General features: G+C 69.7%; 53 protein-coding genes and 1 tRNA gene (1 of these 54 cut by a window edge). 26 read left to right on the top strand and 28 right to left on the bottom strand.

Features of this window, described 5'->3' with window-relative positions:
* Positions 1 to 21, top strand: the end of a protein-coding gene (ftsZ, locus tag F3H10_RS06090; RefSeq protein ID WP_149783913.1) for a cell division protein FtsZ. The gene continues 1188 nt to the left of window position 1, outside the view; the window shows 21 of its 1209 coding nt (coding positions 1189–1209); its start codon lies beyond the left edge, outside the window; the stop codon is at positions 19 to 21.
* 64 nt (positions 22 to 85) lie between these two features.
* On the opposite strand, the gene ncsA is transcribed toward ftsZ, so the two are convergent.
* A complete protein-coding gene (gene ncsA, locus F3H10_RS06085) occupies positions 86 to 1144 on the bottom strand; it encodes a tRNA 2-thiolation protein NcsA (RefSeq protein WP_149783912.1) in 1059 nt (352 codons plus the stop codon).
* Positions 1145 to 1297: 153 nt separating this feature from the next.
* Here ncsA and F3H10_RS06080 point away from each other — a divergent pair, with 153 nt between their 5' ends.
* Positions 1298 to 1816: a DUF4442 domain-containing protein gene (locus tag F3H10_RS06080; protein WP_149783911.1), complete on the top strand. Its 519-nt coding sequence runs from the start codon at positions 1298 to 1300 to the stop codon at positions 1814 to 1816.
* Positions 1817 to 1890: 74 nt separating this feature from the next.
* Here F3H10_RS06080 and F3H10_RS06075 read toward each other — a convergent pair whose 3' ends face one another.
* From F3H10_RS06075 to F3H10_RS06060, 4 genes are all read right to left on the bottom strand, one after another.
* Positions 1891 to 2685: a response regulator gene (locus tag F3H10_RS06075; protein WP_149783910.1), complete on the bottom strand. Its 795-nt coding sequence runs from the start codon at positions 2683 to 2685 to the stop codon at positions 1891 to 1893.
* A gap of 102 nt (positions 2686 to 2787) precedes the next feature.
* The gene (locus F3H10_RS06070; RefSeq protein WP_149783909.1) at positions 2788 to 3741 is read right to left on the bottom strand and encodes an alpha/beta fold hydrolase; all 954 of its coding nucleotides are present in this window, start codon (positions 3739 to 3741) and stop codon (positions 2788 to 2790) included.
* Between the two features lie 68 nt (positions 3742 to 3809).
* Positions 3810 to 5003: a methylmalonyl Co-A mutase-associated GTPase MeaB gene (gene meaB / locus F3H10_RS06065; RefSeq protein WP_149783908.1), complete on the bottom strand. Its 1194-nt coding sequence runs from the start codon at positions 5001 to 5003 to the stop codon at positions 3810 to 3812.
* Entirely contained in the window at positions 5004 to 5423 is a 420-nt protein-coding gene (locus tag F3H10_RS06060; RefSeq protein ID WP_149783907.1) for a cobalamin B12-binding domain-containing protein, read from the bottom strand.
* Positions 5424 to 5564: 141 nt separating this feature from the next.
* On the opposite strand from F3H10_RS06060, the gene F3H10_RS06055 reads away from it, so the two are divergent.
* Positions 5565 to 6338, top strand: a complete 774-nt coding sequence (locus F3H10_RS06055) for an SAM-dependent methyltransferase (protein WP_149783906.1) — start codon at positions 5565 to 5567, stop codon at positions 6336 to 6338.
* Between the two features lie 5 nt (positions 6339 to 6343).
* On the opposite strand, the gene F3H10_RS06050 is transcribed toward F3H10_RS06055, so the two are convergent.
* From F3H10_RS06050 to thsB, 4 genes are all read right to left on the bottom strand, one after another.
* Positions 6344 to 6850, bottom strand: a complete 507-nt coding sequence (locus F3H10_RS06050; RefSeq protein ID WP_149783905.1) for a dihydrofolate reductase — start codon at positions 6848 to 6850, stop codon at positions 6344 to 6346.
* Between the two features lie 92 nt (positions 6851 to 6942).
* Complete coding sequence (locus tag F3H10_RS06045) at positions 6943 to 7959, bottom strand: ornithine cyclodeaminase family protein (protein ID WP_149783904.1); 1017 nt, start codon at positions 7957 to 7959, stop codon at positions 6943 to 6945.
* Between the two features lie 75 nt (positions 7960 to 8034).
* The gene (locus F3H10_RS06040) at positions 8035 to 9495 is read right to left on the bottom strand and encodes an ATP-binding response regulator (protein WP_149783903.1); all 1461 of its coding nucleotides are present in this window, start codon (positions 9493 to 9495) and stop codon (positions 8035 to 8037) included.
* Positions 9496 to 9832: 337 nt separating this feature from the next.
* Positions 9833 to 11482: a thermosome subunit beta gene (thsB, locus tag F3H10_RS06035; RefSeq protein WP_149784046.1), complete on the bottom strand. Its 1650-nt coding sequence runs from the start codon at positions 11480 to 11482 to the stop codon at positions 9833 to 9835.
* A gap of 262 nt (positions 11483 to 11744) precedes the next feature.
* Between thsB and F3H10_RS16285 the strand changes: the two genes are divergently transcribed.
* Positions 11745 to 14639: a halocyanin domain-containing protein gene (locus F3H10_RS16285; protein ID WP_223174226.1), complete on the top strand. Its 2895-nt coding sequence runs from the start codon at positions 11745 to 11747 to the stop codon at positions 14637 to 14639.
* Positions 14640 to 14675: 36 nt separating this feature from the next.
* Here F3H10_RS16285 and F3H10_RS15990 read toward each other — a convergent pair whose 3' ends face one another.
* The 4 genes from F3H10_RS15990 to F3H10_RS06015 all read right to left on the bottom strand — a co-directional run bounded on the left by F3H10_RS15990 (position 14676) and on the right by F3H10_RS06015 (position 15849).
* Positions 14676 to 14846: a hypothetical protein gene (locus F3H10_RS15990; protein WP_188127880.1), complete on the bottom strand. Its 171-nt coding sequence runs from the start codon at positions 14844 to 14846 to the stop codon at positions 14676 to 14678.
* Between the two features lie 209 nt (positions 14847 to 15055).
* A tRNA-Ser gene (locus F3H10_RS06025) sits at positions 15056 to 15137 on the bottom strand.
* A gap of 27 nt (positions 15138 to 15164) precedes the next feature.
* Positions 15165 to 15467 (bottom strand): hypothetical protein, encoded by a 303-nt coding sequence (locus F3H10_RS06020; RefSeq protein WP_149783902.1) that lies wholly within the window; start codon positions 15465 to 15467, stop codon positions 15165 to 15167.
* Between the two features lies 1 nt (position 15468).
* The gene (locus tag F3H10_RS06015; RefSeq protein WP_149783901.1) at positions 15469 to 15849 is read right to left on the bottom strand and encodes a Rid family detoxifying hydrolase; all 381 of its coding nucleotides are present in this window, start codon (positions 15847 to 15849) and stop codon (positions 15469 to 15471) included.
* A 94-nt stretch (positions 15850 to 15943) separates the two neighbouring features.
* Here F3H10_RS06015 and F3H10_RS06010 point away from each other — a divergent pair, with 94 nt between their 5' ends.
* Positions 15944 to 16393 carry a DUF7577 domain-containing protein gene (locus tag F3H10_RS06010; protein WP_149783900.1) on the top strand — a complete coding sequence of 150 codons (450 nt, stop codon included), beginning with the start codon at positions 15944 to 15946 and terminating at the stop codon, positions 16391 to 16393.
* Between the two features lie 16 nt (positions 16394 to 16409).
* On the opposite strand, the gene F3H10_RS06005 is transcribed toward F3H10_RS06010, so the two are convergent.
* The 3 genes from F3H10_RS06005 to F3H10_RS05995 are packed head-to-tail and all read right to left on the bottom strand — an operon-like array spanning position 16410 to position 18137.
* Positions 16410 to 16721, bottom strand: a complete 312-nt coding sequence (locus F3H10_RS06005; RefSeq protein WP_149783899.1) for an MTH1187 family thiamine-binding protein — start codon at positions 16719 to 16721, stop codon at positions 16410 to 16412.
* A 58-nt stretch (positions 16722 to 16779) separates the two neighbouring features.
* On the bottom strand, positions 16780 to 17715 hold the full coding sequence (locus tag F3H10_RS06000) for an alpha/beta hydrolase (protein WP_149783898.1): 936 nt from the start codon (positions 17713 to 17715) through the stop codon (positions 16780 to 16782).
* A complete protein-coding gene (locus tag F3H10_RS05995; RefSeq protein ID WP_149783897.1) occupies positions 17712 to 18137 on the bottom strand; it encodes a hypothetical protein in 426 nt (141 codons plus the stop codon). Before F3H10_RS05995 ends, F3H10_RS06000 begins: the two co-directional genes overlap by 4 nt.
* Before the next feature lie 328 nt (positions 18138 to 18465).
* Between F3H10_RS05995 and F3H10_RS05990 the strand changes: the two genes are divergently transcribed.
* The 3 genes from F3H10_RS05990 to F3H10_RS05980 all read left to right on the top strand — a co-directional run bounded on the left by F3H10_RS05990 (position 18466) and on the right by F3H10_RS05980 (position 21339).
* On the top strand, positions 18466 to 19656 hold the full coding sequence (locus tag F3H10_RS05990) for a DUF4013 domain-containing protein (protein ID WP_149783896.1): 1191 nt from the start codon (positions 18466 to 18468) through the stop codon (positions 19654 to 19656).
* 83 nt (positions 19657 to 19739) lie between these two features.
* Positions 19740 to 20807, top strand: coding sequence for an mRNA surveillance protein pelota (locus F3H10_RS05985; protein WP_149783895.1), 1068 nt, complete (start codon positions 19740 to 19742; stop codon positions 20805 to 20807).
* Between the two features lie 34 nt (positions 20808 to 20841).
* Complete coding sequence (locus F3H10_RS05980) at positions 20842 to 21339, top strand: hypothetical protein (RefSeq protein WP_223174225.1); 498 nt, start codon at positions 20842 to 20844, stop codon at positions 21337 to 21339.
* A gap of 10 nt (positions 21340 to 21349) precedes the next feature.
* On the opposite strand, the gene F3H10_RS05975 is transcribed toward F3H10_RS05980, so the two are convergent.
* Both F3H10_RS05975 and F3H10_RS05970 read right to left on the bottom strand, forming a co-directional pair.
* Positions 21350 to 22348 (bottom strand): ornithine cyclodeaminase family protein, encoded by a 999-nt coding sequence (locus tag F3H10_RS05975; protein WP_149783894.1) that lies wholly within the window; start codon positions 22346 to 22348, stop codon positions 21350 to 21352.
* A 48-nt stretch (positions 22349 to 22396) separates the two neighbouring features.
* Positions 22397 to 22651 carry a hypothetical protein gene (locus F3H10_RS05970; RefSeq protein ID WP_149783893.1) on the bottom strand — a complete coding sequence of 85 codons (255 nt, stop codon included), beginning with the start codon at positions 22649 to 22651 and terminating at the stop codon, positions 22397 to 22399.
* A 445-nt stretch (positions 22652 to 23096) separates the two neighbouring features.
* Here F3H10_RS05970 and katG point away from each other — a divergent pair, with 445 nt between their 5' ends.
* The 3 genes from katG to F3H10_RS05955 all read left to right on the top strand — a co-directional run bounded on the left by katG (position 23097) and on the right by F3H10_RS05955 (position 27028).
* Positions 23097 to 25241, top strand: a complete 2145-nt coding sequence (katG, locus tag F3H10_RS05965; protein WP_149783892.1) for a catalase/peroxidase HPI — start codon at positions 23097 to 23099, stop codon at positions 25239 to 25241.
* An 85-nt stretch (positions 25242 to 25326) separates the two neighbouring features.
* Positions 25327 to 26622: an MFS transporter gene (locus F3H10_RS05960; protein ID WP_149783891.1), complete on the top strand. Its 1296-nt coding sequence runs from the start codon at positions 25327 to 25329 to the stop codon at positions 26620 to 26622.
* Positions 26623 to 26698: 76 nt separating this feature from the next.
* Positions 26699 to 27028 carry a HalOD1 output domain-containing protein gene (locus tag F3H10_RS05955; protein WP_223174224.1) on the top strand — a complete coding sequence of 110 codons (330 nt, stop codon included), beginning with the start codon at positions 26699 to 26701 and terminating at the stop codon, positions 27026 to 27028.
* A gap of 146 nt (positions 27029 to 27174) precedes the next feature.
* Here F3H10_RS05955 and F3H10_RS05950 read toward each other — a convergent pair whose 3' ends face one another.
* Together F3H10_RS05950 and F3H10_RS05945 are read right to left on the bottom strand one after the other, a co-directional pair.
* Entirely contained in the window at positions 27175 to 27561 is a 387-nt protein-coding gene (locus F3H10_RS05950; RefSeq protein WP_149783889.1) for a DCC1-like thiol-disulfide oxidoreductase family protein, read from the bottom strand.
* Positions 27562 to 27754: 193 nt separating this feature from the next.
* Complete coding sequence (locus tag F3H10_RS05945; RefSeq protein ID WP_149783888.1) at positions 27755 to 28738, bottom strand: nucleoside recognition protein; 984 nt, start codon at positions 28736 to 28738, stop codon at positions 27755 to 27757.
* Positions 28739 to 28855: 117 nt separating this feature from the next.
* Here F3H10_RS05945 and F3H10_RS05940 point away from each other — a divergent pair, with 117 nt between their 5' ends.
* Complete coding sequence (locus F3H10_RS05940) at positions 28856 to 29845, top strand: HVO_0234 family beta-propeller protein (RefSeq protein WP_149783887.1); 990 nt, start codon at positions 28856 to 28858, stop codon at positions 29843 to 29845.
* Between the two features lie 16 nt (positions 29846 to 29861).
* On the opposite strand, the gene F3H10_RS05935 is transcribed toward F3H10_RS05940, so the two are convergent.
* The gene (locus tag F3H10_RS05935) at positions 29862 to 30812 is read right to left on the bottom strand and encodes an aminopeptidase (RefSeq protein WP_149783886.1); all 951 of its coding nucleotides are present in this window, start codon (positions 30810 to 30812) and stop codon (positions 29862 to 29864) included.
* A 203-nt stretch (positions 30813 to 31015) separates the two neighbouring features.
* On the opposite strand from F3H10_RS05935, the gene F3H10_RS05930 reads away from it, so the two are divergent.
* A complete protein-coding gene (locus tag F3H10_RS05930) occupies positions 31016 to 32086 on the top strand; it encodes a type II glyceraldehyde-3-phosphate dehydrogenase (protein ID WP_149783885.1) in 1071 nt (356 codons plus the stop codon).
* Between the two features lie 45 nt (positions 32087 to 32131).
* On the opposite strand, the gene F3H10_RS05925 is transcribed toward F3H10_RS05930, so the two are convergent.
* Both F3H10_RS05925 and F3H10_RS05920 read right to left on the bottom strand, forming a co-directional pair.
* Positions 32132 to 32329, bottom strand: a complete 198-nt coding sequence (locus F3H10_RS05925; protein WP_149783884.1) for a hypothetical protein — start codon at positions 32327 to 32329, stop codon at positions 32132 to 32134.
* A 111-nt stretch (positions 32330 to 32440) separates the two neighbouring features.
* On the bottom strand, positions 32441 to 33952 hold the full coding sequence (locus tag F3H10_RS05920) for an amidase family protein (protein ID WP_149783883.1): 1512 nt from the start codon (positions 33950 to 33952) through the stop codon (positions 32441 to 32443).
* Between the two features lie 253 nt (positions 33953 to 34205).
* Here F3H10_RS05920 and F3H10_RS05915 point away from each other — a divergent pair, with 253 nt between their 5' ends.
* From F3H10_RS05915 to F3H10_RS05895, 5 genes are all read left to right on the top strand, one after another.
* Positions 34206 to 35990, top strand: coding sequence for an ABC transporter substrate-binding protein (locus F3H10_RS05915; protein WP_149783882.1), 1785 nt, complete (start codon positions 34206 to 34208; stop codon positions 35988 to 35990).
* An 82-nt stretch (positions 35991 to 36072) separates the two neighbouring features.
* A complete protein-coding gene (locus F3H10_RS05910) occupies positions 36073 to 37032 on the top strand; it encodes an ABC transporter permease (protein ID WP_188127879.1) in 960 nt (319 codons plus the stop codon).
* Between the two features lie 2 nt (positions 37033 to 37034).
* Entirely contained in the window at positions 37035 to 37931 is an 897-nt protein-coding gene (locus F3H10_RS05905) for an ABC transporter permease (protein WP_149783881.1), read from the top strand.
* Complete coding sequence (locus F3H10_RS05900) at positions 37928 to 39157, top strand: ABC transporter ATP-binding protein (protein WP_149783880.1); 1230 nt, start codon at positions 37928 to 37930, stop codon at positions 39155 to 39157. Before F3H10_RS05905 ends, F3H10_RS05900 begins: the two co-directional genes overlap by 4 nt.
* Positions 39147 to 40280 (top strand): ABC transporter ATP-binding protein, encoded by a 1134-nt coding sequence (locus F3H10_RS05895; RefSeq protein ID WP_149783879.1) that lies wholly within the window; start codon positions 39147 to 39149, stop codon positions 40278 to 40280. The genes F3H10_RS05900 and F3H10_RS05895 overlap by 11 nt, the downstream gene beginning before the upstream one ends.
* Positions 40281 to 40364: 84 nt before the next feature.
* Here the strand turns inward: F3H10_RS05895 and F3H10_RS05890 are convergent, their stop codons facing one another.
* From F3H10_RS05890 to F3H10_RS05880, 3 genes are all read right to left on the bottom strand, one after another.
* On the bottom strand, positions 40365 to 40664 hold the full coding sequence (locus tag F3H10_RS05890) for a hypothetical protein (protein WP_122104348.1): 300 nt from the start codon (positions 40662 to 40664) through the stop codon (positions 40365 to 40367).
* A 67-nt stretch (positions 40665 to 40731) separates the two neighbouring features.
* Positions 40732 to 41661, bottom strand: a complete 930-nt coding sequence (locus F3H10_RS05885; protein ID WP_149783878.1) for a hypothetical protein — start codon at positions 41659 to 41661, stop codon at positions 40732 to 40734.
* A gap of 60 nt (positions 41662 to 41721) precedes the next feature.
* Entirely contained in the window at positions 41722 to 44082 is a 2361-nt protein-coding gene (locus F3H10_RS05880) for a heavy metal translocating P-type ATPase (protein ID WP_223174236.1), read from the bottom strand.
* 249 nt (positions 44083 to 44331) lie between these two features.
* On the opposite strand from F3H10_RS05880, the gene F3H10_RS05875 reads away from it, so the two are divergent.
* Positions 44332 to 44694, top strand: coding sequence for a DUF5518 domain-containing protein (locus F3H10_RS05875; RefSeq protein WP_149783876.1), 363 nt, complete (start codon positions 44332 to 44334; stop codon positions 44692 to 44694).
* Positions 44695 to 44977: 283 nt separating this feature from the next.
* Here F3H10_RS05875 and F3H10_RS05870 read toward each other — a convergent pair whose 3' ends face one another.
* Positions 44978 to 45481, bottom strand: a complete 504-nt coding sequence (locus tag F3H10_RS05870; protein ID WP_149783875.1) for a DUF367 family protein — start codon at positions 45479 to 45481, stop codon at positions 44978 to 44980.
* Positions 45482 to 45976: 495 nt separating this feature from the next.
* Here F3H10_RS05870 and F3H10_RS05865 point away from each other — a divergent pair, with 495 nt between their 5' ends.
* The 3 genes from F3H10_RS05865 to F3H10_RS05855 all read left to right on the top strand — a co-directional run bounded on the left by F3H10_RS05865 (position 45977) and on the right by F3H10_RS05855 (position 49593).
* Positions 45977 to 46732: a coenzyme F420-0:L-glutamate ligase gene (locus F3H10_RS05865; RefSeq protein ID WP_149783874.1), complete on the top strand. Its 756-nt coding sequence runs from the start codon at positions 45977 to 45979 to the stop codon at positions 46730 to 46732.
* 16 nt (positions 46733 to 46748) lie between these two features.
* Positions 46749 to 47732 (top strand): 5,10-methylenetetrahydromethanopterin reductase, encoded by a 984-nt coding sequence (locus F3H10_RS05860; RefSeq protein ID WP_149783873.1) that lies wholly within the window; start codon positions 46749 to 46751, stop codon positions 47730 to 47732.
* 157 nt (positions 47733 to 47889) lie between these two features.
* Positions 47890 to 49593, top strand: coding sequence for a methyl-accepting chemotaxis protein (locus F3H10_RS05855; RefSeq protein ID WP_223174235.1), 1704 nt, complete (start codon positions 47890 to 47892; stop codon positions 49591 to 49593).
* Positions 49594 to 49677: 84 nt separating this feature from the next.
* Here F3H10_RS05855 and F3H10_RS05850 read toward each other — a convergent pair whose 3' ends face one another.
* Positions 49678 to 49917, bottom strand: a complete 240-nt coding sequence (locus tag F3H10_RS05850; RefSeq protein WP_149783871.1) for a hypothetical protein — start codon at positions 49915 to 49917, stop codon at positions 49678 to 49680.
* 145 nt (positions 49918 to 50062) lie between these two features.
* On the opposite strand from F3H10_RS05850, the gene F3H10_RS05845 reads away from it, so the two are divergent.
* The 4 genes from F3H10_RS05845 (at position 50063) to F3H10_RS05830 (ending at position 54872) form a co-directional block, all read left to right on the top strand.
* Complete coding sequence (locus tag F3H10_RS05845) at positions 50063 to 51895, top strand: site-2 protease family protein (protein WP_149783870.1); 1833 nt, start codon at positions 50063 to 50065, stop codon at positions 51893 to 51895.
* A gap of 94 nt (positions 51896 to 51989) precedes the next feature.
* The gene (locus F3H10_RS05840) at positions 51990 to 53264 is read left to right on the top strand and encodes an ornithine cyclodeaminase, nickel-pincer nucleotide-dependent (RefSeq protein ID WP_149783869.1); all 1275 of its coding nucleotides are present in this window, start codon (positions 51990 to 51992) and stop codon (positions 53262 to 53264) included.
* On the top strand, positions 53261 to 53779 hold the full coding sequence (locus tag F3H10_RS05835) for a GNAT family N-acetyltransferase (RefSeq protein WP_149783868.1): 519 nt from the start codon (positions 53261 to 53263) through the stop codon (positions 53777 to 53779). Before F3H10_RS05840 ends, F3H10_RS05835 begins: the two co-directional genes overlap by 4 nt.
* A gap of 76 nt (positions 53780 to 53855) precedes the next feature.
* On the top strand, positions 53856 to 54872 hold the full coding sequence (locus tag F3H10_RS05830; protein ID WP_149783867.1) for an NADP-dependent oxidoreductase: 1017 nt from the start codon (positions 53856 to 53858) through the stop codon (positions 54870 to 54872).
* The last annotated feature ends 578 nt before the right edge of the window (positions 54873 to 55450 follow it).

Here is a 55450-nt window from a genome sequence, read left to right as displayed (position 1 = left end):
GGGCTCGACGTCATCCGCTGAAGCGAGACGTCCCGGAACCGCTCTCTACCACCGCGTTTTTTGCGTCCGTCGGCCGGACTCGGAGCTACGACGCCGCCTCGATCGCGTCGAGCAGCCGGCACTTCCGACAGACCTCGCGACTGGTCTTCGAGCCGCAGCGTGAACACTCGCGAAGCGAGCGGGAGTCTCCGTCGCGGTCGGTTTCGTTGAGTTCGGCCCCCTCGTTTCCGTCGGCCCCGTCGCCGCCGCCGTCCCCGTCGCCGCCGCCGTCCCCGTTCCCGTCCCGATAGCGATCGGCGGTGAGCGCCGACAGCTCCTCGTAGCCGGCCATGATCGAGTGGCGCGTGCCGGGGTGGTTCTCCTCGAGGTCGTGGATCAGCGACTGGATCTCGCCGCGGTACGCCTCGGCGGCGTGGGGGCACTCGGCCATGTGGACCGGCAGGTCGCGGACGTGACAGTAGAGGGCGATCTCCTTTTCGGGCACGTCCCGAAGCGGCTTGGCGCGGGGGACGAACTCGTCGGTCTCGCCGCGCTCGTCGAAGGGGCCGAGCGAGGCGTCGAAGTGTTTCGCGACCTGTTTGACGTCGCCCTCGAGGAAGTTCATCAAGGCGGTCTGGGCCTCGTCGTCGAGGTTGTGTCCGGTGAGCAGCTTGTCGGCGTCGAACTCCGCGGCGTATCGTTCGAGAACGTCCCGGCGGAACACCCCGCAGTAGGCACACGGGGCCATGTCCTCCGGGTCCGTCTCGACCACGTCGTCCATGCGGACGCCGAACTCGTCGTCGTAGGAGACGACCTCGTGGCGGATCGAGCGGTTCTCGGCCAACTCGACGCAGGCGTCGAGGCTCTCGTCGCGGTATTCCTCGATCCCCTCGTGGATCGTGAGCGCGAGCATCTCGACGCGCGGGTCCTTTCCGAAGACGTCGTCGAGGACGTGCGTGAGGACCACGCTGTCCTTCCCACCCGAGAGCCCGATCACCCAGCGGTCCGGCTCGTCGGGAGTCGCGTCGGGGTCGAGCAGCCCGTCCTCCCGTACCCGGCGTTTCACGCGCTTCTCGACCGAGCGACAGAGGTGCTCGCCACAGAGGTGGGCTCCCGAGTAGGCGGCGTGGTGGATCGCGTCGGCCCCGCACTTGTCACACTCCATCGGTGTCCGGTTGCGGTCGCGCGGGGATACGGGTTTCGGGGTCCGACGGGTCGATCCGCCGGACGGGGCGAGACCCGACGGGTGGCCGGCAACCCGGCGTGCGTTGTCTCGCGTTCCGATACCGGTTTGCCCGCGGAGGCGACTCGAGGGGACGTGACCGACTCCTCGACCGGGATCGACCGCGACCCGGACCCGCGGCCGATCGATCCCGACCCGCCGGCCGAGAGCCGCCGAACGTGGGTGTGGCGACACGCGTTCAACCTGCTTCCCGCCTACCGCGGGACGGGCGGGCGGGTCGACCACATCGGCGCGGAGTGGCGGTACGTCCGCGTGCGGGTCCCGTTCAACTGGCGGACGCGGAACGGACTCGGCGTGACCTTCGGCGGGAGCCTCTACGGCGCGCTCGACCCGGTGTACATGACGATGCTCCGGCGGGTCCTCGGCGACGGCTTCACGGTCTGGGACAAGTCGGCCGCGATCGAGTTCATCGAGCCCGGCCGCGGGACGCTGTACGCGGAGTTCGAACTCGCCGCCGCGGAGACCGAGGCGATCCGGGAGTCACTCGCGCCCGGGGAGTCGACCGACCGCGAGTACGACGTCTCGCTCGTCGACGAGGCAGGCACCGTCCACGCGACCTGTCGGAAGACGCTGTACGTGCGGCGCGACGGGTGAGTCGAAACGGAACGGAACGGAGCGGAGTGGAACGAAGCAAAACGGAGTGGAGCGGTCGCGAAAGACGGTCCGGATCAGTCGTCGGCGCGGGCGCCCGATCCGCCGTACTCCGACACCGAGATCAGGAGGCGACCGTCGCTCGTCGTGCTCACCATCTTCGACTCCGGGAACGTGCTCCCGTCGGCGCGGAGACCGGTGCTCCGCCCGGTCCATCGGTCGCCCTCCATGACGACCGGGAGGACGTCGGTCCGGATGTGTTCGACCTCCTCGTCGGGGTGGAGCCGCTGCCAGCGCTCGCCGACCAGGTCGTCCGGGTCGTAGCCGTACAGCTCGCCGTACTCCTCACAGACGTACTCGAAGGTGCCGTCCGGCCCGACCGTACAGACGCCGTCGAGCGAGACCGCCTCCCGATCGAGGTCGACGTCCTCGTCGAGGAGATCGACCTCCCCGTCGAAGCCGGTCTTTCCGTCCGCGCTCGGCTCCGGATCGACCGCGTGCTCGACTCGGCGGACGAGCGTCGTGTACGCCTCGATCCCGCCGTCTTTTCCCACGTAATCGGTGACGCCGACGCGGACCATCTCGGCGGCGATCTCGTCGGGCTCGGTCGCCGAGAACAGCAGGAACGGAAGCTCCGGATGCGTCTCGCGCGCCGACGAGAGGAGTTCGACGCCGGTTCGAGCGGGCATGTCGTAGTCGGTGACCACGCAGTCGAACGACCCGGAACGGATCCGGTCGAGCGCCGCGTTCGGGTCGGTCTCGACGGTCGTCTCGCAGTCGAACCCGTCGTCGCGCTCGAGGTACGTCGCGACGAGGTCCGCGAGCCCGGGTTCGTCGTCGACACAGAGCACGCGTAGCGGGTCGTCGGTCATGCGTCCGCTCCGCCGAGACGACCTAAATCGTTTGCCTCCCGCTATTCAGTTCTGATATCGGGGGTGACTGCGGCCGCGGACGGGAAACGTGACGCTGACCCGTCAGGCCGTCGCGCCCGCGACGAGGCTCTCGCGAACGGTCTCGAGGAAGCGGTTCGGATGCTCGACGTGCGGCAACAGGGCGGCCCGATCGAAGACGACGAGCCGGGCTCCCGACTCGTCCGCGAGCTCGCGCCCGTCCGAGAGCGGGCTCACGTCCGCCTCGCGTCCCCACACGATCGTGGGGGGAACCTCGAGATCGGCGAGGGCGGCCGCCAGATCGAGGTCGCTGTTGAGGTACCCGGAGACGAACGACGCCGGGGCGAAACGCGCGTTCTCGACGTGGCTGGTCCGCCACTCGTAGTCGATCCACTCCTCGGTGGCGTTCTCGGGGTCGTAGTAGCCGTGGTCGGCGTTGAAGTATCGGATCGAGGGCTTCGAGGCGATCAGGTTGAAGAGCGCCGAGCCGACGAGCGGCGACCGCAACAGCTCCCGGAGCCAGGACTTCGGCGGACTCGGTCCGGCGACGGTCGTGGGGCAGACGCCGACGAACCCGCTGATCTCGAGGTCCCTCGCCGCCGAGTCTCCCGCGATCGCCCCGGCGGCGTACGCCGCCGACAGCGACGAGGCCACCACCGCGGGCTCGTCGAACTCGGCCAGGAAGTCGCCGACGAAGTCTTCGTACAGCGCCGCGGAGTACCGCAGCGGCGGGCGGTCGGACCGGCCGTATCCCGGGAGGTCGGGCGCGACGACGTGGTAGTCGGCGGTGAGGTCGCCGAAGGTCTCGCGCCACTCGCCGGAAGAGCCGGCGGCGTTGATCCCGTGGAGGAGCACGAGGTCGGGGTCCTCCGGATCGCCGCCCTCGGTGTAGGCGACGTCCATCCCGCGCCAGCGGAAGGTCCCGTCGTCGCCGACCAGCGGCGATTCGAGGTCGCCCTCGTAGCGGAGCCCGACGTTCGCCGCCGCCATCGCGCCGACGCCGAGGAGGGCCGTCCCGGCGAGGTTCCTGAGTCTCATGGGATCTCGTTGGTTCGCTGGCGACTTATATCACGTGGAGTCGCCGCCCGTGAACGCGTGGCCCTCGCCTACCCGTCGTCCCGACCGTCGAGGTCCTCGAGACACGTCGCGATCGGGTCGACCAACTCCGCCGCGAGGCCGTACGGGTTCGCCTCCCTCCTACTGACGCGGTCCGCGAGCGCGTCGATCCCGCCGCGGCGCTCGATCGCCTCGCTCGCGAGCGCGCCGACGTCCGCGCGAACCAGCGTCCGGATCTCCTCGGCGTACCGTCGCCGCCGGGTCCGGGTCAGTTCGCCGGACTCACGCAGGTGAGTCGCGTGCGCGTCGAACGCGGCGATCAGCTCGTCGACGCCCTGACCCGTCTTCGCGACGGTCCCCAACACCTCGGGCGTCCACTCGCTCTGCCCGGTATCGTCGGCCGTGTCGGTCCCGTCGACGCCGTCACTCGGCTCCGGGACGTGGGCCGCCCCGGGCGCGTCCAGGGCGGCCGCCCCGTGATGGCCCGCTCCGTGGTGGCCGCCGCCCCCGGCGTCCGATCCCTCGCGTCTGTGGACCATCTCCTCCAACTCGGCGAGGGCGCGTTCGGCGCCGTCCATGTCGGCCTTGTTGACGACGAAGACGTCGCCGATCTCCAGGATCCCCGCCTTCAGCGTCTGGACGTCGTCGCCGGAGCCGGGCTGGACCAGCACCGCGACGGTGTCCGCGGTGCGGACCACGTCCACCTCGCTCTGTCCGGCTCCCACCGTCTCTATCAGGACCACGTCCTTCCCGAAGGCGTCGAGCGCCTTCACCGCGTCCGCGGTCGCCATCGAGAGCCCGCCGAGCTGGCCGCGCGCGCTCATCGACCGGAAGAACACGTCCATGTCGCCGACGTTCGAGGCCATCCGGATCCGGTCGCCGAGCACCGCGCCGCCGGTGTACGGCGAGGAGGGGTCGACGGCGACGACGCCGACGGTGTCGCCGCGGTCGCGGTAGGCCGCCGCCAGCTTGTCGACGAGCGTGGACTTGCCCGCGCCGGGCGCGCCGGTCACGCCGATCACGTCCGCGTCGCCGGTGTGGTCGTACAGCGCCGAGACGAGCCCGCGGTACCCCGGCTCCCGCTCCTCGATCCGGGTGATGACGCGGGCGAGCGCGCGGTGGTCCCCCGAGAGGAGGTCCTCGAGGAGTTCGGCGTCGCCGTCGCGGAGCTCGACGGTCCGATCGGAAGCGTCGGCTCCCGCCCGAGTCGATCCCGCTTCCTCGTTCGCGTCGGGCCCCTCCATCTATTCCCGCTCCGGGACGTTGTTCCGGACGAACTCGATCGTCTCCGCCATCGGCGTCCCCGGGCCGAACACCTCCGCGACGCCGAGCTCCTTCAGCTCCGCCACGTCGTCCTCGGGGATTATCCCGCCGACGAGGATCAGGGTGTCCTCGAACGCGTCGTACTCCTTGAGCCCCTCGATCACCTTGGGGACGAGGGTGTTGTGCGCCCCCGAGAGGATCGAGATGCCGAGCACGTCGACGTCCTCCTGGACCGCGGCCTGGACGATCTCCTCCGGCGCGCGGTGGAGTCCGGAGTAGACCACCTCGAAGCCGGCGTCGCGAAACGCCCGCGCGATCACGTGTGCGCCCCGGTCGTGGCCGTCGAGCCCGACCTTCGCGACCAGACACCGCACGGTCCGCTCTCTCCCTTCGGCGCTCATGCCCGAACCTGACACGCGTGACCGTTTGACTCTAACGGCCGTCCGGGGTCGGCCGCGTCCGTGAACCAGGCCGGTTCGCCGGATCCCGCCGAGGACTCCCGAACGACGCCGATAAACCGTCCGCGGGCCTACGGGGACCAAATGAGCGGAAAGGACGACTACTACAACCGGTCGAAACAGCAGGGGTACCGGAGCCGCGCCTCCTACAAGCTGAAACAGCTCGACGAGGACGCGGACCTCCTCTCGCGGGGCGACACCGTCGTCGACCTCGGGGCCGCGCCCGGCGGTTGGCTCCAAGTGGCCGCCGAGGCGGTCGGCGAGGAGGGTACCGTCGTCGGCGTCGACCTCCAGCGGATCGACGAGTTGGAGGACCACGACGTCGAGACGATCCGCGGCGACATGACCGAGGAGCGCACCCGCCACTACCTCCGGGAGGCCGTGGGCGAGGCGGGAGCCGACGTCGTCGTGAGCGACATGGCCCCGAACATGACCGGCGAGTACTCGCTGGACCACGCCCGGTCGGTCCACCTCGCCCGGCAGGCGTTCGACGTGGCCGAGGAGTTGCTCGCGCCCGGCGGCGACTTCGTCGTGAAGGTGTTCCAGGGCGATGACCTCGACGGCTTCCGCGAGGAGGTCGACGAGGCGTTCGAGTACGTGAAGACGACCTCGCCGCCGGCCTCACGGGACGCCTCCTCGGAGGTGTATCTGGTCGGAAAGGGCCGGATGACCGCCACGGTCGCGGTCGGCGACCGGCTGGAGGTGACCGTCGAGGAGCGCGGCGACGAGGGCGACGGCATCGCGTACGTCGACGGCTACACGCTGTTCGTCCCCGGAGCCGAGCCCGGCGAGACCGTCGAAGTCGTCGTCGAGGACGTCAAACCCCGATTCGGCTTCGCCGAGCGGGTCGACGGGTAGGCGGGTCAGTCCCTCGCGGGTCGCCTGCGCCACTCCCGGAGCGTGAACCGGTCGTAGTCGGTCTCCACGAGCACGTCCCACTCCGACTCCTCCCACTCGGGGAACCGCGTGTCGCCCTCGTAACTCCCGTCGACGTGGCTGAGCACCATCCCGTCGACGTGCGGCTGGAACAGTTCATATATCGTGCCGCCGCCGAGGACGTAGACGGCGTCGTCCGCGAATTCCCCGCTCTCGACGATCCCGCGGGCCGTCTCGATCGCCGCCTCGACCCCGTCGGCGACGACGGCGGTCGCCACGTCCACCGACTCCACGCTTCGGCTCACGACGATCTGGCGGCTGCCGGGGAGGTCGTCGCGCATCGAGTCGAAGGTGCGCCGCCCGAGAATGACGGGGGAGTCCGCGACGCGCTCGCGGTACTGGCGGACGTCCGCCTCGATGTGCGGCCACGGGACCTCGCCGTCGTTCCCGATCACGCCGTTTTCCGCCACCGCCGCGACGCTGACGAGTCGCATACCCGTGGCTGGGGCGCGACGGTATAAAGTAACGCGGCCGAGGACGCGGCGTCGGTGCCGGTCGAGGCGCCGTGTGCCCGTCCTACTCCGCCCTACTCCGCCAGCCCGAGCAGGTCGAACGGGTAGCCGTTGTCGTTGTCGTCGGCCTCCTCGTAGACGACGCGGGCGGCCGCGACGTCCTGGATCGCGAGGCCGGTCGAGTCGAAGACGGTGACGCCGGTCACGCCCTCGTCGCCCGTTCCCCTGACACCCGCGCGCCCGGGCCGGTTCCCGACGACGATCTCGCCGATCTCGCCGTAGATGTCGTCGTCGCCGAGGACGCCGGCGGCGTACGGGACGTTGATCTCCCCGGAGTGGGTACACTGCGCGTGGTCGTCGATGACGATCGTCGCGTCGGAAAGCAGTTCGTCGGCCAGCTCGTGTTTCCCCTCGGCGTCGGCGCCCATCGCGTTGACGTGGGTGTGTTCGCCCACGTCGTCGGCGCCGACGATCGGGGTCTCGACGGGAGTCACCGTCGAGAGCACGTCGCAGTGGCCGGCCTCGCCGATCGAGCCCGCGCGCACGTCGAATCGGTCCTCGAAGGCGTCGATGAAGTCGGCCACGCGCTCCTCGTCGAGGTCGCTCACGACGACCTCCTCGATGTCTCGGACCGCGGCGATCGCCTCGAGTTGGGTGTACGCCTGGACGCCCGCCCCGACGATCCCCATCGAGGACGCGTCCGGGACCGCGAGGTGGTCGGTGGCGACCGCGGCGGCCGCGCCCGTCCGCTTCATCGTGAGTTCGGTCCCGTCCATGATCGCGAGCGGGAACGCGGTCTCCGGGTCCGAGTAGATCATCGTCCCCATCACGGTCGGGAGGTCGTGGTCGGCGGGGTTGTCCGTGTGGACGTTCACCCACTTGATCCCGGCCGCGTCCCAGTCGCCCGCGTCCATGTACGCGGGCATCGACCGGAAGTCGCCGTTGTACTCGGGGAGGTCGATGTACGATTTCGGCGGCATCTGGGCGTCGCCGCGCTCGTAGGCGGCGAACGCGCCCTCGACCGCCTCGATGACGCGGTCCATCCGCGCGTTCTCGTCGACGTCCTCGCCGTTGAGGAGCAGCGTCTGCATATCGCAACTCTTGCCGGAGGGGTACTTATCCTTGCTGAAGCGTCGCTACCGAGGGACGGAGAGGGGGACGACCGGCTACGCCCCGGGTCCGGCCGGCTTCGGGTCGGCGGCTTCGGTCGGATCGAGGTCGGGACCGATGACCTCGAAACGCGCGCCGCCGTCGGTCCCCTCCGCGATCTCTATCTCCCAGCCGTGTGCCGTGACGATCCGGTCGACGATCGCGAGGCCGAGGCCGCTGCCGTGCTCGGAGGTGGTGTGGCCCCGCTCGAAGACGGTCTCGCGTTCGGACGGGGCGATCCCCGGCCCGTCGTCCTCGACGTAGAAGCCGTTCCCGGCCTCGAGCACGCCCACGGTGACGGTCACCGACTCGCCGCCGTGGTCGAGGGCGTTACGGAAGAGGTTCCCAAACGCCTCGGCCGTCCGGTCCGGGTCACAGCGGAGCGTCCCGGACCCGACGATCTCGAGGGTCGCTTCCGGTAACAGCAGGTCCTCGATCGAGGAACGGACCAGCGACTCGAACCCGACCGGCGACCGGTCGTCGATCGCCGTCCCCTGCTTCGCGAGCGTGAGGAGGTCGTCGATGAGGTCGTCCATCTGCGCGAGCGCCCGGGCGCTGGTCTCGAGGTAGGGGCTGTCGTCGTCCTCCCTCGCGAGATCGACGTTCCCGTCGGCGACGTTCAGGGGGTTCCGCAGGTCGTGTGCGACCGTCGACGCGAACCGCTCCAGCTGCTCGTTCTTCTCGACGAGACTCGCCTCGTAGTACTTCCGGTCGGTTATCTCCCGACTGAATCCGCTGATGAACTCGGTTTCGCCTCCGTCGTCGACGACCGGAGTACACCGCGACTCGACCCACGACTGGAGCTCCGCGGACTTGTTCACGCGGTACTCGATCCGGACGTGCTCCCCGTTCGAGGCACGAGCCATCGCTCGCTCGACGCGGTCGACGTCCTCGTCGTGTACCCGATCGAGGAACGACTGCGGCTCCGCTCGGAGCTCCGCGGCCGGCTGCCCGAAGACGCTCTCGTACGCGGAGTTGATGAAGTGGAGCTCCCCCCAGTCCGCCGAGAAGATCCACAGCGCGTCGTTGGTCGCCTCGGCGACCGACCGGAGCTGTCGGGCCGTTCGGTCCATCCGTCGTTGCGTCCGTTCGTGTTCGACGGCCGAGCGGATCTTCTGCGCCAGAAGCGGGGAGGGGTCGCCGATCGCCCGGTGGATGACGTAGTCGGTGACGCCGACGGAGATGGCCTCGCTGGCGACCTCCTCGTCGCCCGTCTCGGTGAAGAGGAGGAACGGGATCCCGTCGTCGTTCTCGCGGACCGATCGGAGGTATTCGAGCCCGGTCCGGCCCGGCATGTGGTGGTCGCTCACGATACAGTCGACGCCGTGACGCGAGCGGACCTCCTCCGCCGCGTCGACCGACTCGGCGGTCCGAACGACGATCCGATCGTCCTCGCGTTCGAGCCGTCGAGCGACCAATCGGAGGAGTTCGGGATCGTCGTTGACGTAGAGTACGGAGACGTCCGTCGATCCAGCCATTGTCCGGAGGTCACACCGCCGACACAAGACGTTTCGGAACCGATTATCACGAGCTGTAACGGTCTCCCTCCGCGGCGGACGGCGGATCGAAACGGTCACGCGAAGCGCTCACACGAAACGGCCGTACGAAACGGCACGACGGCGTGAAACGGTTCGACTGCTCGATTCGAATCGGAAGGGGGATCGGACGCGTGGTGACGCGGAGGCGACGCTGGCGGTATCGGTCGGTGAAACATCGAAAATCGAAACGGCGAGAAGTGGGTCGGAGCGTCGTTCGACTGGCGCGGTTCGGCGGTCGGTGGTGGACGGGATCCGTGTGAGTCTTACCTGCCGGAGCTCACATCGCGCCGCCCATGCCACCCATGCCGCCCATGCCTCCCATGCCGCCGGCGCCGCCCTCGTCGTCGCCGCCGGAGGTGGAGAGGTCGCCGGCCGCGATGATGTCGTCGATCTTGAGCACGAGGTTCGCGGCCTCGGCGGCCGAGGAGATCGCCTGCTCCTTGGCGTGGGCCGTCTCGACGACGCCCGCCTCGAAGGTGTCCTCGACCTCGCCGGTGAAGACGTTGAGGCCGGCGTTCTCGTCGCCCGACTCGTGGGCCGCACGGAGGTCGACCAGGAGGTCGATGGAGTCGAGCCCGGCGTTCTCGGCGAGGACGCGGGGGATCAACTCGAGGGAGTCGGCGAACGCCTCGACGGCGAGCTGCTCGCGTCCGGAGACGGAGTCGGCGAAGTCACGGAGCCGACTCGCGAGTTCGACCTCGATCGCGCCGCCGCCGGGGAGCGTCCGACCGTCGGAGACGGTCGTCGCGACCACGTCGATCGCGTCGTTGATCCCGCGCTCGAGCTCGTCGACGACGTGCTCGGTCGAGCCGTAAAGCAGGAGCGTCGCGCCGTGGGGGTTCTCGCCCTCGACGTAGAACAGTTCCTCCTCGGCGTCACGAGTGACCGAGCCGACCGCGACGTCGTCTGCCGACAGCGAGTCGATGTCGGTGACGATCGTCGTGTCGAGGACGTTCTTCAGGAACTTCATGTCGGACTTCTTCGTCCGACGGACCGCGAGGATTCCCTCCTTCGCGAGGTAGTGCTGGGCGAGGTCGTCGATCCCCTTCTGACAGAAGACGACGTCCGCGCCGCTCTCGACGATCCGGTCGACCTTCTCGCGGAGCTGTTCCTCCTCCTGGTCGAGGAACTTCTGGAGCTGGTCGGGCGAGTCGACGTTGACCGAGGTGTCGACGTCCGCCTCCTCGACCTCGATGGCCTCGTTGAGGAGCAGGACGTTCGCCTCCTCGAAGTCGGTGGGCATGTCGTCGTGGACCGGGTCCTTGTCGACGACCGCGCCGGAGAGCAGCCGGGACTCGCCGGCCGAGCGCCCGGTCCGCGTCTCGATGTTCAGGTTCTGGAGGTCGACGACGTGCGAGCCGTCCTCGGCCTCGACGGTGACCTCCTGGATCGCGCGGACGACGAGGTCCGCGAGGACGTCCTTCTCGAGCTCCGCGCCCTTGCCCGTCATCGACGTCTCGGCGACGTTCTTCAGCGTCTCCGTGTCGTCGGCGTCGACGGCCGTGGCGATCTCGTCGACCTGCTCGCGGGCGTGCTCGCTCGCGAGGTTGAACCCCTTGATCACCGCGGTGGGGTGGATGTCCTGCTCGAGGAGGTCCTCGGCGTTCTTCAACAGTTCGCCCGCGATGGCGACCGCGCTCGTCGTTCCGTCGCCGGCCTCGTCCTCCTGGGTCTCGGCGACCTCGACGATCATCTCGGCGGTCGGGTTGTCGATGTCCATCGTCTGCAGGATGGTGACGCCGTCGTTCGTGATGGTGACGTCTCCCATCGAGTCGACGAGCATCTTGTCCATTCCCTTCGGTCCGAGCGTCGAGCGTACGGACTCGGCGACGCCGCGCGCCGCGGAGATGTTGTACTCCTGTGCGTCCTTGTCCTTGACGCGCTGGGCGTCGTCGCCCATGATGATCATCGGCTGACCCTGCTGCATTCGCTGGCTCATACAGCGTTTGATTGATTGTGATTCTATATAAACCCATCGCAACCGTGTCTCTCGGAGCGGGCGAGGGAAGCGAGACGCCGACTCTCAAAACTCCCCGACGAAGCGACTTCGGACCGAGAATAGTGTTGACTAATCGCATGGTTTTTCGCGGTCGGTCGGGGTCCCGAGGAGGCCGCTTTATATCAGACTCGCGTATCAGTCGTGAGATCGATGGGCACCCGTTATTAGGGGGCACCGAAAACGACGGCGTATGGATGGGTTCGAGGGGCCCGTCGAGGGCCGAAACGGAACGTGGTCGGTCGGCGATCGCGTCGGGAGGACGCCGCGGTGGACGACGTACCATGGGACGGACGAGGAGGGGAATCCCGTCGCGATCAGGACGCCGACCGGGAAGGTTCCGAGCGACCGGTTCGACCGGTTCGACGCGCTCGCCCGCCAGTGGGCCACCGTCGACGAGCGCCGGACCGTCCGCGGACTGCGCGACTGGGGGACCGACCCGCGGCCCTGGGTCGCCGTCGAGTACGTCCCCGACGAGCTCGAGGCGTGGGCGACCGGAACCACCCTCGAGACCGCGCGGGCGTGTGACCCGCGGACGCGGGCCGAGCTGCTCTTCGACGTGTGTGAGGTCCTCCGTACCTACTCCCGGTACGGCTCCACGCCGTGTCACCTCGCGCTCCACCCCGACTGTCTCTCCTTCCGCGTCGACGCCGACGGACCCGTCGCGGTCGTCGACGACTGGGGGCTCAGCCGGCTCGTCGAGGACCCCCCGACGACGCCCTACACCGCGCCCGAACAGCTCGAGGGCGACCACGCCTCGAAGCGGACCGACGTCTATCGGATCGGCGCGCTCGCCGCCGCGGCGCTCGGAGACGGGTCGCCGTTCCCGAACGTCGACGCCGACGACCCGGCGGCGCTGGCCGCCGCGATCCGCGGCGGGATCGACGTCGACGGACTCTCGGCGGACCTCCCGGAGGGTGCCGTGCGGCCGATCCGCCGCGCGACCGAGAGCGACCCGGCGGACCGGTACGCGACGACGTACCCGCTGGGTCGGGACCTCCTCGACGCCGTTCCGACGGTCGACACGGGGGACCGCGAGGCGGACGCGCTCGCCGCGACCGTCGCGCCGACGCCCGAGGAACCCGGAGACGACGGGGCCGCGACTGAGGACGACGACGCCGGGGCGGGAGACGACGGGACGGAGGACGACGGGAGGACGACCGGCGGGGCGGCCGCGGCGGGAACGGCGGCCGCCACGGCCGACGAGGCGGCTGCCGCCGACACGTCCGGGAAGGGTGGCGATCCGTCCGGCGACGGGACGCCCGGAGGCAGCGAAGCCGGCGACGCGGATGACGCCGGCGGCTCCAGACGGTCGTTCCTCAAATACGGCGTCGGCGCGTTCGCGCTCGCCGGCGTCGGCTTGGGCGGTCTCGTCGCGATGGAGCGGAACGGTCAGATCGACGCGACCCCGAGCGGTGGGACGGCCTCGACCGGGGGTTCCGGATCCGACGGCGGAACCGGTTCCCCGGCCGACCCGTACGACGGGTGGCTGGACGGCGTCGAGAACTACGACGGGACGTACGATTACCGCGGGCGGGACGTGGTCGTCGTCGAGGTCGGCGCGGGCGAGAACGGGCTCCGGTTCGCCCCGGCCGCGGTCCTGATCGACCCCGGGACGACCGTGGTGTGGGAGTGGACCGGCCGGGGCGGCGCGCACAACGTGGTCGCCACCGACGAGACGTTCGACAACGGCGAGACGGTGAACGAGGCGGGGTACACCTTCGAGCACACCTTCGAGGACGCGGGCGAGGACGTCTTCAACTACCTCTGTGTCCCCCACGAGGCGGTCGGGATGAAGGGAGCGGTCGCGGTCGGCGACGTCGACGACGACCTCGTGGGCCCCGATGAGGGGGACGCCGACGCCGAGGTCACGGGAGGGACCGTCACCGTGGACGTCCGGTACTACCAGTGGCTGGAGGGGCTTCCGGAGGCGATCGCCGACTCGGACGTTCCCGACGCGGTCGACGTGGAGGTCCGGTCGAACTCCGCCGGCGACGGACGGCTCGAGGAGTTCGTCGATCGCGTCGACGCTGGGGACCCGAAACCGGACGTGTTCGTCGTCAACGGCTGGGAGCTCGGGAGGCTCTTTTCCGCGGGGGCGACCGAGCCGCTCTCCCGACACGCGAACCGCCACCGGATCGGGGAGGTGCTGGACGGGACCTTCCCCGCGCTCGACACCGCGGCACGTCACCCCGGAGACGGCGCGGTCCACGCGCTGCCGTACTCGTTCATGCCACAGGCGGTCGTCTACCGGCGGCCGCGGTTCCGGGAGGCCGGGTTCGACGACGAGGGATGGATGACCGAGCCGCCGACCTGGGCCGACTGGTCGCGGATGGTCGCCACCGTCCGGCGGGACGCCGGGTTCGTCTGGAGCGGCCGGCCGTCGCGGTTCCCGTCGACGTTCACGGGCGTGTTGGCCGGGTTCGGCGGGTCCTACTACGAGACCACGGAGACGGCACCGGCGAACGACGCCGAGGTGACGATCGCGGACACCCCGGGTGTCCGGGCGGCGAACGTCCTCCACGACCTCGCCCTCGGTGGGGATCGAGCGGACCCGCCGGTCGAACGGACGTCCTCCGAGGCGGTGCTCGAGTTCGGGTTCGGCGAGACCATGACACGGTTCCTCGACGGGGGCGCTGTCGCCGCCCTGCTCCCGCTCTCCGTGGCGGTCGGCCGTCAGGACCGGATCGACTCCGAGGCCCTCGGCGTGATGCCGATGCCCACGGGGGCGGTGGGATCGCGGACGGCCCTGTACGGCCAGTACGTCGTCGTCAACCCCAACACGGAACTGCTCGGCGAGGCGCTCGCGGTCGCCAGGGGGTTCAGGTCGTCGGCCGTCGGCTCGTTGCTCGTCGAGAACGGCCAGCTCCCCACGATGAACGGCGACCCGTTCTCGCTGGACGCCGCCGCGTCGCCGTACGAACCGTACGCACCGGCGATCCGGTTCATGGCCGAGAACGGGGTCCTGGATCCGCCGACGGAGGTGTGGTATCGCGATCGGTCGGCGATCGGCGAGGCGCTCCGGCACGCGGTCACGGACGACCCGGAAGCGGGGCTGAGCGAGGTCGCGGCGATCCTCGACGAGTAGAAAAGAGCGGATCGTTCGGCCGGACCGTCGGGACGGCTACTCGGCGGCCGGCTCGCCGGGTTCGTCGAGATACTCCGAGTCGACCGGCTCCAGCGTCGGCTCCGGCGGTTCCTCGTCGGCCTCGAGCTCCCGTCGGGCGAGGTGGTTCTCGAGCTGCTGGCGCTTCCCTCTCCCCTTCCGTTCGCGTCCCGATTTCGTGTCTGGCATCGTCACCCGTGTCAACACTACCCATACATATGAAGGTTATGTAGGTCCATTGAAACCCCATCGGCGTCGCTCGGCGAAGGAAACGTCGAGAGACGCGAACCACGGTCGTTTCACTCGATCCACTCCCTGGTTCGAATCCGGTGGTGCTTTTCGTCGTCGCGGAACTCACTCGTCGCTCTGCTCCTCGTTCGTTATTGCGACAGCAAAAGCGCCAGGAGAGGGATTTGAACCCCCGATCCCGGAAGGGAACACGCTTTCCAGGCGTGCGCCTTACCACTCGGCCATCCTGGCTCGTTCGAAGGTAATTCGGTGGGACTGTTAAGTCCTTCTTTTCGCCCCCCGTCGAGCGATCCGGTGTTCCGCGAGGTACGCCACCGCGAGGACGCCGCCCGCGACGACCGCGGCCAGTCCGAACAGCCACGCGTAGCCGAAGGGGAACGATCCGCCGACGAGCAGGTACCCCTGTGCGGCGACGAGGAACGCGAACCCGCCGACGGCCCCCCACAGCGCAGCCGAGCGCAGCCGGTTCCGCCTCGTGGCGGGAGCGCCTGTAGCGGCCGCGTCGTCGGGAGCGGAGGCGGCGGTCGCGTCGCGGCCGCGCTCCCCGTCGCCCCCGCTCATCTCACTCCACGCTCGCGACCGCCTCGATCTCGACGCCGACGCCCTTCGGGAGCGCGCCGGCCTGGACCGCCGACCGCGCCGGCGGCGCGCGGTCGAAGTAGTCGGCGTACACCTCGTTCATCTCCTCGAAGTCGTCGATGTCGCCGAGGAAGACGGTCGTCTTGAGCACGTCCTCCGGCTCCGCGCCGGCCTCCGCCAAGACCGCAAGCAGGTTGTCGAGCGCCTGTTCGGTCTGCTCGGCGATCGGCTCGTCGTCGAGGAGGTCGCCCTCCGGCGTCAACGGGATCTGTCCGGCCGTGAACACGAGGTCGCCGTTCGTCGTCGCCTGGCTGTACGCGCCGACCGCTTCCGGGGCCGCGTTCGTGTGGATGATGTCCGGCATGCGGTCGACCCTTCGACGCGGACCACTAAGTGTGTCGGGGACGCGGCCGATCCGACCGTCGAACATATTAGCGTCGAGTGCTAACGTTACGCACATGTCGGTGGCACTGCTCGCCGCGCTGCTGGCGGGGATGCTCCTGATCAACGTGGCGGTCGCGTGGACGCTCGCCCGCCGGAACCGCGGACCCGGTAACGCGCCCGACGCGCCCGACACACCCGATGCGGAGGGACCGACAGCGGTCGACGATCACACCGGGTTCGACGCGGTACTCGCCAGGCGGACGGCTCGAGACCCCCGCACCGATGGCGACGACGCGTCGAGCGACGGCCGCTCGTCCGCTGGCGCCCCTCGATCGACCGATACGGAGGGGGAGATCGACGACCCGCCGCCGCTCGAGGTCGACGACGAGACGGTCGTCTGCGGGAACTGCGGCGCGAGAAATCGGACGGGGTACCGCTACTGCCGCTGGTGTGTTCGGTCCGCCCTCGTCGACGACGGGCAGGGACGCGGCGACGCGGGCAGAGCCGCGCGTCGACCGCTGTGATCCGGCCGGATCGACCTCACCGCTTCCGTCTCGCCTCGCGTCCGAGGTGCTCCTCGACGGCCTCGACCTTCCGGTCGGCCGTGGTCTCGACGGTCCGTTTGTCGTCGATCTTCAGGAACGTGGAGACGCGGTCGCCGTCGACCGCCCGGTGGGCGGCCCCGACGGCGTCGAGCAGCGTGTCGACGTCGTCGGCCTCGATGGTGGTCCCCATCGGGTTCGTCTCGTAGCTCACGTCGAAGTCGTCGAGGGCGGCCACCGCCTCCGCGACCTCCTCGGCCATGCTCCCCTCGATCACCGGTGCGACGCTCAACAGGGCGACGACGGTCATGCCCGGTGGTACGCGGCTCGGCGGCATAAATGGCGTACCCGCCCGCTGCCTCTTCCGTCTACCCGTCGAACGCGTCCCGGAGGAACGAGAGCTGGTGGCCGACCGCCGGCTCGAAGTCCGCCCCGAACGGGGAGAAGTGGTCGGCGGGCATCGAGACGAGGGTGCCGCGCCGGAGGTCCTCGGCGGCCTCGCGAACCGAATCGACCGGGACGATCGGGTCGTCGGTGCCTGCCAGAAGCAGCGTCGGGACGCCGATCTCCGCGAGCCGCTCGCCCGGCCGGTAGTTGACGAGCCGGAGGTGCGACCGAGCGGGCGTCTCGTTCCGCCAGGACGACTCCCGGTCGACGAGGTCGAGGTAGCCGCGTTTCGTTCCCGGCTCCGTGACCGCCGCGAGCTCCTCCGTCCCGCCGACGATCGGGACGGTCCGGCCGCGACCGATCCGGTGGCCGAGCAGGTCGCGGAGGCCCGCGAGGCCCGCGCGGGCGAGGTACTTGCCGCCGCGGGCGGTGACGATCGACCGGACGTCGAGCACGGGCGTCACCGCGACGACGGCGTCGACGTCCCGACGCTCGGCGGCCAGCGTCAGGACGTGTCCCGCCGACAGCGACGCGCCCCAGAGGACCCGGTCCCGCCCGACCGCGTCGACGCGTTTGAGCCGATCGAGCGCGTCCGCGTAATCGGCTCGCTGGCGACCGGGATGGACCAGCTGGGAGTCGCCCTCGGAGTCGCCGAACCCGCGGTAATCGAAGGTGAACGCGGCGTAGCCGGCGTCGGCGAACCGCTCGGCGATCGCCGGGTAGCCGAAGCTCCGCTCGGCACCGAGGCCCGGAGCCATGACGATCGCCGGCGCGTCGTCGTCGCCGCTCGGGAGGTACAGCGTCCCTCGACAGGTCTCCCCGTCGACGTCGAACGCGAGATCGCGCGTCGAGAAGCGCTCGCGCGGCGGCCGAGCGAGCCGCCGCTGGGCGCGGTTCACGGGGTCGCGTCGGGTCACGGCGTCCGGTCCCCCGCGGTTCCCTCGTCCTCGGGGTCGGCGCCCCCCGGTTCGTCACGGTCACCGTCGTCGGCGTCGACGTGGGAGAGGGTCTGGAGGACGCGCGTCGAGAACTCGGTCTCGGTCAGGTCGTCCGCGAGGAGCCTCTCGAACCAGACGGGCTCGGCAGCCCACGTCCCGAGGGGGTCGCCCGGCGACCGGACCACGGTCGCCTCGACGCGAACCGGATCCCACGCGTCCGCCTCCGCGCGGTCGATGAGCGCGTTGAGCGCTCTGCCGATCTCGCGGCGGTGGACCTCGCGCCCGGGAAACGCGGTCATGTACGTCACCTCCAGGGGGTCGCCGACGTCGATCGACTCGACGCTTATGCCGTAGCTCCGGAGCGTCGGTTCGACCCCGCTCGTCGGCTCGTCGTCACTCATACCGGACGGTGAGCGGGACGGGATAAATCGGTACCGGCGCGCCGCTCCGGGATCGAGTCGGACGGGACGTCCATCGGAAAGCCGCTGGCGGGGGCCGTCGTTACGACGGCCGTATCGGCTCTGTCAGAGGCACACGATTGTCCCGTGCGGCCAACGTCTCGTACTCCATCGCGGGGCATAAACGCTCGGTGAACGATGTTTCAGTCATCCGTCTTACAGACGGGACTCCCCCGGTCGACGCGTCCGTCGAGGTGCTCGCTCCCGCGTCTCGGCGATCGATCCGGCGGTCTCCGGCACAATTTATACTCCTTCCGACGGAGAACCGCGTATGCTCCGGGCCGCGCTCTCGACGCCGCTTCGTTCCGAGGACGCGGCCGGGACGCTGATCATCGGGACGGTGTTGACGCTTCTCGCGTGGGTGATCACGCCGCTTTGGCTGATCGGGACGCTCGCCGCACCCCCCCTCGTCGTGGCCGCGCCCCTCGCGCTCGCGCCGGCGCTCGTCACCCGCGGGTACTTCCTCCGGGTGCTCGCCGTGGGGATCGAGGCGACGGACGACGCCGAGTCCACGACGGACGCCGCTCCGAGGGCGCCGCCGTTCGTTCGCTGGGGGCGGCTCTACCGGGACGGCGTCGCGTCCGCGCTGCTCACCGCCGCGTATCTCCTCCCGCTCGTCGTCGGGCTGGCCGCCGTCGCGGTCGCCGGCGCGTTCGTCGAGTTCGGCCGGGTGAACCCGGCACCGCTCGCGGAGTCGGTCGCCGGAACCGACCCGGGGGGCACTCCGGACGTCGACGCGTCGGTCCCGCCCGCCACACCGGTCTACGGGATCGTCGGCGCGTTCGTTGCCGTCGTCTCGCTCGCGTACCTCGTCGCCTTCGCGTACGTCAGGCCGGCCGCGCTCGCCGCGCTCGCCGCGGGAGGTCGACTCCGTGACGGGCTGCGACCGGCCGCGGTCGGTCGCGTCGCGCTCTCCGGGGAGTACGCGGTCGCGTGGTCGCTGGCGATGGTCACGCTGCTCACGGGGTACGTCCTCGCGGGGCCGTTCGTGCCCCTTCTCGTCGGGATCGGCGGCGTCTTCGCGGCCCGCGTCGTCGTCCACACGCTGTACGGCCTCGGAGCGGGAGACGCGATCGAGCGCGTCCGATCGTCCCTCCCCCTCGACGACGAGGGCGTCGCCGATGACGAGGGCGTCGCCACCGAAGCCGACGACGGGGTCGCCGCCGAGGACGCCGCTCCCATCGGCTCCGGCACCTCGAACGGATCGAACGCCGCGTCCGTCGGCTCGTCGTCGCGGGACAGTTCCGTCCGCTCGGAGGCCGACCCGGCGGTTCAGACCGGCCGGACCGTTCCCGGCGAACTCCCGACTGCGGTCCCAGAGGAGGTCGGTACGGTCGACCTCGACGCACTCGTCGAGGGTGCCGCCGACGGCGAAGGTGGCGACCGCAACGACGCAGCCGACCGCGACGGCGACGACCTCACGGACGCCGACGCGGTCGACGAGTTCGACTGGGGGACGTGACCGGGCGCCGTCGGCGCGGTCCCGCGGGCGCTCCGCCGAGGACGGAAGCCAAGAGTTGATACCGTCCCGATCGAATCCGGGGTATGCGAATCTCCGAGCGGGGCTACGGCGAGGAGGGCCGGGAACGGCTCACGCTCGTCCCCGAGAACGTCGACGACCTCTGGCACCTGGCGCACGTCCTCGAACCGGGCGACCTCGTCGAGGGCGACACCACCCGACGGATCCAGCGGAACGACGACCAGATGCGGGACACGGGCGGCCAGCGCGAGCACGTCTTCGTGACGCTGGAGGTCGACGACGTCGAGTTCGCGCGCTTCGCCAACCGGCTCCGGGTCTCGGGCGTCATCGTCGCCTGCTCCAGAGAGGACCAGCTCAACGCCCATCACACGATAAACGTCGAGGAGCACGACGAGATCACGGTCGAGAAGCACTTCATGCCCGACCAGACCGAGCGGCTGGAGGAGGCGACGGAGGCCGCGGAGAACCCCGACGTCGCCATCGCGACCGTCGAGGAGGGCGCGGCGTACGTCCACACGGTCCAGCAGTACGGCACCGAGGAGTACGCCTCCTTCACGAAACCGACCGGCAAAGGGGAGTTCTCCCGGCCGCGCGAGGAGCTGTTCGCCGAACTCGCGGAGGCGCTCTCACACCTCGACGCCGACGCAGTGATCCTCGCGGGACCGGGGTTCACGAAGAACGACGCCCACGACTACATCACGGAGGAGTACCGCGATCTCTCCGACAGCATCAGCGTCGTCGACACCTCGGCGGCGGGCGACCGGGGCGTCCACGAGGTGCTCAAACGCGGCGCGGTCGACGAGGTACAAAAGGAGACGCGGATCTCCCGGGAGGCGAACCTCATCGACGACCTCACGGAGAACATCGCGACGGGCGCGAAGGCCACCTACGGTCCCGAGGACGTGGCGGAGGCCGCCGAGTTCGGCGCGGTCGAGACCCTGCTCGTCGTCGACGAGCGGCTCCGGACCGAACGGCAGGGCGAGGGCGACTGGGAAATAGACGTCAACGACGTGATCGAATCGGTCGAGCGACAGGGCGGCGACGTCGTCGTCTTCTCGGCGGAGTTCGCTCCCGGCGAACAGCTCTCGAACCTCGGCGGCATCGCCGCCATCCTCCGGTATCGGCTCCAGTGACTTCCATCGATGAGCGCCCTCTCGGAGGGTCCCGATGAGCGACGAATCGCGTGAGAGCGACGAACCGCGCGGCTACGACGAGAGGCACTACACGGACACGAAGGAGGGCGCGAGCTACTGGACCGAGCGGCTCTTCTTCGCCGGGATCGAGCTGACGGTCCTCGCGTCGCCCGCGCTGGTCCTCGGGCTCGTCTTCCAGTCCGCGTACCCCGACGCGCTGCCGACCGCGGGCATCGGTGCCGTCGTCCTCGGGTCGCCCGCGCTGGCGCTGTTCCGCACCCGCGCCGTCGACGCCGGCGAGTGGCCGCGGCTCGGCGAGGTGAAGAGCGTGCCGCTCCGGGTCGCGTACTTCTCGGCGCTCTACCTGCTCGCCACCCTCGGCGTCGCCGCGACCACGACGGCGGTTTCCGGCCCGCTCCCGCTCGCGTTCCTCGGCGGCGGAGTCGTCCAGGTCCTCGGGCTCGCCGCGTTCCCGACCGCCTACCGCGCCGTCCACGGCGAGCCGGTCCGGCGTCGAAGCCGGCGGCGATGAGGGGACGCCGCTACTTCCCGGTGAGCGCCTCACTCGCGGGCGCGAACTCGATCGTCTCCCCGCGCCCCGCCTCGCGTGCGCGCTCGTAGAGCATGTGGGCGGCCGCGGCCGTCTCGATCCCCGTCCCGCCGGAGTCGAAGACGGTCACCTCCTCGTCTCCCGTCCGCCCCGGATGAGTTCCGGCGACGACGTCGCCGAGTTCGGCCGCGACGCCGTCCTCGTCGACGAGTCCCGCCTCGACCGCCGCGAGGAACGAGCCGGCGTCGCGCGTCGCTCGGTCCCGGAGGTCGGGGACGTACGTCGCCCGCGCGACCAGTTCGGGCGGGAGCTCGTTCTTCCCCGGGGCGTACTGGCCCATCGCGGTGACGTGCGTGCCGGGCTCCACGTCGGCGTCGGCGATCACCGGGTCGCTCGCGGTCGTCGCCGTGATCACCACGTCCGCGTCCGCGAGCGCCTCGCTCGCGCTCGCGACCGCGCGCACGTCGGCGTCGAGCCGGTCGTCGAACTCCGCCGCGAACGACTCGCGGTTCTCGGCCGTCGGCGAGAAGACCCGGACCGCCTCGAACGGGCGGACCGTCGCGGCCGCGCGGAGCTGTCCGCGCGCCTGCGACCCGCTTCCGATCACGGCGACCTCGGTCGCGTCCTCGCGGGCGAGCGCGTCGACGGCGACCGCGCCCGCCGCGCCCGTCTTGAACGGGTTCATCGACGCGCCGTCGATCAGCGCGAGCGGCTCGCCGGAGTCCGCGTCGAAGAGCGGCGTCATGAACCACGCGTCGCCCGCGCCGAAGCCGGCGGAGTAGGTGTACCCGCCCATCGCGCCCGTCTCGGGAAGGAGCGCGACGTAGGTCGTGAGCATGCCCGGCGGGTCCTCGCTGCCGAGTCTCGTCCGCGGCTCGGCCGGCGCGCCGTCGCCGATCTCCCGGTACCCCTCCCGGACGGCCGCGACGTAGTCGGCCGGCTCGGCGAGGTCGTCGACGTCTGCGCTCGTGAGAAACAGCGTGTCGGTCATGTCCCACCCGTGGGGCGGGAGCAACTAAACGATACAGGACGGCGGCGATCAGTCGGAACCCGACCCGGCGAGGGGTCCGGTATCGGACGGGGAGGCCGTACCGGAGGGGGAGCGGGTCGCGGCCCGGGTCGCGTCGCCGAGGGGTGCCCGCACGAACATCGCGTGGCCCATAAGCGCCAGCGCGATGCCCGCGCCCACGGGAACGGCCGCCGTCAACGACAGTCCGACCAGATTCAAGAAGGCAGTCACGCCGATCAGGGCGGCCGGGATCAGTCCGAGGACGTAGTCGTAGTACCTACTCATGATCCACGTGGGCATACGAACCAGATCGACATAATTCTTTGGTGTGCCCAAGACATGACACCTGTCGTGAAACGAGAGAACCACTCCATAACTTATGGCGCGGGAACGGCCGTGGCTCCGTGACCCCCTCACGACCACACGGAACCTCTCACCGCCCCGGCCGATTCGTGTCGGTACGTACCCACGAGACGCTGACCCGGTCCGTGTTTTAGGATATTCGAACGAAAGTTCATAAATACGGAAAGGAGATTGTCATTGCCGAACGTCTGCCCGGACAGTAGCCACTTTTTTATTTGTGCTCGAGAACGTTAACGTGAAGCCGAATGTCTGAATACTTCACCTATGAGACGGGTGCCTCCGACGTCCTCGCGTCGGATCGCCCCGTGACGACGAACTCCGGAGCGTCCGCGTTCGACGACGAGAACCGAACGGAGGTCGCTCGATAATGCCGGGCGCCGATCGGGACTGGTGGCCGAACCAGTTGGACCTGGACCTCCTCGACGAGCACGCCGGCAACCCCGGACCGCTTGACGAGGAGTTCGATTACGCCGAGGCGTTCGAGGAACTCGACCTCGACGCGGTGAAGGCGGACATCGAGGAGGTAATGACGACGTCACAGGACTGGTGGCCGGCCGACTACGGCCACTACGGGCCGCTCTTCATCCGGATGGCGTGGCACAGCGCCGGCACGTACCGAACGCACGACGGCCGCGGCGGCGCGGCCGGCGGACGACAGCGACTCCCGCCGCTCAACAGCTGGCCGGACAACGTCAACCTCGACAAGGCGCGACGACTGCTCTGGCCGGTCAAACGGAAGTACGGTCGCAAGCTCTCGTGGGCCGACCTGATCGTTCTCACCGGGAACGTCGCCCTCGAGTCGATGGGCTTCGAGACGTTCGGTTTCGCCGGCGGCCGCGAGGACGAATTCAAGCCCGACGACGCCGTCGACTGGGGTCCCGAGGACGACTGGGAGATGACCTCGTCGGAGCGCTTCGAGGAGGACGGCCGCCTCGACGACGCCCTCGGAAACACCGTCATGGGCCTCATCTACGTGAACCCGGAGGGGCCGAACGGCGAGCCGGACCTGGAGGGGTCCGCGTCGAACATCCGCGACACCTTCAGCCACATGGCGATGGACGACAAGGAGACGGTCGCGCTCATCGCCGGCGGTCACACCTTCGGCAAGGTCCACGGCGCCGACTCCGGCGACAACCTCGGCCCGGAGCCCGAGGACGCCCCGATCGACCTCCAGGGACTCGGCTGGGACAACGAGTTCGGCGAGGGGAAGGGCCCCGACACGATCACCAGCGGGATCGAGGGACCGTGGAACGCCACGCCGACCTCGTGGGACCTGAGCTACGTCAACAACCTGCTCAGCTACGAGTGGGAGCCCGAGAAGGGTCCCGGCGGCGCGTGGCAGTGGACCACGAAGAACGACGAGCTCGACGACGCCGCCCCCGGCGTTCAGGACCCCGCGGACAAGGAGGACGTGATGATGCTGACGACGGACGTCGCGCTGAAACACGACCCCGACTTCCGGGCGGTCTTGGAGGAGTTCCGCGACGACCCCGACGAGTTCCAGGAGTCGTTCGCGCGGGCGTGGTACAAGCTCATCCACCGAGACATGGGCCCGCCGGAACGGTTCCTCGGCCCCGAGGTCCCCGAGGAGACGATGCTCTGGCAGGACCCGCTTCCCGACGCCGACTACGACGTCGTCGACGCGGCGGCGATCGCCGACCTCGAGGAACGGATCGCCGACTCCGACCTCTCGATCTCCGAGCGGGTGGAGACGGCGTGGGCGTCCGCGTCCACGTTCCGCCACAGCGACAAGCGCGGCGGCGCGAACGGCGCGCGGATCCGCCTCGAGCCCCAGCGGAGCTGGGAGGTCAACGACCCCGACGGGCTGGCGTCCGTGCTGGAGACCTACGAGGAGATCCAGGCCGCGTTCAACGACTCGCGCGACGACGACGTGCGGGTGTCGCTCGCCGACCTGATCGTCCTCGGCGGCAACCTCGCGGTCGAGCAGGCCGCCGCGGCCGCCGGCCACGACGTCGACGTCCCGTTCGAGCCGGGCCGCGTCGACGCGACGCAGGAGCAGACGGACGCGGAGTCCTTCGAGGCGCTCGAACCGGAGGTCGACGGCGTCCGCAACTACTTCGGTGAGGACCTCCCGCACGAGCCGGAACACGAGATGGTCGATACGGCCGAACTGCTGAAGCTGACCGTCCCCGAGCTGACGGTGCTCGTCGGCGGCATGCGCGTCCTCGACGCGAACTACGACGGCTCCGACCGCGGCGTGTTCACCGACGAGCCGGAGACGCTGACGAACGACTTCTTCGTCAACCTGCTCGACTTCGACCGCGACTGGGTGCCCGTCGACGAGGACGAGGAGGTCTTCGAGCTCCGCGACCCCGAGACCGGCGAGGTCGACTGGACCGCGACCCGGCTCGACCTGATCTTCGGGTCGAACTCCCGTCTCCGCGCCGTATCCGAGGTCTACGCTGCCGAGGACGGCGAGGAGCAGTTCGTTCGGGACTTCGCCGACGCGTGGAGCAAGGTAATGAAGCTCGACCGCTTCGACCTCGAGTGAGAGGTCCGTAGCCGACGGGGCCACTCCTCGGCAACGCCGGCCGATTGACACACCGTTTTCCCCGGATCTCGCGATGGACCGATAGATGTTCGAACGCCTCGGGTTCGATTCCGTGCCGCGTGAGACCGCCCTCGTGGTCGGACTCGTGAGCGGGTCGCACGTCGTGAACCACCTGTATCTCGTGTTGTTCCCGCCGATCCTGGCGACGCTGGCCGCCGACTTCGACGTGGGACTCGGCGCGTTGGGGGTCGCGATGGGCGTCCAGGCGTTCGTCAACACCGCCTTACAGCTGCCGTACGGCTACCTCTCCGACAACTACGACCGCGTGGTTACGCTGGCGCTCTGTCTCGGGGTCGGCGCGTTCGGCGCGGGGATCCTGGCGATCGCGCCGACCTTCGAGGTCCTCCTCGTCGGGCAGGCGGTGCTGGGCGCGGGCATCGCCGGCCACCACCCGGCGCACTTCCCGCTGCTCTCGGACGCGAGCAGCGCCGAGTTCCGCGGGAAGGCCTACAGCGCCCACGGCTTCGCCGGGAACCTCGGGTTCGCGGCGCCGCCCGTGGTCATCCTCGGCGTCACGTCGCTGCCCGGCGCGACGTGGCGGCACGCGTTCGGCCTCATCGCCGTCGTCGGTGCCGTCTACGGCGCGATCGCCTGCTACGTGCTCGCCAGACACGTGAGCGACGAGGTGACGCGGCCGAACACCGGGGACGTCGACGCCGACGACGCGCGCACGGAGGCGACCTCCCGTCTGGCCCGCGTGCGCGAGGAGATCCGCGCGCTCGGGGCGTCGCGGCCGATCCTCGGGCTGGGAGTGATCGCGCTTCTCGCCTCGACCGCGTTCTGGGGCGTCTCCTCGTATCTCGTGGTGTTCTTAGAGGACGGGTACGGCGTCGCCTCGGGGGTCGCGAGCCTCTCGCTGACGGCGATGTTCGTCTCGGGTGCGGCACTGATCATCGCCGGCGGGGTGTTGGCCGACCGGTTCCGGCCCGGCGGGATCCTCGCGGGCGCCTACCTGCTCGTCGGCGTCGCCGTCTTCGCGCTGGCGTCGATGGCCGCTCCGCCGCTCGTCGCGGTCGGGATCGGCGTGCTGGCCGGGAGCCTCGGCAGCCTCGGCCTGCCCGCCCGGGACAAACTCGCCGACCTGCTGTCGGCGCGAAGCGACATCGGGCGCAACTTCGCGGTCGTGACGATCGGGATCATGATCGGGAACACGGTCGCGCCGCCGCTCTTCGGCGCGCTCATCGAGTCGAGCGGCTACCGCGGGACGTTCACGCTCGTCGGTGCCTTCGCCGTGCTCGCCGCGATCGCGACGGTCGCGATCGTCGCCCGCTACCGCGACGGGATCCGGGCCGGATCGGAGGCGGCAGCGGCCGGGGAATAGCCGGCCCGGAAAGACCATCGCACGGTTGCGGCGGATCTCTCACCCCGTGGACCGTCGTCCCCGAGTCGTGTCGAATATGACGACTATCATCGAATCTCGTGAAAAACTACTTTCGGTTCGAATCCAACCCGTACGGATGGGTAACACGCGGGAGTTCTACTACGAGCCGGACGAGGTCGAACAGTTGAGCACGGCGGTCGTAACGGCGATCGCAAAGGCTCACGACGAGGACGTGATCGATCAGAAGTGGCTCATCAGTAACGACATCAATACGGACGCACTCGACGGACTCTTTCAGGAACACAACCTCAAGATGACGCTCCAGTTCGAGGCGGATACCACGACGGCCACCATCATCGCCGATCCGAGCGGAGATCCGATCATCAAGATCGAATCACACCGCTGAGTGGACACCTCTCAGCCCCTACTGAGACGTTCCGTCCCGGTCGCGGTCAGTACATCCGATCCCGCGTACCGACGCACGGGACCGACCGACGTCGTGTCGGGATCACCGTACGGGACACGGCGGGAGTATACAGCGGAGCGGCCTTTTCAGTTGGATCGGGAACCGGACGGACGCCCCTCGACGTGCTCGCAGGACCGAACGCGTCCCCAGATCGATCGGCGGTCGGCGACGAACCGGTAGCCGCGTTCCCGAATCCGTTCCGAACACGGAAGCAGACGCGCCGCGCGAACGAGACATCGACCGACGGTTCCACAGCGGCTAACGCACTGTTCGAGCGCTCGGCCACAGGAATGGACCGCTTCGTCGGTCAACAGGTGCATACAGGCGTCGTATTCGTCCGGAAGCCGGGCCTTCTGATCCGGCGTGAGTTCGCTGAACCCGACGGGATCGAACTCGCCGAACCGCAATAGCCACCGGATCATATACATACAGAAGCCACAGTCATCGTCGTAAACGAGGCGTGGAACGGCCATACGGGTCGGTTGGGGCGCTCGCTATTTATGTTCCCCGCGGCGATCGAGACGCGCGTCGCGTTTCACACGGTCGTCGGAGCCTCTCGGAGAACCGGTAGAGGTCCCGACGGTCGATACGCACTCGCTCAGTAACCGACCGTTTCAGCGGGGTCACGTCTGAAGAGTAAGGTCTCAACGGGGCCCACCGTACCCATCACCACGCCGGGACGAGAAGCAGCGCGACGGTCAGCGAGATGAAGACGAGCTTCAACGCCGTGTTGACCACGATCACCTTGGTGCCGAACGACGCCCCCCAGATCCCGTACTGGAACGGGATCGATCGCCGGAACGTCGAGACGGCAAAGGAGAGGATACCGCCGATGAGGAGGGTCGCGACCGCGGTCCGCGGCGTGAACGTCTCGCCCAGGAGCGGCTCGATGGCGACCGCGCCGGCGGTCGTATCGAGGGTGTACACCGCGATCACGGGCACGGCGGCGCTCGGCAGTCCGAGCACCCCCGTGAGCGGCTCCGCGACCGCGGTCAGCGACTCGACGTCGTAGTTGGTCACGAACGCGATCACGAGCGTGTACACGACCGCCAGCCGGGGGACGATCCGCCGGAGCGTCGACCACGACTTCCCGGCGGCGTCGCGGACGCGCTCGCGACCGTCCCGGTCGTCCGTCTCCGGGCCGGCTCCGTCGATGTCGTCGAGCGCCGACCGGTCGACGTTGCGCTCGGACACCAGGAGACCGCCGAGCAGCACGCCCGTGACCGTGATCGCGAGCGCGATCCCGGCGCGCGCGGAGACGTACAGGACGCCCGTCGTCGCCCCGAGGATCGGGATCAGGACCGGAACGTAGTAGGTGAACACGTGCTGGAGGAACCCGAAGAACGTGTTTATCACCACGGCGACGAGCGTCGCGCGGTCGTCGAGCAGCCCGGACTCGCGGTACTCCGCGAGCGTGGCGTAGCCCGCGGTCGTCGATGCCGCGGTCGTGAGGATCGCGGTACCCACCTCGTCCGGGAGGTTGGCGGGCCGCGTGAGGTACCCGGAGAGTCCGGCCAGGTACCGGATCAGTCCGAACGCGACGGCGACGTTGGCCGCGAACACCCCGACGGCGATGAACGCGGAGATCCGCACGAGCCGCGGGAGGACCTCGGCGAACAGCCCGAGGAGTTCGGCGACGACCGAGTTCACTCGAGGCGGTACGTTCCGGTCGGGCAAATGGCCGTCGGAACGGCCGGACCCCGAGGAGCGTCTCGCGGAGCCGTCCCTCCGCGCGGCTTATGGTCCCCCGCCGAGAAGCCCCCCGCGATGGCACCCGCCGAGGACGACATCTCGATCGAGGAGAAACGCGTGTACGCGGGCTCCGCGGGCCGGACGGACGCCTACGTCGCGACCGAGACCGGCGTCGTCCGGGTCGCGATCTCCGGCGACAAGGTGGGCGAGTTCGAGCTGACCGCCCGCGACCCCGCCCGCGACGTCGCCGTCCTCGCGCGGGCCGACGCCGCCGACGTTCTCGCGGTCGCGACCGACGACGACCTCCTCGTCGCCGCGATCGGCGGCGGTCGCGACGTCGAGCCCACGACCGACGACGCGGCGTTCTCGCCGGTCGGGATCGGACCCGCGGTCGCGGTCGGCGTCCACGACGGGGCGTTCCTCGCGGCCGACGCGGCGGGCGGGATCCACCGGGTCGGCCTCGACGGCGATTTCGACGCGACCGCGGGAACCGACGCGACCCGGGTCGGGGACGTGAACGACCCGCGATCGATCGACGGGCCGCTCGTCGCCGCGGGCGACGGCGTTCACCGAGTGGTCGGGACCGCGTCGGGAGCGCGCGAGGACGGCGCCCGCTCGCTCGAGTCCGTCGGGCTCTCGGACGCCCGCGACGTCGCGGGCGCGGGGGTCCCGCTCGCGGCGACGGCCTCCGGGCTCTACTGGCTCGGCAACGGCTGGATGTCGACGGACGACGGGGACGCGACCGCCGTCGCCGCCGACGGCGACGGCCACGCGATGGCGACCGTCGACGGCGACCTCCTCGTCCGCGGCGGCGGCGGAGCGGACGTGGGCGACGGAGCGGACACGACCGGAGCGGACGTGGGGAACGCCGGCTGGGACGCCGACGCGTGGCGCGTCACGGACCTCCCGGTCGACGACCGGCCGGCCGCACTCGGATACGGACCGGGGACGGCGGTCGCCGTCACCGACGCCGGGACGCTGTGTGTCGACGCGGGCGACGGGTGGCGACACCAGGCCATCGGCGTCCGCGGGATCGGGGGCGTCGCGCTCGCGGTCGTGGAGTGAACCCTGCGACGATCGTTCAGGGACTCGGCAGTTCGATCGCCTCGCCGTCGGCGTAGACGGTCGGGTTCCTGATGATCCCGTCGAGATGGAGCGGCGCGTCGGTCTCCCCGCCGATCCCGGCGTTATCGCCGATGGCGACGTGGACCGTTCCCGCGGCCTTCTCGTCGAGGAGGACGGAGCCGACGAGCGCCTCGACGCCGACGTTCGTGCCGATCCCGAGCTCCGCGAGGTTGTAGGCGGCGTCGCCGACCGCCTCGGCGGCGGCCTCGACGTCCGCGCGGATCGCGTCGTCCTCGATCGAGGTGACCAGTCCGTCCTCGACCTCGAAGGCGAGTTCCTCGCCCTCGTCGAGCAGCCCGTGCGGCATCATCGTCCCGTCGACGACGTAGGTGCCGGTCGCGGTCTCGGGCGCGATGAACACCTCGCCGGCCGGCAGGTTCGAGAAGTCGCCGGGCTCGTGGACCATCCCCGTGTCCGCGTGCCACTCGCGGTCGCCGAGCCCGAACGTGACGTCGGTTCCCGCCGGCGACGTGACGCGGACCTCCTCGGCGTCGCCGACCGCGTCGAGCACCCGGTCGCAGGCCTCGTCGATGGCGGCGTAGTCGGCGTCGAGCCCGGTCACGAACACGTCCTCCGTGATCCCCGGGAGCGTCGCGCCGCGGGAGCCGGCCTCGCAGGCGGACCCGCGGGCGCGGGTGTGGCTCAGGCTCTTGGTCGTCGGCGCACAGAAGACGTCGCTTTCCGCCATCGCGGCCGCGACCGGCGCGGGCGGTTCGGTCCCGTGTTGCTCGCTCGGGGGATATCGAAGCAGCGTCGCGTCGTCGGTCGCCGCGGTCGCGGCCGCGTACAGCGCCTCGCCGATCGGCTCGCGCTCGTCGTCGGTGACGACGACGACCGACTCGTCCGCGCCGACGTTCAGACACTGTCCGATGGCGGTCCGGGCCGCCTCCGCGAGGTGTTCGCTCATGTCTCGTCGTGTGCCGCCGCGGGCGTTAGTCCTTGTCATCCCGAGATCGGCCGCGCGTACCGGGTTGTATATTATTACTCAATTACGTAACAAGGTTGTAACGTCGCGGCGGTCCGAATTAACCGAGTCGTTACTCACGGCGTAGTTAATTTCTATAGAAAAGCCTCGAAACAATTATGGGGGGCCGAGGTGGACGTAAAGATATGATACGCGTGGGCGTCAACGGCTACGGGACGATCGGGAAACGCGTCGCGGACGCGGTGGCGGCCCAGCCCGACATGGAACTCGTCGGCGTCACGAAGACGAAGCCGAACTACGAGGCCGAATCGGCGATCCGGCGCGGATACGACCTCTACGCCGCGATCGCGGACCGAGCCGAGGAGTTCGACGACGCGGGCGTCCCCATCGCCGGCACCCTCTCGGACCTGCTCGAGTCCGTCGACGTCGCCGTCGACTGTACGCCCTCCGGGATCGGCGCGCGGAACCGCTCGGTCTACGCGGCCCACGACACGCCCGCGATCTTCCAGGGCGGCGAGGACGCGGACGTGGCCGACGCCTCGTTCAACGCCCGAACGAGCTTCGAGGCCGCTCGGGGAGCCGACACGCTCCGCGTGGTCTCGTGTAACACCACGGGGCTCGCTCGCCTGCTCGCGCCGCTGGAGGCGGCTTACGGGGTCGAGAAGGCCCGGGTCACGTTGGTCCGCCGCGGCGGGGACCCGAGCGAGACCGGCCGTGGACCCATAAACGACGTGGTGCCGGACCCGACCACGGTCCCCTCCCACCACGGCCCGGACGTGAACACCGTCCTCCCGGGCGTCGACGTCGACACCGCCGCGCTGAAGGCCCCGGTAACCGCGATGCACACCCACAGCGTCAACGTCACGCTCCGTGAGACGCCGACCACCGAGACGGTCCGCGAACTCCTCGACGCGGAGCCCCGGATCTTCACCATTCCCGAGGCGGCCGGCATCGACGGGGCGGGGAAGCTGAAGGAGTACGCGATGGACTGCGGTCGCCCCCGCGGCGACCTCTGGGAGAACTGCGTCTGGGAGGAGTCCATAAACGTCTCCGGTCGCGACCTGTACCTCTTCGAGAACGTCCACCAGGAGGCGGACGTGGTCCCCGAGAACGTCGACGCGATCCGCGCGCTGACCACTGACCTCTCCGCGACGGAATCGGTGGAGCGAACGAACGAGGCCCTCGGCGTGGGGTTGGAGAGTCTGCTCGCGTCCGACGAGGGCGACGCCCGCGACCCGATCACCGCCGACGACTGACGCCCGCAGTCTCCCGTTTCGGTTCCGACCTCTCGTTTCGATACCCTACCGCGACCGCTGTGACTCCCCGTCCGCCGGCGTCGCCACGAGGTACGTCCGGCCGCCCCGTCGCTCCAGATGGACCTCGCCACCGGCGACCCGGTTCGACCGGATCCGGTCGGCGATGCGGTCGGTTCGACACTCGGTGACGTCCACGCGCGTCGGTGCCGCGTACCGTGGTCCGTCCTCCTGTGACACGCTCATACCTGCGGATACGGACGGATCGCCCCTATAACCGAGCCAACCGCGGAGTGAAACTGAAAGTGAAGCGGTCTCCCTCCGTCCGCCGCCGACCGGCCCGCCGCGTCTGCCCGCCTACGCGAACCGCTCCGGCGGACTGCGGGGCTCCACGGCCCGCTCGTAGGCGTATCCGAGCTCGAGGAGCCGCGGCTCGTCGAACGGCCGACCGAGGAGCTCGAACCCGACCGGGAGCTCCTCGTCGTTCTCGCCGGCGGCGAACCCGGCGGGCAACACGATGGAGGGGAGCCCGGTGTGTGCCGAAAGCTCGCAACGCATCTCCGAGAAGGGCTGGTGTTCGGGCATCTCGACCGGCAGCGCCATCGAGGGCGGGTACAACAGCGCGTCGAGGTCCTCGGCGACCAGCCGGTCGACCGTCTCGGTCCGGATCGTCTCGCGTCTCGCGAGCGCCCGGAGGTACTCGGGGTCGTCCTCCACTCCCTCGGCCACGCCGAGGATCCCGCCGTCCAGAACGCGCTCCTCGACGCTCGGGGCCATCGTCCCGCTCTCGGCCAGCTCCCGCAGCGAGTCGACGGGCGTCCCCTCCCGCGCGGCGAGGTACGCGTCGAAGTCGCGCTCGAACTCCGCGCCGACGACCCGCGCCGAATCCAGGAACTCCCCGTCGACGACCTCGACGGGGTCGACGAGGGTCGCGCCGGCGGCCGCCAGCTCGTCCATCGCGGACTCGATCGCGGACTCGACCGCCCCGGCCGTGTCCGCGGCCGGGTTCTCCGGGTCCGTCACCTCGAAGAGGTCGCGCACGACGCCGATCCGCGCGCCCTCGAGTCCCTCCGGGTCGAGGTGTGCCGCGTACCCCTCCTCCGGTACCTCGCCGACGCCGAGCGCGGTGACCGGATCGGCCGGGTCGTACCCGACCATCGCCTCGAGCGTCCGCGCCGCGTCGGCGACGGTTCGAGTGATCGGTCCCGCAGTGTCCTGCGTCGCCGAGAGCGGAACGATCCCGGTGCGGCTCACCAATCCCCGCGTGGGTCGGAGCCCGACGAGGTTCGTGAACGCCGGCGGCGAGCGCACCGACGAGCAGGTGTCCGTCCCGGTGCCGACCGCCGCGAGGTTGCTCGCGATCGCCGCGGCGGTCCCGCCGCTCGAGCCCGACGGCCGCCGGTCGAGCGCGTAGGGGTTCCGCGTCTCGCCGCCGAGCGAGCTCACCGAGTCGACCCCGAAGGAGAGCTCCTGGAGGTTCGTCTTCGCGAGGATCACCGCGCCCGCCTCCCGGAGCCGCTCGACCACGAACGCGTCCTCGTCGGGGACGAACTCCGCGAAGAGCTTCGACCCCGCCGTCGTCGGCATGTCGGCCGTGTCGTGGTTGTCCTTGATCGCCGTCGGGATCCCGTGAAGCGGCCCGACGGGCCCGTCCGCCTCGAACCGGTCGTCCAACTCCCTGGCTCGCGAGAGCGCGTCCTCGTTCACCGTCAGGACCGCGTTGAGGTCGTCCGCGTGTTCGGCGATCCGGTCGAGGTACGCCTCCGTGAGTCCTTCGGCGGTCAGCGTCTCCGCCTCGAAGGCGGCGTGTATCTCGCCGACCGTCGCCTCGAGGAAGTCGAAGTCGTCATCGGTCGTTGGGTCGTCCATCCCCTGAAGCCGACTGATCGAGTACAAATAGTGTTTTCGCCGGTTCGTTCGATCGTCCCGCGTAACACCCCACGACTGGCTCTGTGGAACGCACCGGAGACCGAGAGACACACCGGCCAGGTGGTCCTATATTATTTATAATATATCTCAATTTAGTATTGATGTATTATGCCATACCAAGTCTCCTCATGACTCGATGTTCACATGTCCATAGCTTTTTGAACGGGTAGTCTGATCATGCGAGTTGTCGACAATGATCGAAGACATAGAGAAGGCGGACCTGGAAGGGCCGAAGATCGATCGGAGAACGACGGTCAAACTGCTCGGTGCGTCGGGCCTCGCGGCGACCGCCGGCTGTCTCGGGGGGGACGGCGGCGGAGGAGACGACGGTGGCAGCGGTGACGACGGTAGCGGTGACGGCGGTAGCGGCGACGACGGAAGCGGATCGAGCGGCGACGACGGGTCCTCCGGAAGCTCGGGCGGACGGCTCAGCGCCGGGTGGATGACCGACGAGATCGAGTTCCTCGACCCACACATGGTCGATCTGGGGATCCAGATCGAGGTCCACTCGAACCTCTTCAACGGCCTGTTGAAACTCGACGAGGACACCCAGATCGTCGGAGACGCGGCGGCGGATTGGTCGCTCCCGGACGAGTCGACCTACGTGTTCGAACTCCACGAAGGCATAACGTTCCACAACGGCGATACGCTCGACGCCGAGGCCGTCAAGTGGTCCTTGGAACGGCTGATGGGGATGGACACCTCCCCTCACACCGGGAAGGTCTCGAACGTCGACTCGATCGAGGCGGACGGACTCGAACTCACGATCAACCTCACGGAGCCGTACGCCCCGTTCGTCTCGTTCATGCTCCGTGGACCCGGCCGTGCCGGAACGATCGTCCACGAGAGCGCCGCGGACGACCCCGACGAGTACGCGCGGATGCCGATCGGGAGCGGCCCGTTCGAACTCACCGAACGGACCGCCGGCCAGTCGCTCACGCTCGACGCCTACGACGACTACTGGGAGACCGACGAGGACGGCAACCAGCTCCCGTATCTCGACGGGGTCGACATCGAACTGATCCCCGAACCGAGCACCATGTGGTCCGCCATTCAAGGCGGCGAGATCGGTTACGCGAACCTGCTCACGGGCGAGTTCGCACAACAGGCGGAGGCGGGGAACTCCATCACGATCCAGACGGCGAGTGCGGGTGAATGGACGGGTATCGCGCCGCTCCATACGAACCCCGCCGACCACGTGGAAACGGTGCGGTGGATCAGCGGTCTCGGCGAGGACCCCACCGAGATGTGGAACGGCGAGGACATCCCGACGTCGGACCGGCGCGTCCGCGAGGCGATCGCCATCGGGATCGACCGCGAGGAGATCGTCGAGCGGGCGTGGTTCGGGTACGCCGAACCGGCTCACACGCTCTATAATCCGTCCATCGGCTGGCTGTACGAGGCGTTGGGTAGCGGCGAACCGGACCCGGGGTTCTACTACGACCCCGAGCGCGCCGAGGAACTCCTCGACGAAGCCGGATACACCGGCGATCCGCGGTTCGAAGCGACGATCCTGGCGCTCCCGGAGGACCAACGGGAACTCACGGTCGTTCAGGAACAACTCAGCGAGATCGGCATCGAGATCGAACTCGACATCCAACAGCAGTCGTCCTACTGGGACAACACCTACCGGTACGAGCAGCTCCTGACGGCGTACGGTGGCGCGGCGGACGTCGACCCGTGGATGTCCGATTTCAAACAGTTCGGCTATCCCAACGAGGAGACGACGGAGGGCGCGTGGCAGCGTGGCCTCTACTTCGACGAGGACTACAGCGCACTGCTCAACGAGGCGAACGCGACGCCGGACCTCGAGGACCGCGCGGAGGTGTATCAGGACATCAACGAGAAGTTCATCGAGGACGCGGCGTTCATCACGACGGTCTTCCCGCTGAACCCGAAGGCGCTCGGTGAGGGTGTCTCGGGAGTGGGAACCCAGGGAGGGCTGAGCAACTTCCATCGTACCTCGCTGGATGGATGAGTGGCGTGTCTCCCGTGACGCCCGCGGACGTCCCGACCGTGACCCGAAGCACATCGGCGGATTTCGAAGGCGGTGATCTCCCATGGGGTTGAAACAGTACCTACTCAAGCGACTGGTACACTCCGTGTTCGTCATGTTCTTCGTCGTCACCGTGGTGTTCTTCGCGGTCCGAGCGGTTCCCGGAGATCCGGCCCGGTTGATGCTCGGCGGCGACGCGGATCCGGCAGCGCTCGAAGCACTCCGACAGGAGCTGGGACTGAACCAGCCGCTGTACGTTCAATACTTCCAGTGGCTTCGCCGGCTCCTGACGGGGAACTTCGGCGAGTCGATCCGGACGGGCGAACCCGTGCTCGGATCCCTTGCCCAGGTCGCGGGACCCACGTTGAGCATCGCGGGGCTCGGGATGGTGATCGCGCTCGTGATCGCGATCCCGACGGGGATCCTCAGCTCGGTCAAGCGGTACGAGATAGAGGACTACCTCTCGACGACGGTCGCGTTCTTCGGGATCAGCATGCCCGCGTTCTGGATCGGCATCGTCCTGATCCTCGTGATCGGCGTGAACGTCGACGCCGTTCCTACCTTCGGGTATACGCCGATCGACGAGGGCGTCAGCCCGTGGTTCAGATCGATCATCCTGCCGGCGTTCGCCGTCGGCTTCCCGTACGGCGGGATCCTGATGCGGATGATGCGATCCTCGATGCTCGAGGTGCTCAACGAGGACTACATGCGGACCGCACGCGCGAAGGGGCTCAACTCGAACCTCGTGCTCTTCAAACACGGGCTACAGAACGCGTTGATCCCGGTCGTCACGCTCGCGGGGATCTTCCTCGCGGTCGTTCTCGGCGGCGTCGTCGCCGTCGAGATCGTCTTCGGGATCCGCGGGCTCGGTCGGCTCCTCATCGGATCGATCAATCGGCGGGACTTCCCGCTGATCCAGGGAACGGTGCTGATCATCTCCTTCGTGTTCGTTCTCGCGAACATCGTCGTCGACCTCCTGTATACGATGATAAACCCACGAATCAAGTACGGCGGTGGTGAGTGACGATGTCGAGCCGTTTCGACACCGATGGCGGTCGCGTCTTCGGTATCCGGACCGATCTCATCGAACAGTTCGTCGACACGGTCAACCGTGACCTGAAGGCCAAGATCGGCGTGGTGATCGTCACGCTGTTCGTCATCGCGGCGATCCTCGCACCGGAACTGGCACCGTACGACCCGATGGCACAGGACTTCGCTCCGCTTCAGGCACCCGCACTCTCGAGTGAAACGCCGCTCGGAACCGATTCGTTCGGGCGAGACCTGCTCTCCCGGCTGATGTACGGCGCACGGATCAGCCTCGGCGTCGGATTGGGTGCGGTCCTGTTCGGCGCGATCACGGGCGTCCTCCTCGGGTTAGTCGCCGGGTTCTACGGCGGCTGGGTCGACGACCTTCTGATGCGCAGCGTCGACGTGATGTGGGCGTTCCCGTGGCTGCTCATCGCCATCATGCTCGTCGCGATCTTCGGGCAGGGCGTCTGGAACGTCGTCGTCGCCGTCGGGTTCGCGTACATCGACGACTTCGCCAGGATCACCCGCGGCGAGGTCCTCTCCATCCGCGAGGAGGAGTACGTGCTCGCCGCCGAGAGCGTCGGACTCGGGGACCTCGAGATCATCTTCGAGGAGGTGTTCCCGAACACCGTCGCCCCGATCATCGTCCAGTTCACCGTGCTCGTGGCTCGCGCCATGCTCGCGGAGGCGACGCTCTCGTTCCTCGGACTCGGCGTGAAGCCGTCGACGCCGACGTGGGGTGCGCTGTTGGGTCAGGGCCGCGACTTCATCACGACGGCGTGGTGGATCTCGATAATCCCCGGACTTCTAATTATGATAACAGTCCTCGGAATAAATCTGTTCGGAGACGCCTTGCGTGACGCCTTCGACGTCAGAGAGGTGGATAGCGAATGAACGAGCCGCTGTTGGACGTACGCGGCCTCACGACGTCCTTCGAGACCGGACAGGGACGGCTCACCGCCGTCGACGACGTCTCCTTCAGCATCGAGGAGGGGGAGGTGTTCGGCGTCGTGGGCGAGTCCGGTTCCGGAAAGAGCGTCACGGCGCTGTCGGTGATGCGACTCCTCGACGACGCCGGGACGGTCGAGGCGGACGAGGTGTGGTTCGACGGCACCGACCTGCTCTCGTTGAGCGAAGCGGAGATGCGCTCGATCCGTGGCGGGGAGATCAGCATGATCTTCCAAGACCCGATGACGAGCCTGAACCCGGTGATGACGATCGGCGAGCAGATCGCCGAGGTCGTTCGTCACCACGGCGACACCGGCGAGCGGACCGGGTTCTGGAGCGAGATGCGCCGGAAGTACGTCACCGGCACCTCGACGGAGAGCCGCTCCTGGCGGCGGGCGATCGAACTGCTGGAGACCGTCGGGATCCCCGAGCCCGAACAGCGGGCGACGGAGTACCCACACCAGCTCTCCGGCGGAATGCGACAGCGCGTCGTCATCGCGCAGGCGCTCGCCGGGGATCCGTCGCTGATCATCGCCGACGAGCCGACGACGGCGCTGGACGTGAGCATCGAGGCACAGATCCTCAACGAGATCCTCGAGTTGAGCGAGGAGTTCGGGATCTCGGTGATGCTCATCACCCACGACCTCGGGGTCGTCAGGGAGACGTGTGACCGCGTCGCCGTGATGTACGCCTCCGAGTTCATGGAAACGGGTCACGTGGACGACCTCTTCGAGGACCCGCATCATCCCTACACCGAGGGACTCCTCGCGAGCATCCCGCGGATCGACGACGACCGCGAGTGGCTCAGCGTCATCGAGGGAACCGTTCCGGACCTGATCGATAAACCGTCGGGCTGTCCGTTCCAGGACCGCTGTGACTACGCGTTCGAGCTCTGTGACCGGCCGCTCGTCGAGTACGAGTTGGACTCGACCAAGCGAGTGAGACACGCGGTCCGCTGTCACCGGGAGAACGAGCGGGTCCGCGTCGACGAGTCGGGCCACGTCACCGACGTGCCCGATGAGGCCGTCGCGGCCCTCGAGAGGCGGATCGAAGCCGAGAACGACGCTTCGAACGATCCCGCCGTAGCGGACTCCGGCATCCGAACGGACGGTGGGAGTCCGACGGGCGGTTCCGACGAACCGGAACGCCGAGGTGATCGCGATGAGTACTGATTCACTCGAGACGTCAACGACGCCGGCTGTCGAATCGATCGACGAACCGTTGCTCCGTGCCACGGGCCTACAGAAGTACTTCCAGACCGAGACGGGACTCTTCGATCGGTTCCTCGGAGAGCCCACCCACGTCAAGGCGGTCGACGGGGTGGACGTCGCGGTGGGCGAACGGGAGACGCTGGGGCTCGTCGGCGAATCCGGCTGTGGAAAGACGACCCTCGGTCGCGTGCTATCCCGTCTGTACGACCCGTCGGCGGGAACGCTCGAGTTCGACGGAGAGGACATCACCGACCTCGAAGGCGCCGAACTCAAGCGACTCAGGAAGCGGGTACAGGTGATCTTCCAGGACCCGATGTCGTCGCTCAACCCGCGCAAGACCGCGGGCGAGATCGTCGCCAAACCCCTGGAGGTCCACGACATCGCGACCGGAGAGGAGAAGCAGGAACGACTCGCGGAGCTGTTCGACGAGGTCGGGCTTCAGGAGTCACACCTCGACCGGTATCCCCACGAGTTCTCCGGCGGACAGCGTCAGCGGATCGGGATCGCGCGCGCGCTCGCCGTCGAGCCGGACCTGATCATCGCCGACGAGCCCGTCTCCGCGTTGGACGTGAGCGTTCAAGCGCAGATCATCAACCTGATGAAGCGGCTCCAGGACAAGTACGGCCTCTCGTACGTGTTCATCGCCCACGACCTGAGCGTCGTCAAACACATCAGCGACCGCGTCGCGGTGATGTACCTGGGAAAGATCGTCGAGCAGGGACGGAAGGAGGACATCTTCGGGAACCCCCAACACCCGTACACTCGGGCGCTCCTCCACTCGATCCCTCGAGTGGACGGAAAACGGAAACGCCACGAGTCGCTGTTGGAAGGGAACCCGCCGAGTCCGATCGACCCGCCGTCCGGATGTCGGTTCCGCACCCGTTGTCCGGAGTATCTCGGAGACGAGTGTGCCGACACGGAGCCCGAACTCCGGGCGGTCGCGGGCGAATCGGGTACCGTCGCGCCGCCGGAACGCGTCGAGATGATCTCCACCGACGGGGAGTCCTCCGACGAGCACGCCATCGCCTGTCACTGGCTGGGGAAATCCAGCGAGCGACGCGAGGAGCAGGACCCGATGACGTGAGGTTTCGGCGCCGCGACCGGTGCTGAAGCCGAACGGCCCCGGTTCCGGGGACTCCAGTTTCGGGGACCCCAGTTTCGGGTTCCGCTACCGACGGAGGCCGGCTTCCTCGTCGTCCTCGACGAACCGAACCGTGAAGTAGTCGTAGCCGCCGTAGGCCGTCTCCAACGCGCCCATCCACCAGTTCCAGCGCTCGACGAGCGAGGAGCCGTCGGGCGCGTCCGAGAGGTGCCGGACCACGCCGGGGACGCTCAGCGCGTGTCCGCGGTCGGTGGAGGGCTTGCCGGAATCCGCGAGGTCGCTGGCGGCCCTGGCGACCACGCGCCGCTCCGCGGCGGTCCCCCCGAACTCCTCGGCCAACGTCCGCTCCAGCCGCTTGCGGTCCATGTTTTCGGGTAGGGCGTGCGGCTATTTGAGTCGTCCGGTGAGGGTGATCTCACGGCGTCGTCCGGCGTCACAGCCGGGCGGCGAGCGCCAGAAACAGCAGGGTGAACGGCGCGGAGAGCAGCCCCAACGCGATCCCGCCTCCGCCCGCCCCCGCCGCGGACATCGCGAGGCCGACGACGAGCGAGCTGCTCCCGAGGATCGCGAGGACGACCCGCTCGGGCACGCTCGCCCGGTCGGGACCCGGCGACCGTGCGAGGACGGCTTCGAGGGCGTCCTCGACCGCGTCGGCCCGCTCGCTCGGGACGAACAGCCAGGGCGTCGACCGGTACCAGGCGTTCCCGCGGTATGCCAACAGGAACAGCGTCGTCCACGGCAGGTCGATCCGGCGGGTCCGGATCACGGACTCGAGGTCGTCGCTCCGGCTCCGGTCGTGGGTGTGGTCCGTCCGCTCGACGACGCGTTCGGCGGGGTCGAGCCGGACCGACGTTCCCTTCGAGCCGGCGAGCACCGGCAGGAACCAGATCAGCGGGAACAGGTAGAACAGTCCGATCTCGGCCGGCGAGGGCCCCCACACCCAGAGCGCGCCGAAGGGGAGCGCACCGGCGAGCACCCACCGGGGGCGTATCGACTCCCGCGAGAGCGAGTAGTCGCCGAACGCCGAGCGGAGCCGCTCTCGTGCCCCTTCCGTCGACCGATCGTAGGCGATCAGGAGGTACAGGAGCGAGAACGGCCCGCCGACGAGAAGGAGCACGGCGAGCACCCACAGGTCGCTCCCTCCGCCGAGCGTTCCGCCCCCGGTCGCCGCGGCCCACGTCGCGTTCGCCACGCCGACGGCCACGACCGCGACGACGGCGAGGAGGCCGAGCGCGGCGACGAGCCCCACCCCGAGCGCGATCGACCGGAGCCGGTCGTGGCGCACCGGCCCCCACTCGATCGGGTCGGGGTGGGACTCGACCGTCTCGGCCGTCTCGGCGGCGGAACCGCTCTCGGAGGGCATGTCGGGTTCCGATAGGCACGACGCGCTGTTAAACCTGACCGCCGCCGGGGTCGCGCTCGGTCAGTCCGCCGTCCCGTGCGGGGTCGCCTCGAGCGGTTCGGACGCCTCGGGCGACTCGCTCGCCCGCGGCGGCTCGGCCGGCTCGACGTTCCCGAGCCGGAGCGCGTTACCGGTGACGCCGAGGCTCATTCCCATGTCGCCGACGATAACCGCCATCGCGACCGTGACGTATCCGAACGGCGCGCCCGCAGCCAGCAGCGCCTTCACGCCGAGGGACGCGCCGATGTTCGTCCGGATCGTCCGGCCGGCGCGCGCCGAGAGGTCGATCACGTACGGGAGTCGAGTCAGGTCGTCGGCCATGAGCGCCACGTCCGCAGTCTCGAGGGCGGTGTCGGTGCCGGCCGCGCCCATCGCGATCCCGACGTCCGCGGCCGCCAGCGCGGGGGCGTCGTTGATCCCGTCGCCGACCATCGCGACCCCGCCGTCGCTTTCCGCGCCGATCTCACGGACCGCGTCGACCTTCTCCTCCGGGAGCAGTTCGGCGCGCACCTCGTCGACGCCGACCGTCTCGCCGATGGCGCGGGCGGTCCGCTCGTTGTCGCCGGTGAGCATCACGACCCGCTCGATGCCGAGGTCGTGGAGCCGGTCGACCGCCCACGCCGCCTCCGGCCGGACCGCGTCCGCGACCGCGATGACGCCCTCGAGCCGCGCTTCGGTGCCGACGAGCACGACCGTCTTCCCCGCGGCCTGGAGCCGCGGGATCGTCTCGCCTGCCAGATCGAGGTACTCCCCGTGTTCGCAGGGCTCCGGCTCGTCGAGCCGGGCGGTCCCTCCGCTCTCGTCGACCTCGCCGGTCCCGTCCAACCCCTCGAGGGTTCCGCCGTCGGTTCGGACGTGGGCGTGTCCCAGATCGAAGCCGAGGTCCTCGAACAGCGACGGCTTGCCGGCGTAGTGGGTCTCGCCGTCGATCTCGGCTCGAACGCCCTTCCCGGCGAGCGCCTCGAACCCGGCCACGTCGCGGTCGGCGTCGACGTCCCTCCCGCCACCGTCGCCTTCGCCAGCACCCTCGCCGTACGCGACGATCGCCTCCGCGACGGGGTGTTCGCTCCGGCGCTCCAGCGCGGTCGCCCGCGCGAGCAGGTCGTCGGCGTCGGTTCCGCCGAGCGGGACGGCGTCGGTGACCGCGAGCTCGCCGGTCGTGAGCGTCCCGGTCTTGTCGACGGCGACGGCGTCGACGTCGCCGGCCGCCTCCAGGTGTTCGCCGCCCTTGATCAGGACGCCGTTTCGCGCGGCGGCGGTCACGCCGGAGACGACGCTCACGGGCGTCGAGATGACGAACGCGCACGGACACGCGATCACGAGCAGGGTGAGCCCCCGGACGAACCACGTCTCGGCCGGGCCGCCGACGACGACGGTGCCGAGGACGACCGTCGCGACCGCCGCGGCCACGACGATCGGCGTGTAGACGCCCGCGAAGCGGTCGACGAACCGCTCGGCGCGGGTCTCCTCGCCGTTGGCCGCCTCGACGAGCTCGACCACCTGCGCGATGGTGGACTCCTCGGCGGGCGCGGTCGCCTCGACCTCGAGGTAGCCCGCCTCGTTGATCGAGCCGGCGTACACCTCGTCACCCGGCTCCTTCTCCGCGGGGACCGACTCGCCCGTGATCGCCGACTCGTCGACGGCTCCCGAGCCCTCCCGGACGACCCCGTCGAGGGGGACGCGCTCGCCCGGCCGGACGGCGAGCCGCTCGCCGACCCCGACCGCCGCGGCCGGCACGGTCTCCTCCTCGCCGTCGCGGATCACGACCGCCTCGTCGGGGGAGAGCTCCATCAGTTCGCGCAGCGAGGTGCGCGCGCGGTCGATCGAGAACCGTTCCAACAGCTCCGCGGTCGAGAAGAGCACCGCGAGCGTCGCCGCCTCGAACGGGAGGTCGATGAGGAGGGCGGCGACCACCCCGATCGACATCAGGAGGTCGATGTCGAGGCTCAGCCCCCGCAGCGAGTAGTAGCCGTTCCGGAGGATCGGCGGGGCCGCGACCGCGATCGCGACCACGTACGCGAGCGACGCCCCCGAGACCTCCCACGGACCGAGGACGCCGACACCTTCGCCGACCGTCGCGAGGAGGGGGTTGGCCCCCGGCAGGAACCACTCGAGTGCGAGCCCGACGGCGAGGAAGACCCCGCCGACCGCGGTTGCGATCGCCCGCGGGCTCCGCCACAGGTCGTCGGCGACCGTGTCCGCGTCCGCGTCGGCGACGTCGTAGCCCGCCCCTTCGACCGCCGCGACGAGCGCGTCGGCGTCGATGACCGCCGGATCGTGGGTGACGACGACGACCCCGGAGGTCGGCCGCGTGTCGACGGCGAGGACGCCCTCGCGGTCGAGGGCCCCCTCGACCTTCCCCGCACAGGACGCACAGTCCATGTCGGGGACGGTCAGCCGTAGTTCGGCTCCGTCGGGTCCGGGCGCGCCGGTCTCGGTTCCGTCGGGTTCGGAGTCGTTCGTTCCGTTCCGTTCGCTCATTGGTGTCGCCTAGCCGGCCGACGGTTATTAATCCATCTGCCATTCTCTCCCGTTTATTTATAAGTAGTTAATATCTGAATAGAGTATATTAATAACCATACGCGAGGGAGCGACGGCGAGTATTTATCGGCCGGTCGGCTACGGACGGGTATGACCGATTGGCGCGCGGTCGGCTACGGGTTCGTCGTCACGGTGATCGCCGGGTTGCTGGCGACGTTCGTTCCCGTGATCGGCCACGTGGGTGCGGGGTTGATCGGCGGGTTCGTCGCGGGATACGTCGCCGGCGGCGGCCTGCTCTCCGGTACGTGGCACGGGCTGCTCGCCGGTTCCGTGAGCGGGATCGTCGTCACGCTGCTGCTCGCGGCGTTCGGCGGCCTCGTCGGCCTCGCCGCCGGGCCGATCGGCAGCCTGCTCGGCGGCGCGGGCGTCCTCGTCGTCGGGCTCTTCCTCACGTTCCTGTTCGCGATCGATTCCGCGCTCGCGGGCGCGATCGGCGGCGTCCTCGGCGAGTGAGTCGGGTAGCGAGTTCGTCGGAGCCCTCGAAGGTCGCCCCCGATCCGGTGGCGCGCCCGGGAGCGGGCCAGTGGCCCGCGACCGGCCCGCGAGGGAGTCGCTCGCCGGAGGCGAGCGACGAGGCTGGGGAGGCGTGAGGTGCGGGGCTGTGCGGGGTGGGGCTTCGGACGCGTTCACCGCGCCAGCAACGAGGGAGTACCGAGCGACCGGAGACGGTGGAGGCGTCCTCCGCCGTCACGTCTCCCGTTTCTAACCGTCGATCGACGCCGGACGTATCGACGTCTCACTCCCGGTCGAGGTACTCCTGTTGGACCGCGACGACCTCGCTCGAGTCCGCACAGTCGGCGTACCGCCGCAGGGGTTCCTCGTTGAGTTCGAGGAACGTCTCGCCCCAGGTGAACTTCGCCATGACCCGCTCCGCGTGGTCCGGCTCGCCGAGGATCGAGAGCGCGGCCGCGAACGCCTCGACGGTCGTGAGCCGCATCGGACGGCCGAAGTTCACGGGGTTGGCGGCGACGAGGTACGGGAGCGCGCGGTGCTCGCCGGGCAGGGTGAACTGTTTCTCGCCGGCCGACTCCCACGAGCAGTCGAGCGCGACGAGCGCGTTCTCGCGGGCGAGATCGGCGTCGGCCGGCGAGAGCGCCCGCTCGGCGTGTGGGTTGAGGACGACGCCGTACGGGGTGGCGCGGTCCGATCGGTGGAGTTCGGCGAGGTCGAAGCGCGCGAGCTTCCGGGCCGTACACTTATCGGGGTCGTCGTCGCCCTCGTACCGGACGTGGAGGTCCACAGCGGGGATTCGGCGGAATCGGTTATAAGGTGTGCGGAGCGGGAGAGCACGGTCACATCTCGAGAGGGAGACGCGGATGAGAGACACGTCTAAAGCCCCAACCGCTCGACTGTACACGAGTGCTAGCGCGGTGACGATCTCCAAAGCCCCAGCCGTGAGGTGGGCGCACGCTCGCTGTGCGCTTCGGTCGTTCGCTTCGCTCACTCCCTCCAGTGCTTGCGTCGCCTGCGCCCACCTCACGGCTGCCCCTTCGAGTCCCACCCCGAACAGCACCGCCCCGCACCTCACGCCTCCCCAGCCTCGTCGACTGTCCTCCGCTTCGCTCCGGCCAGTCGACTCCCTCGTGCGGGCGGCTCGCACCGCTTCGCGGTGCTCGCCGGCGCACGCCACTGCGTCTGTTTGTATGTTCTTCTGTCGCCGGATCCGGTTCACTGGGTACCGTCAAGCCGGCCCGGTACCGGCGGGGTTTTTCCTCGCCGACACGCAGGGTGGTGTATGGAGCTGTTCGCGGTCCCGGACCTCCCGGAGATCCGGGAGGGAGACGACCTCGCGGCCATGATCGACGAGCGCGTCGACCTCCGCGAGGACGACGTCGTCGTCGTCGCCAGCACCGTCGTCTCCAAGGCCGAAGGGCGCACGTTCGACCTCGCCGACTTCCCGGCGGGCCCGCGCGCGAACGAGATCGCCGACCGGCTCGCGGAGATATCCGGGGAGGAGAAGGACCCGCGGTTCGCGCAGGCCGTCCTCGAGGAGTCGACGGAGCTGATCACCGAGGCCCCGTTCCTCCTGACGGCGACCCGATTCGGCCACATCGGGGTCAACGCCGGCATCGATCGCTCGAACGTCCCCGGCGGCGACCTGCTGTTGCTCCCCGAGCGTCCCTCCGAGAGCGCGGCGCGGATCCGCGAGGGGATCGCGGCCGACCGCGTCGTCGTCAGCGACACCTGCGGCCGGCCGTTCAGACACGGCCAGCGCGGGGTCGCGATCGGCTGGGCCGGCATGCCGGCGAGCCGCGACTGGCGCGGCGAGCACGACCGCGACGGCCGCGAGATGGGCGTCACCGTCCAGAACGTGATCGACGAACTCGCGTCGGCCGCCAACCTCGTGGTCGGCGAGGGCGACGGCGGCACGCCGGTCGTCGTCGTCCGCGACTGGGAGTTCGGCGACCACGACGGCTCGGACAACCACTTCCGCGAGGTCGAGAGCGACTTCGTCCGGCAGGCGTTACGCGACTGGCGCTACGAGGAGTAGCCACACGACACCACCAATGCTCGGAATCGAACTCACCCCCGAACACGACCCGCATCGCGTCGTCGACCTCGGCGTCCGCGCCGAGGCCGCCGGCTACGACGCCGTCTACTCGACGTGTCACTACAACAACCGCGACCCGTGGGCGGTCCTCTCGGGGCTCGCGACCGCCACGGAGTCGGTCCGGCTCGGTCCCGGCGTCGCCAACCCCTACGAGACCCACCCCGTGACGCTCGCCTCGCGGGTCGCCACCCTCGACGAGCTGTCGGGGGGCCGCGCCGTCTTCGGGATCGGCCCCGGCGACCCCTCGACGTTGCGGAACCTCGGGCTCGAGGACGAGCGCGGGCTCCGCTCCGTGCTGGAGGCGTTCAAGACCGCCCGGAAGCTGTGGGCCGGCGAGCGCGTCGACCACGAGGGGACCTTCGAGGCCAGCGAGGCGGGGCTCAACTACGAACCCCCGCAGGGGCCCGACATCCCGGTTCACGTCGGCGGCGAGGGGCCACACATGTGCCGGATGGCCGCGAAACACGCCGACGGCCTGCTGTACAACGGCTCGCACCCGAAGGACCTCGCGTGGGCCCGCGAGCAGGTCGACGACGGGCTCTCGGACCGACCGGACCGCCGCGGCGACTTCGACCTGATCGCCTACGCCGCGGTGTCGGTCGCCGAGGACGACGAGGCCGCCCGCGAGGCCGCACGTCCCCCGGTCGCGTTCATCGCCGCCGGCGCGGCCCCGCCGGTGCTGGATCGCCACGGGATCGATCCCGACGCCGCCGCGGCCATCGGCGAGCGCGTCTCCGCCGGCGAGTTCTCCGCGGCCTTCGACCTGGTGACGCCGGGGATGATCGACGCGTTCTGTATGGCCGGCACTCCGGAGACCGTCCGGGAGCGCGCGAGCGACGTGGCCGAACACGCCGACGGACTGGTCGTCGGCTCGCCGCTCGGCCCGGACCTCGAGGCCGGCGTCGACCTCGCAGCGGACGCCGTCGACGGGCTCTTCTAACACCTTCCCGGTTCTCACGGGACGGGAATCGAGAATCGAGCGTGATAACCTCGGAGTGAGTTTCATTACCCGGTTCCGTCGAACCTCGCGTATGTCGAGCACACGACGGCGACCCGCCGGACTCCGAGGCCGGTACGAGTCGCTCCTCTGGGGGACGATGGACCGGCTGGGGGTCTCGGAGTCGATGGAACGAAAGGTCGTGACCGCGGTCGGAATTCAGTTTCTCGTCACCGTCGCGATCTTCCTCACGCCGTTCCTGTTCTCCGGCACGCTCTCGTACGTCGTCTCCGGCGTCCTGTTCCTCGGCGCGGTCGTGGCGATCTACAACACGCTCCTCATCGTGCGACGCGATTTCGTCGCCCCGATCCGGGAGTTGGAGGCCGGCGCGGACGCGATCGCGTCCGGGGACGTCGGCGGTAACGGAGCGGAGGCGGTAGCCGGAACCGCCGGGGCTGCCAGGGCCGCCGGGACCGCGCTCGCCGGCAGCGACCAGCCCGACGAGATCGGCAACCTCGTGAACTCGTTCACCGAGGTGGAGCGCTACCTCGGGACCGTCTCGGCGCAGGCGGAGGCGCTCGCCGCGCAGTCGTTCGACGACCCCGCGCTCGAGGAGGACGTGCCGGGCACCTTCGGCGAGTCGCTGTCGGAGATGGCCGCGAACCTCGAGGCGTACACGACGGAGCTCGAGTCGCTCGTCGACGCCTTCGGCGACGCCGCCGAGCGCGCCCAGGACGGGGACCTCACGGCGACGATCGACGACGACGCGCTGGCGACCGACCGGGACCGGTACGCCGAACTCGTCGGGAACTACGACCGGCTCGTCGCCACGCTCGGCGGGACCGTCGGCGACGTCCAGTCGTTCACCGGCGAGGTCGCCGCCACGAGCGACGACGTCCGGGCGAGCATGGACGAGGTCGACGACGCGAGCGCGGAGGTCGCTCGGTCGGTTCAGGAGATCTCGGACGGCGCGGCCGCACAGACGGACCAGTTGGAGGCGGTCTCCGGCGAGATGAGCACGCTGTCCGCGACCGTCGAGGAGATCGCGGCGTCGGCGGACGACGCGGCCGCGACCGCCCGGGACGCGGCAGACCGCGGACGCGCCGGTCGCGAGGAGGCCGCGGAGGCGATCGCGGAGTTGGAGACGCTCGAGGCGCGGATCTCGGAGGTCTCCGCCGCGGTGGCGGACCTGGTCGACCGGATCGGGGAGATCGACGAGATCGCCTCCGTGATCGACGGGATCGCCGAGGAGACGAACCTGCTCGCGCTCAACGCCTCGATCGAGGCCGCCCGGGCGAACGGCTCCGGAGACGGGTTCGCGGTGGTCGCCGACGAGGTGAAGTCGCTCGCGGAGGAGACCCGCGAGGAGGCGGCCGAGATCTCCGGGCGGATCGAGGAGGTCCAGGCGGCCTCGTCGGGGACCGCCGACGACGTGGAGGCGATGGAGTCGCAGGTGGCCGAGAGCGTCGACACGATCGAGTCCACCCTCCGCGAGTTCGAGGAGGTCGTCGAGGGCGTGACGACGGTCGACGAGACGGTCCAGGAGATCAGCGACGCGACCGACGACCAGGCCCGGACGACACAGGAGGTCGTGGACATGGTCGACGACATCGCCGCGGTCAGCGGACAGACCGCGACGGAGGCTGAGACCGTCGCGGCGGCGGCGGAGGAACAGACGGCGACGGTCTCGGAGGTGACCCGACGCGTCCACACCCTCGCCGACCAGTCGGAGGAGCTGTCGGCGACGCTCGACGAGTTCACGGTTCCGTCGACCGCGGCGGCCGAGACGGGAACGGCGAAGGAGGGAGCGACGGAAGCGGCGATCGGGGCTACAAGGTCACGGTCGAGCCCGAGCGACGACTGATCGGAGCGTGCCCCTCGAATCGAGGGAGGAACGGACGTGCCCGCGACTCCGCAGTCCGCCGGTCTCTCCGCCGCTTCTCGACGCCTACTCGCTTCGACCGCGGCCGCCGAGTGAGGGAAGGTTCACGCCGATCTCGCGGAGGAGCGCGCCGACCGCCGCGTAGCCGAACGCGGCCACGGAGGCGACGATCAACACCTGTCCGACGACGACGAGAAGCGCCGAGAGCGGGTCGCCAGCGCCGAGGATCAGGTCGTTCGCGAAGATGTCGACGAACCGGCCGACGTCGCCGACCAGCCGGGAGACGAAGTCGATGAGCGCGATCATGGTCGGACGTTGGACTGGGGGGTACTTGGGGTTTTAGTTCACGGTCGAACCCGAACGGACCGGTACGGGCCGCCCTCGGCTCGCCGGTCGAGCCGGGTTCACCGAACCGAACGCCTTACACCCGGCCGACCCTGACGGGTTCGACATGAACACGGTGCTGTGGGTCCTGACGGGGATCCTCGCGTACACGGCGGCCATGACGTGGCTCCGGAACCGGGGGATCCTCCCGGACTCCGTGCGGATCTCGGGGCCGCTCACGACCCTCCACACCCGTCGCGGGCGGGCGTTCCTCGAGCGACTCGCCGGACCGCGGCGGTTCTGGCGCGCGGTCGCGAACCTCGGGCTCGGCGGCGCGCTGGTCGCGATGGTCGGCTCGTTCGTCCTCATCGTCTCCTCCGGCGTGTCGGCGCTGTCGGCCACGCAGCCCTCCGCGATCCAGCAGCCGCAGAACTTCCTCATCATCCCCGGCGTGAACGAGTTCCTCCCGCTCTCGGTCGCGCCCGAGATCGTCGGCGGGCTCGCGATCGCGATGGTCGTCCACGAGGGAGCACACGGACTGTTATGCCGCGTCGAGGACATCGAGATCGACTCGATGGGGCTGGTCTTCCTCGCGATCCTGCCCGTGGGCGCGTTCGTCGAGCCGGACGACGAGGCGACCCGCGAGGCCTCCCGCGGCGCGCGAGCCCGGATGTTCGCGGCCGGCGTCACCGCGAACGTCGTCCTCACCGTGATCGTCTTCGCGCTGCTCTTCGGCCCCGTCGTCGGCGCGATGGGCGTCGCGCCCGGCTACGCGGTCGGCGAGGCGACGCCGGGGTCGCCGGCGGCCGACGCGGACCTGGCACAGGGCGACCGGATCGTCGAGGTCGCCGGCGAGCCGGTCGCCAACGCCGCGGCGTTCGAGGCCGCGCTCTCCGAGGCGGACGCGGACGTCTCGATGGTCGTCGACGACGGCGATGCGGAGCGCGAGGTCACCGTCGAACGCGAGCTCCAGGCGATCGGGTCGGCCGGCGGCAACCCCTTCGGCGTCACGGTGAGGGAGGACCCGACCGTCGTCACCGCGGTGAACGGCGAGCCGGTGCGGACCGAGGGCGGGTTCCTCGCGGCCGTCGGCGACGACGAGCGTGCGACCGTGGAACTCGAGGGGGTCGACGGCTCGAACGCCACCGAGGTGGAGGCTCCGATCGGCGCGTACATCGTCGGCGTCCAGGAGGACGGCCCGATCCACGACGCGGGCGCGGCGGTCGGCGAGCCGCTCACGATCGTGGAGATCGACGGCGACCGGATCCGCGACGACGACGCGCTCGCGTCGACGCTTCGGGAACGAGAGCCCGGAACGACCGTCGAGGTGGTCGCGTACACCGCCGACGACGAGCGCGTCCCCTACGACGTGGAACTCGACGCCCACCCGAACCGCGAGGGCGGGTTCATCGGGGTGAGCGTCTTCCCGGGCACGAGCGGGCTCGCGCTCGACGACGTCGGCGTCTCGGAGTACCCCGCCGGCGCGTACCTCGAACTGCTCGGGGGCGACGGCGGCGAGGGCGCGCTCGACGGCGTCGCGCTCGGCGGACTCGCGGACTCCGCGCTCGGGCTCGTCTTCGTCACGCTGATCCTCCCGCTCGGCAGCCTGTTCGGGCTGCCGTTCAACTTCGCCGGGTTCGCCGGCGGGATCACCAACTTCTACGTCCTCGAGGGCGGGCTCGCGTTCCTCGGCGGCGGCGCGTTCCTGCTCGCGAACCTGCTGTTCTGGACCGGCTGGATCAACATCCAGCTCGCGCTGTTCAACTGCCTCCCGGCGTTCCCGCTCGACGGCGGCCGGATCCTCCGGATGGTCGCGGAGGCGGTCGTGAGCCGGCTCCCGATCGGCGACCGGCACGCGGCAGTCCGGACGATCACGGTCTCCTCCGGGCTGGTCATGCTCTTCGGGCTGGTGTCGATGGTGTTCGGCAACCAGATCCTCTCGGCGCTCGGGCTGATCTGACCGGCAGTCCGGTCGGGTCTCCCTTCACGCCCCCGCCGACAGCAACGTCGGCCGCAGGGGAAACCGGTTTCTCCGCGGGGGGACACGGTGGCGTATGAGCCACTCGCGAACCGTCGAGATCGAGGGACACATCATCGACAGCGGGACGATGCAGCGGTGTTTCGGCGCGGTGATGGACCTCGGCGGGTCCTTCGACGTCGAGCAGTTCGACGTGGGGACCCACGAGGAGGCCGAGTCGTACTGCCGGATGCGCGTCTCCGCCGACGACGAGGGGACGCTCCAGGCCATCCTCCACGAACTCCACCAGAACGGCGCGGTGTTGGAGGATCCCTCGGACGTGGCGCTCGTCGCCGCCCCCGACGACAAGGTCGTCCCTCCGGACTTCTACTCGACGACGAACCACCCGACCGAGGTGCGGTACGACGGCGAGTGGATCGACGTCGAGCGGATCGAGATGGACTGCGCGCTGATCGTCGACCCCGACGGTCCCGACGGGGAGCCGCGGGCGTACACCAAGGTGCTCAACGCCGTCGAGGAGGGCGACCTCGTCGCGACCGACGAGTCGGGCATCCGGGTGAACCCGCCGGAGCGTCCCCGCGGGTCCGGCGGCGCGTTCGGGTTCATGCAAGGGGGCGTCTCCTCCGAGCGCCCCTCGGAGTCGACGATCCGCGAGGTGGCCGCGGAGCTTCGCGAGGTGAAGGAGGCGGGCGGAAACGTGATGGTCGTCGCCGGGCCCGCGGTGATCCACTCGGGCGCGGGCGACGCGCTCGCGGACCTCGTCGAGGCCGGCTACGTCGACTCGCTGTCGGCGGGCAACGGCTTCGCGACCCACGACCTGGAACGCTCCCTGTACGGCACCTCGCTCGGGATGGACGTCGAGACGCTCGAACACCCGCGGAAGGGGCACAAACACCACATCTGGACCATCTCGGAGATAATCCGCGCCGGCGGGATCGAGGCCGCGGTCGAGGAGGGGATCGTCACCGAGGGCGTGATGTACCAGTGCGTGCGAAACGACGTCGACACCGTGCTCGCGGGGTCGATCCGCGACGACGGCCCGCTGCCCGACACGGTCACGGACGCGGTGGAGGCACAGGACGCGATCCGCGACCAGGCCCACGACGCCGACATCGTGCTCATGCTCGCGACCCTGCTCCACTCGGTCGCGGTCGGGAACTGTCTCCCCTCGACGACGAAGACCGTCTGTGTCGACATCAATCCCGCCACCGTCACGCAGCTTCTCGACCGCGGCTCCGCGCAGGCGGTCGGCATGGTCACCGACATCGGCACGTTCGTGCCCACGCTCGCGGAGTTCGTGCTGGAGGGCGACGAGGACGCGGCGATCGCGGAGGCGGGTGAGAACGCGTGAGCATCGAGCTCCGCCCCTACGACGCGACGACCGACGCCGACGAGCTCTATGAGTTGAAACTCGCCTTCGAGCGGGGACTCGGCGAGAACACCGGCGGCGACGACAAGGCGGCGGCCTACGCGGGCAAGCTCACCGACGACTACCGCGAGGCGTGGCTCGCGTGGGTCGACCGCTGCGTCGCCGACGACCCGCGCTGCGTGACCGTCGCGGTGGACGGATCGAGTGACCCCTCCCTCGTCGGCTACGTCTTCTGTCTCCCCGAGCGGCTGGCGTTCGTCTGGGACGCCGCCGTCATCAACGAGCTCTACCTCGCGCCCGACCACCGGGGAACCGGCGTCGCCGACGACCTCATGGACGCCGCGCTCGACCTCGCCGCCGACCAGGACCTCCCGCTCGACCGGCTCGTACTCGACGTCGACCCGAAAAACGAGCGCGCACAGGCATTCTACGCGCGCCACGGCTTCGAGTCGTGGGGAGAGATGGTCGCCCGGCCGGTCGGGGAGAACGTCGACTGAGCGGCGTGGACGGAGCGCGGTCGTGACCGATCGCCGCCGCCCGAAGGCTATTGGCTCGCGGCCGCAAAGAACGGGCGTGACCGACACCACGCGCGAGTGGACCCTGGCCGAACGGCCCCGCGGCGAGCCGGACCTCGACTGTTTCGACCTCCGGGAGCGCGATCGACCGAAACCGGACCCCGGCGAGCTCCTCGTCCGCGTCCGCTACCTCTCCGTCGACCCGTACATGCGCGGTCGGATGCGGGACGCCGAGTCGTACGCGGAGCCGTGGGCGGTCGGCGACGCGCTGAAGGGCGGCGTCGTCGGCGAGGTCGTTTCGAGCGCCGACGGCCGGTACGACGCCGGCGACCTCGTCACCGGGAACGGGACGTGGGGCGACCACACGCTCCTGGACGCCGACGAGGTCGCCCCCGTCGACCCGTCGGTGGCGGACCCGCCGGCGTATCTCGGCGTGCTGGGGATGCCCGGGCGGACGGCGTACTTCGGCCTGCTCGAGGTCGGCGAGCCGAAGCCGGGCGACACGGTCGTCGTCTCCGGCGCGGCGGGTGCGGTCGGCTCCGTCGTGGGCCAAATCGCGAAGCTCAACGGCTGCCGCGTCGTCGGCTTCGCGGGCACCGACGAGAAGACGGAGTGGCTCACTGCGGACCTCGGCTTCGACGCCGCGATCAACTACCGGACCGCGGACGACTACGGCGCGGCGCTCGCCGAGGCTGCGCCCGACGGCGTGGACGTCTACTTCGACAACGTCGGCGGCCCGATCACGGACGCGGTGTTCGGCGAGTTGAACCTCGACGCGCGGGTCGCCGTCTGCGGCCAGATCGCCCACTACAACGACGAGGAGACGCCGACCGGCCCGCGGAAGCTCCCGCTGCTCATCGCCCCGCGCGCGAGGGTTCAGGGGCTGTTGGTGAGCGACTACGCCACCCGGTTCGGCGAGGCCGCCGACCGGCTCGCGGGCTGGGTCGCCGACGACGATATCGAGCACCGCGAGACCGTCGTCGAGGGACTGGAGAACGCCCCGGACGCCTTCCTCGGGCTCTTCTCCGGGGACAACGTCGGGAAGCAGGTCGTGCGGGTCTCGTCGCCGGAGTGATCGGGCGAAGGGCCCCCGGCCGGGCCGCGATCGTCCACGTATCGATGGCTTCGTGGGACTCTCCGTGGGAGAAGTTCTGCTTCAGTTACTCAGGTCCGCCCGATTCACATGCGGTGGCGTCGCCGGCGGCGGAGATGCCGGCTTCAAGCGAGATCTTCGCTCTCGCCCTGCGCCTGCGAGCGCCCGGGAGGGCGCGAGCAGCACGCGAGGGACGCGGTGAGCGGGGCGAGGTGTGAGCGAAGCGAGCACCTCGATAACGAGCGGCGAAGCCGTGAGTCGCGAACCGCGAGGCTGGGGAGGCGTGAGGTGCGGGGCGGTGCTGTTCGGGGTGGGACTCGAAGGGGCAGTCGCGATTCCCGCGAGCACAGCGAGCGGGAAGTCGAGAGACGAAGTCTCTCGGAAGGACGAACTCCGCCGACGTAAGCACTGGAGGGAGCGAACGAAGTGAGCGACCGAAGCGCGCAGCGAGGCGCAGGAGTCCTCGCGGCTGGGGCTTTGGAGGGGTTCCCCGCGCAGGCACCAGAGTATAGCCGAGCGGCTGGGGCTTTGGAGGGGTTCCCCGCGCAGGCACCAGAGTA

Source organism: Halorubrum aquaticum (genome assembly GCF_900113615.1).
Classification (GTDB): domain Archaea; phylum Halobacteriota; class Halobacteria; order Halobacteriales; family Haloferacaceae; genus Halorubrum; species Halorubrum aquaticum.
The sequence above is the reverse complement of the archived record's forward strand: the minus strand, read 5'-3'. Positions and strand labels throughout refer to the sequence as shown.

What these genes read in the sequence shown, in the direction of transcription:
- F3H10_RS05985 (WP_149783895.1), top strand. Translation starts at nt 19,740, where the DNA reads ATGCGAATCTCCGAGCGGGGCTACGGCGAGGAGGGCCGGGAACGGCTC.
- meaB (WP_149783908.1), bottom strand. Translation starts at nt 5,003, where the DNA reads ATGGAGGGGCCCGACGCGAACGAGGAAGCGGGATCGACTCGGGCGGGA.
- F3H10_RS06050 (WP_149783905.1), bottom strand. Translation starts at nt 6,850, where the DNA reads ATGCGACTCGTCAGCGTCGCGGCGGTGGCGGAAAACGGCGTGATCGGG.
- F3H10_RS06015 (WP_149783901.1), bottom strand. Translation starts at nt 15,849, where the DNA reads ATGCCGGACATCATCCACACGAACGCGGCCCCGGAAGCGGTCGGCGCG.
- F3H10_RS05865 (WP_149783874.1), top strand. Translation starts at nt 45,977, where the DNA reads ATGGAGCTGTTCGCGGTCCCGGACCTCCCGGAGATCCGGGAGGGAGAC.
- F3H10_RS05935 (WP_149783886.1), bottom strand. Translation starts at nt 30,812, where the DNA reads ATGAGCGAACACCTCGCGGAGGCGGCCCGGACCGCCATCGGACAGTGT.
- F3H10_RS06010 (WP_149783900.1), top strand. Translation starts at nt 15,944, where the DNA reads ATGTCGGTGGCACTGCTCGCCGCGCTGCTGGCGGGGATGCTCCTGATC.
- F3H10_RS06060 (WP_149783907.1), bottom strand. Translation starts at nt 5,423, where the DNA reads ATGAGCGCCGAAGGGAGAGAGCGGACCGTGCGGTGTCTGGTCGCGAAG.
- F3H10_RS05890 (WP_122104348.1), bottom strand. Translation starts at nt 40,664, where the DNA reads ATGGACCGCAAGCGGCTGGAGCGGACGTTGGCCGAGGAGTTCGGGGGG.
- F3H10_RS05975 (WP_149783894.1), bottom strand. Translation starts at nt 22,348, where the DNA reads ATGACCGACACGCTGTTTCTCACGAGCGCAGACGTCGACGACCTCGCC.
- F3H10_RS06005 (WP_149783899.1), bottom strand. Translation starts at nt 16,721, where the DNA reads ATGACCGTCGTCGCCCTGTTGAGCGTCGCACCGGTGATCGAGGGGAGC.
- F3H10_RS05860 (WP_149783873.1), top strand. Translation starts at nt 46,749, where the DNA reads ATGCTCGGAATCGAACTCACCCCCGAACACGACCCGCATCGCGTCGTC.
- F3H10_RS05990 (WP_149783896.1), top strand. Translation starts at nt 18,466, where the DNA reads ATGCTCCGGGCCGCGCTCTCGACGCCGCTTCGTTCCGAGGACGCGGCC.
- F3H10_RS05980 (WP_223174225.1), top strand. Translation starts at nt 20,842, where the DNA reads ATGAGCGACGAATCGCGTGAGAGCGACGAACCGCGCGGCTACGACGAG.
- F3H10_RS05955 (WP_223174224.1), top strand. Translation starts at nt 26,699, where the DNA reads ATGACGACTATCATCGAATCTCGTGAAAAACTACTTTCGGTTCGAATC.
- katG (WP_149783892.1), top strand. Translation starts at nt 23,097, where the DNA reads ATGCCGGGCGCCGATCGGGACTGGTGGCCGAACCAGTTGGACCTGGAC.
- F3H10_RS05970 (WP_149783893.1), bottom strand. Translation starts at nt 22,651, where the DNA reads ATGAGTAGGTACTACGACTACGTCCTCGGACTGATCCCGGCCGCCCTG.
- F3H10_RS05895 (WP_149783879.1), top strand. Translation starts at nt 39,147, where the DNA reads ATGAGTACTGATTCACTCGAGACGTCAACGACGCCGGCTGTCGAATCG.
- F3H10_RS06055 (WP_149783906.1), top strand. Translation starts at nt 5,565, where the DNA reads ATGAGCGGAAAGGACGACTACTACAACCGGTCGAAACAGCAGGGGTAC.
- F3H10_RS05905 (WP_149783881.1), top strand. Translation starts at nt 37,035, where the DNA reads ATGTCGAGCCGTTTCGACACCGATGGCGGTCGCGTCTTCGGTATCCGG.
- F3H10_RS05960 (WP_149783891.1), top strand. Translation starts at nt 25,327, where the DNA reads ATGTTCGAACGCCTCGGGTTCGATTCCGTGCCGCGTGAGACCGCCCTC.
- F3H10_RS05950 (WP_149783889.1), bottom strand. Translation starts at nt 27,561, where the DNA reads ATGGCCGTTCCACGCCTCGTTTACGACGATGACTGTGGCTTCTGTATG.
- F3H10_RS05855 (WP_223174235.1), top strand. Translation starts at nt 47,890, where the DNA reads ATGGACCGGCTGGGGGTCTCGGAGTCGATGGAACGAAAGGTCGTGACC.
- F3H10_RS05845 (WP_149783870.1), top strand. Translation starts at nt 50,063, where the DNA reads ATGAACACGGTGCTGTGGGTCCTGACGGGGATCCTCGCGTACACGGCG.
- F3H10_RS05940 (WP_149783887.1), top strand. Translation starts at nt 28,856, where the DNA reads ATGGCACCCGCCGAGGACGACATCTCGATCGAGGAGAAACGCGTGTAC.
- F3H10_RS05885 (WP_149783878.1), bottom strand. Translation starts at nt 41,661, where the DNA reads ATGCCCTCCGAGAGCGGTTCCGCCGCCGAGACGGCCGAGACGGTCGAG.
- thsB (WP_149784046.1), bottom strand. Translation starts at nt 11,482, where the DNA reads ATGCAGCAGGGTCAGCCGATGATCATCATGGGCGACGACGCCCAGCGC.
- F3H10_RS05915 (WP_149783882.1), top strand. Translation starts at nt 34,206, where the DNA reads ATGATCGAAGACATAGAGAAGGCGGACCTGGAAGGGCCGAAGATCGAT.
- F3H10_RS06020 (WP_149783902.1), bottom strand. Translation starts at nt 15,467, where the DNA reads ATGAGCGGGGGCGACGGGGAGCGCGGCCGCGACGCGACCGCCGCCTCC.
- F3H10_RS05995 (WP_149783897.1), bottom strand. Translation starts at nt 18,137, where the DNA reads ATGAGTGACGACGAGCCGACGAGCGGGGTCGAACCGACGCTCCGGAGC.
- F3H10_RS05920 (WP_149783883.1), bottom strand. Translation starts at nt 33,952, where the DNA reads ATGGACGACCCAACGACCGATGACGACTTCGACTTCCTCGAGGCGACG.
- F3H10_RS16285 (WP_223174226.1), top strand. Translation starts at nt 11,745, where the DNA reads ATGGATGGGTTCGAGGGGCCCGTCGAGGGCCGAAACGGAACGTGGTCG.
- F3H10_RS06045 (WP_149783904.1), bottom strand. Translation starts at nt 7,959, where the DNA reads ATGCAGACGCTGCTCCTCAACGGCGAGGACGTCGACGAGAACGCGCGG.
- F3H10_RS05900 (WP_149783880.1), top strand. Translation starts at nt 37,928, where the DNA reads ATGAACGAGCCGCTGTTGGACGTACGCGGCCTCACGACGTCCTTCGAG.
- F3H10_RS05930 (WP_149783885.1), top strand. Translation starts at nt 31,016, where the DNA reads ATGATACGCGTGGGCGTCAACGGCTACGGGACGATCGGGAAACGCGTC.
- F3H10_RS15990 (WP_188127880.1), bottom strand. Translation starts at nt 14,846, where the DNA reads ATGCCAGACACGAAATCGGGACGCGAACGGAAGGGGAGAGGGAAGCGC.
- F3H10_RS05880 (WP_223174236.1), bottom strand. Translation starts at nt 44,082, where the DNA reads ATGGACTGTGCGTCCTGTGCGGGGAAGGTCGAGGGGGCCCTCGACCGC.
- F3H10_RS05910 (WP_188127879.1), top strand. Translation starts at nt 36,073, where the DNA reads ATGGGGTTGAAACAGTACCTACTCAAGCGACTGGTACACTCCGTGTTC.
- F3H10_RS05840 (WP_149783869.1), top strand. Translation starts at nt 51,990, where the DNA reads ATGAGCCACTCGCGAACCGTCGAGATCGAGGGACACATCATCGACAGC.
- ncsA (WP_149783912.1), bottom strand. Translation starts at nt 1,144, where the DNA reads ATGGAGTGTGACAAGTGCGGGGCCGACGCGATCCACCACGCCGCCTAC.
- F3H10_RS06040 (WP_149783903.1), bottom strand. Translation starts at nt 9,495, where the DNA reads ATGGCTGGATCGACGGACGTCTCCGTACTCTACGTCAACGACGATCCC.
- F3H10_RS06070 (WP_149783909.1), bottom strand. Translation starts at nt 3,741, where the DNA reads ATGAGACTCAGGAACCTCGCCGGGACGGCCCTCCTCGGCGTCGGCGCG.
- F3H10_RS05850 (WP_149783871.1), bottom strand. Translation starts at nt 49,917, where the DNA reads ATGATCGCGCTCATCGACTTCGTCTCCCGGCTGGTCGGCGACGTCGGC.
- F3H10_RS05925 (WP_149783884.1), bottom strand. Translation starts at nt 32,329, where the DNA reads ATGAGCGTGTCACAGGAGGACGGACCACGGTACGCGGCACCGACGCGC.
- F3H10_RS06075 (WP_149783910.1), bottom strand. Translation starts at nt 2,685, where the DNA reads ATGACCGACGACCCGCTACGCGTGCTCTGTGTCGACGACGAACCCGGG.
- F3H10_RS05875 (WP_149783876.1), top strand. Translation starts at nt 44,332, where the DNA reads ATGACCGATTGGCGCGCGGTCGGCTACGGGTTCGTCGTCACGGTGATC.